A 57,671-nucleotide genomic window follows, 5' to 3' on the forward strand; every position below is an offset into this window, starting at 1 on the left:
CAGGATTCTGCTTTGCCAATTCGCGTCTGATCTCTAGAGCCTCCTGATATAGTTGCTCCGCTTGCTTGAGCTTATAATGCTCTTGCAAAAATGCTGCATATTCAAACAGGTTTTCCCCCGTCCGCGCCGCCCGTAAAGCCTCTTCAAAATATTCGCAAGTTTGCTCTAAACGGTTCGGTTGGTCATAAAAAGTTGCCCATAGCCGTGCCTTAATTAAAAACTCGTTCGCGATCTGCTCTCTACTGTCCCGTACATTTTCCCTTTGGCGATCCAGTTGCCGCTCCCTCTCGATCAGCTTATCGAAATCCTCAAGCATCTCCTCCGTCTTCAGCACCGCATCCGCCTCTCGAAATTCCCCGCGATCAAAGTGCGCCCTAGCTAGCCTTAACCGTTCCGTATTAATCTCAATCTTAGTAAAAGTTTCATATAACTTAAAAACGTTACCCTTAATTTCTTCTAACTGCCCCTCCAGTTCTTGCAGGTTTCTCGCAAGTTTTAAACCCCTTTCTGGTTTAGACGCTTCTTCCAAACTTTCCTGAGTCTCCCGACTCGTCTCCACCAATCTTTGATAATCAACCGATTGCAGATAAATATTTTGCGTGAAATTTTGGGTAACTTGGGCATCGTTGCCAATTACCCCAATATTCGCACCTTGAGCATTAACACTATGTTGAGATTCACTCATCGGTTTAGAGATCAGTCCTTAACGACCAAAAAGAACGAACACAACAAAAAGGTGCAAATTTAGGGTTTGCTTCCAAAATTCATATTGTCAATCTTGGCGCGATCGCCGATTACCCCAATATTCGCACCCTGAGCATTAATATTGAATTTGCCATTCTCCGTTGCCTCTTCTCCTTCCAAAATCTTCGCAATTTCCGCCTTCAAAACCGCATTCTCTGGAGCCTCCAGAATTTTCTTTAATTGCAGCCGCAACTGCCCCAGCCCATCCGCATCATCAGGATTTTCCGCAACATAAACTATCGCCTCCTTTGCACTGGGTTTAGTCTCCAAATGAGGCGATAGCTTCTTAAAAATTTCTTCAGCCCCTTTTTCACCCAACTTCTCAGCCCCTTTGTCCAAGGCTTTCTTCCCTAACCCCAACAGCGTAGGCAAATAAGGAGCCAGAAAACTCACAAGCGGTGTAATGATATCCATGAGAAATTATTGTTAAAAATTTATTAGAGCAGTCTACACCAACTTTTAAATTTTACTTATAGCGCTTTGCGCTCAAATCCAAATCAAGAGACTTTTTGAAAGTGCTGCTTTGCGATCGCCATCAGTAGTTCGGCAAAAAGAAAACTGTAATTGCCCAGATCCCAGACTTTTTTGGTGAAGCAGAACTAATCTATAGATTGCAAAGAAAAAGTCGGGGATCTTAAACGCTGCATCTTCGGCTTTTTGATGCTTAGCTACCTAATAATTTACTAAGGAAACAATCGGCACTTCTGGTAATGCTTTTCTGCCATTGAGAAAATCTAGCTCAATTAAAAATCCATAGCCAATTAGTTCTGCGCCTGATTGCTCAACCAGTTTGGCGGCAGCAGCAGCCGTTCCGCCTGTAGCGATCACATCATCGATGATGATTACTCTCTCACCTGCGGCGATCGCATCTTGATGCATCTCTAAGGTATCAGTTCCATATTCCAAAGCGTATTCAATCCGAAATACTGCTGATGGTAATTTTTTAGGTTTACGGACTGGCACAAAGCTACAACCTAAAGCCATCGCTAGTGGTGCGCCAAGGATAAAGCCTCGTGATTCAATGCCGATAATACAATCGATCGCCCCAATATTCAGTTCTACAAATTTTGTTTTAAAGCCTTGGATAACTTCTGTCAGCCCCTGAGGATGTGCTAACAACGGCGTAATATCTCGAAACATGATGCCTTGCTGTGGAAAATCAGGAATATCACGAATAATGCTTTTGAAATCCATAGGGTTGATTGCTGAAGAACTTCACAATCTTATCTGTATTCGCGATCACATTTAACACAACAGTATCGTAGTTTCATAACTTTAAAATGCTGTAAGTGTATACTGTATGCAAAGTATATGGGTTTGTTGCGATGTATGGCTTAAAAGCAATTGTCATCGGTGCGGGTATTGGTGGGCTTACTACAGGAATTGCCTTGCGACAAGCTGGTTATGAAGTAGAAATTTACGATCGGGTGCGGGATTTGCGTCCGATCGGCTCAGGGATATCGCTCTGGTCAAATGGAGTAAAAGTCCTCAATCGTCTTGGTCTCAGCCAAAAGTTAGCTGCGATCGGCGGACAGATGCATTACATGGAGTATCGCCATCTTTCAGGAAATGTTCTTAATCATATTTCATTGCAACCATTAGTTGAAGAAGTTGGGCAACGTCCTTATCCTGTAGCTAGAAGAGATTTACAAAATGTCCTACTAGAAGCCTTTCAATCTGTGGGTGGCAAGCTAACACTTGGGGCTAAATGCATCGGTATCATGGAGAGCTTTCGTGATGTCACGGCAAAATTTGAAGATGGCAGCACAGCCACGGGCGATCTATTGGTAGCCGCAGATGGGGTGCGTTCTCTCTTGCGGCAGTATATTCTCAACGAATCTGTAGAACCTAAATATGCTGGCTATGTTAACTGGAATGGGCTAGTTCCTATTAGTACCGATCTCGCCGCAGCAGATACTTGGTCAATTTATGTGGGCGAACATAAACGTGCTTCGATGATGCCCTTAGCAGGCGATCGCTTCTATTTCTTTTTCGATGTCCCATTACCACTGGGAACTGTTAACGATTGCGCTAATTACAAAAGCGAATTGAAGCAACATTTCCAAGGCTGGGCAGAGCCTGTGCAGTTACTAATCGATCGTATCGAGCCTGAATCTGTAGCTCGTCTAGAAATTCATGATGTCGGTCCAATTGAAAAGATGGTCAAAGGCAGAGTAGCTCTGCTCGGTGATGCCGCCCATGCCACTTGTCCTGATCTTGGTCAAGGTGGATGTCAAGCGATCGAGGATGGATGGGTGTTAGCCAATTATTTAGCATCCACAAACTTAAGTGTTCCCGACGCGCTAAGACGCTACGAAACTGAACGCAAAGTCCGCACCACCGAAATTGTCAATAAAGCCCGAAATCGTGCCGAAACAATTCACGGCAAAGATCCTGATATCACCCAAAAGTGGTATGACCAGCTCTCTCAAGAAGATCCATTGGATGTAACCAAAGCGATCGCTAAAATTATTAATGGAGGGCCATTACATTGAGTTATACGATTACTATGCTCGACCAGATGAGCCAATCAGAATTTATAGTAGCCATTGGTTCTATCTTTGAACATACACCAGAAATAGCAGCCGAAGCATGGCGATCGCAGCCTTTTGCCGATGTTCAGAATTTACATCAAGTGATGGCAGCGATCGTTTTAAAAATGAGCGATGATGCCCAATTAAAACTAATCTGCGCTCACCCCGATCTTGGCAGTAAGTTCAAAATGGCAGAAGCCTCAGTACAGGAGCAATCTACCGTCGGACTCGATCAACTCTCCGCCACAGAATACGATCGCTTCCAATATCTTAATCAAGCCTATAAAGACAAGTTCGCATTCCCTTTCATCATCGCTGTTCGCAACCATACCAAAGATAGTATCCTCAAAGCTTTTGAAAAAAGGATTCTAAACAATCTGGAAGTTGAGAAAAAACAAGCGATCGCTGAAATTATCGAAATTGCCAGATGGCGTTTGATTTTGGCTGTCAATAATTAGTAGTGGCAATTCATGAATTGCCACTACATTTTGTAATTGAGTAGTAATTCTATTGATCTTTTAAAAATCTTATGACCTACCCCAGAGACATGATTGGCTACGGGAGATTCATTCCCGATGCGAAATGGAAAGATAACGCCCGTGTTGCTGTCCAGTTTGTCATTAATTACGAGGAAGGCGGCGAAACCTGTATCCTGCATGGCGATAGTGCATCAGAGACTTTTCTGTCAGAAATTGTGGGCGCGGCTCCCTTTCATGGACTGCGACATATGAATATGGAATCTTGCTACGAATATGGAAGTCGTGCAGGGTTTTGGCGGTTATATCGGATGTTTTGCGATCGCAATATTCCCGTAACTATCTATGGTATTGCTATGGCACTCGCACGCAACCCCGAAGCTGTGGCAGCCATGCTGGAAGCGGATTGGGAAATTGCTAGTCATGGTTATCGTTGGATTGATTACAAATATTTTTCGCCCGAACAAGAGCGCGAGCATCTGCAAAAGGCGATCGCAATTCATACACAAGTTACAGGTGAACGTCCTCTTGGCTGGTATACAGGGCGCACAAGCGAGCATACACGCCGTTTAGTGGTCGAAGAAGGCGGATTTCTTTATGATTCTGATAGCTATGCCGATGACCTTCCCTATTGGAATTATGAATATGGTAAGCCACATCTGATTATTCCCTATACCCTTGACAATAACGATATGCGCTTCGCTACTCCTCAAGGATTTAATTCAGGGGATCAGTTCTTTGCCTATTTGCGAGATGCCTTTGATGTACTTTACGATGAAGGCGAAACATCACCAAAAATGATGAGTATCGGTTTACATTGTCGATTGGTTGGTAGACCAGGAAGAGCGGCGGCATTAGCTAGATTTTTGGATTATGTGCAAAGCCGCGATCTCGTCTGGATTTGTCGCCGTGTTGACATTGCGCATCATTGGCACAAGTGCCACAAGCCGTTGCAATCTTAATATCCCAAAAAATGAGAGGCGGCGCAAAGCTCCGCCTCTCATTTTTTGGGGCTTAAACAGCGATCGCGGCAGCTTTAGTTGTACCGAGCGATTCCATTACCAATTCTGCAAGGTCATTGATAAAAACTGGATGGCTATTTAATGCAGGAACGCGATCGAAGTTATGAATACCAGCTTCTTCAGCCACTTCTCGATATTCAATATCGATTTCTTGCAAAGTCTCAATATGCTCAGATACAAAACTAATCGGCACAACCAAAAGATCGTTAACACCGCGCTTAGCCAAATTCTTAATTGCTTCCTCAGTATATGGTTGTAGCCACTCAACGGGGCCAACGCGACTCTGATAAGCAAGGGTATGGGCGTTATAGCATTGATAATCGCGACGGAGCGCTTTCATAATCCCATCAACACAGTTTTCCATTTCGGACTGATAGGGATCGCCGTATTTGGTCACATATTTTACTGGCACACCATGAGCGCTGAAGAAGATATGTACATTCTCAGGTTCGGCAAAAGATTGTAACTTAGTATTGATTAGGTCATTCATCGCCCGAATGTAACCAGTGCGATCGTACCAAGACTGGATTGTAATTTTTTCGATCGCCTGAAGTTGAGGATCATTTTCCCAAAGCGCATCGAGTTGCTTGATACTCGAACCACTAGTACTTATTGAGTATTGAGGATATAAAGGCAAAACCACCAGACGAGTAATCCCATCCTGTTTGATTTGGGCGATCGTCTCTTCGGTATAGGGATGCCAGTAGCGCATAGCTACATAAACCTTGGCATCAATGCCATTACGCTGCAAAACATTTTCAATATTTTCACCTTGCTCTTTCGTAATTTGGAGCAACGGCGAACCACCGCCTATCATGCGGTAATTTTCTTGACTGATGGGGGCGCGACTAGCGGCAATCAGTGAGGCGATCGGCTTTTGTAAAAAGGGAAATGGGAGGCGAATTATTTCTGGATCGGCGAATAGGTTGTACAAGAAAAGATAGACATCTTCTAACTTTTCAGGGCCACCTAAATTTAATAGTATTACTCCAACGCGACCAGACATAAAAAGATTTCCTAAATTTGGTGAGTTAATAATTTGATAGAACCTACGCACTAACCACAATTGGTAGGGGCAATTCATGAATTGCCCCTACCAATGAATAGGGCTTTCAAGTCGTTTTGCGTAAGTCCTGTTTGATAAAAGTGAAATTTTAAAATTCTTCCTAGATCTTAGTCTAAGTTATAGGTAAGTATAAGCTTTTGTTTTGGGCTAACCATTCACAAACCTAGGGTGTCAAAGAGCAACACCCTATTGCGATCGCTTATCTAACCATTGCTTGACACATGCTTCCAACAGATCAATGTCTAATGGCTTTGTCAGATAATCATCACAACCTGATGCGATCGCAGATTCTTTGTCGCCTTTCATCGCATGAGCTGTTACTGCAATAATTGGGATTTGTGAAGTGCGATCGCTAGCTTTGAGTTGTCTAGCAACTTCCCAGCCATCTATCTCTGGTAAAGATAAATCCAGCAAAATCAGATCGGGATGATTAGTTTCCAGCCAATCTAGAGCGGCTTGACCATCTTGGATGCAAGTGACGCGGTAGCCTGAATCTTGAAACACTTGCTCCACCAAAACTTGGTTGTCAGGTGCATCTTCGACCACTAGGATTAGCGGTGGGCTTTTAAGTGCGGGCATAGGTACTGAGCGGTTCTTTTATAAACTTGATATAGAGATGTTTAAAGGTCGATCTCAAAACTCTAGGCATTCCAAAGTCAATCGCCATCATTGTTTCAGGTAGTTTCCAATCTTTGCTTTGCAAATTAGCGATCTGATCGCCAATGATGTCAATCGCATTAAGATCGCTACAAAGCCCTGTGCGAATGGCGGCAGCAACCGTCGGTACATCAAGAGGCTTAACTCCGAGAATCTCCACCATAACGCGATCTAGCGCAAATACGTCACAGGAAGCCGCTAAAACCCCTAAATCTTTTGGTTCACCAGCACTTGGTCCATTACCTTCATGTCCGACGATACCATCAAGGATCGTCAGCTCAGGATTAATAGCTCTTGCAGTTTCAATTAGCATTTGCGCGAATCTTTCGACATCTTTGCCAGCTTCCATATGCCACCAAGCTTTCATTTTGCCTGGTACGCAGCCAAAGAGATTTTTGACACCCAGAGTCAGGGTCAGTTGCATATGTGACTTCACCTTGGGCAAGTTAATCACGACATCTGCGTCCATTGCCTCTTTACTCAGCCGCAAATGTTGTAACTCACCTTCGCCTTCAGTTGCGTAACGCTTACCATGAAATTCGATGATCGGGATTCCCAATTCTTCAGCAAGTGGTAACAAGCCATTTGCCTTGGCAATGCCTTTGGCACTTCCAAAAGCAGGACTATCCCCTAAAAAAGGTTTGCCCCCAGCATCCTGTACCATTTTTGCAACGCAATACACCAATTCAGGGCGAGTGGTGCATTCTTTGGTAGGACGCGATCCTGTAAGTAAGTTGGGCTTGAGGAGAACGCGATCGCCTGCTTTGACGATGCTGGACATGCCTCCTAGGGGTGCAAGTACTGCCTCTAGGGCTTTCATCAGTGATGCTGTTTCGTAGCTAGAGGTATGTAGGAGACTGACAATTGGTTTCATGAATGTTTCTAGAAGGTGTTAGGTCAGCGAGCTACTTAAAATATAGCCTATTGACAATCTCAGCGCTAAAGCGACTGAGATTCCTGATTTCTAATAAACCCAAAAGATGAGAGGCGGCGCTTCGCGCCGCCTCTCATCTTTTGGGTTTGGCTTGGTAAAAGTCTCACTTGGTGAGACTTTTATGACAGAATTTATAGGCACAATGTCAAAAAGTTTTCGTTTAGATAGCCATCATGCTCAAAGCTGGGATTGTCGGACTACCCAATGTGGGGAAGTCTACGTTATTTAATGCCCTAGTTGCCAACGCCAAGGCGGAAGCAGCCAACTTTCCCTTTTGTACGATTGAACCCAACGTTGGCTCGGTGTCCGTCCCTGACGATCGCCTCAATACTCTCGCCTCAATCGGTAAATCTGCACAAACTATCCCAACCAGAGTCGAATTTGTCGATATTGCGGGACTGGTAAGAGGCGCAAGCAAAGGCGAAGGACTAGGAAATCAATTTTTAGGAAATATTCGAGTCTGCGATGCGATCGTCCATGTCGTGCGTTGTTTTGAAAATGACGACATTATCCACGTTGAGGCCTCGATCGATCCTGCCCGTGATATTGAAATCATCACCCTTGAACTTGCCCTATCCGATTTATCTCAAGTCGATCGCCGCATCGATCGCACCCGCAAAGCTGCCAGAGCCGATGCTGATGCAAAAATTGAATTAGCAGTCCTTGAAAAAGTTCGCGAGACGCTTGATGCTGGCAAACCTGCGCGTCTAGCCAATCTCACCGATGAAGAAAAAGAAGCAATTTCCGTATTGCAGTTGCTCACTCTCAAACCGACGATTTATGCCGCCAATGTCTCTGAAGATGATCTTGCCACAGGCAATGCTTTTGTCGAGAAGGTAAAGGCGATCGCGGCTGCCGAAAATGCGGAAGTAACTATTGTCTCTGCTCAAGTCGAGTCGGAACTTTTAGAGCTACCAGACGACGAACGTCAAGACTTTTTGGAATCTCTCGGAGTCAAAGAGGGCGGATTACGATCCTTAATTCGCTCTACCTATCACCTCTTAGGACTACGCACCTATTTCACAGTTGGACCCAAGGAGGCTCGTGCATGGACAATTCATGCAGGCATGAAAGCACCTCAAGCCGCAGGCGTAATTCATTCTGATTTTGAAAAAGCCTTTATTCGAGCAGAAACTGTTGCCTTTAAAGACCTTGTAGATTGTGGCTCGATGACTGCTGCTCGTTCTAAGGGATTGCTACGCAGTGAGGGCAAAGAATATGTGGTGCAGGAAGGTGATGTGATTTTATTCCTCACCAGTGCCTAAAAGATACACGAAACGCTGAAACCCTAAAATAGGGTGGCGACGCTTTGCGTCGCCACCTTATTTTAGGGTTTGATATAAAACAAAAAGACCTAGCCATTGGCTAGGTCTTTTTGTTTCGGAATACTTTGTGATCTTTAGGTCACAGTCAACTGCTGGAAGGATCTCAGGTTTACTAGTAAATTAGGCTAGCAAGCTAGAGATAATTAACTAAATAACTTACAGAACAGCCCCAGCGCACAGCTCGGAAACCTGAAGACCCATACGTTTACCGTTACTACTATCTGATTGCATGGGCATCACCTCCTGTTATCTAAATATTTATTATCAAGTGTGGTTCGGCTTAACACCGAAGGTTTATTCAACCTGAGACGTAATATAGCTGACAAATCAGGATTTGACAATAGAGATCATATAGCAATGCAAGTTTTGCCTAGGACATAAAACCCAAATAAAGAAAGGCGGCGCATCGCGCCGCCTTTCTTTATTTGGGTTTTGATTTATAAAGCTTTGCGAAAAATGATGATGGTTCTGTTACTGTTTCGAGCGATCGCATCGGGAATATTCCCATGCATAATCTGCTGCACAATGCCCTCACGACTTGCACCTAACATAATGACATCACTTCTCTCCTGATTAGCTAGATCGAGAATCGCATCGGCAATTGATTTAGAACAGATGGGAATCGTGCCAACAGAAAAGCGAAGCGATTTATATAAAGAATCTGCATATTTCTCTAACTGACTCGCCTGATGATTTTCATTCACAGGAGAAAAGATTTGACAGAGACAGACTTCTGGATAAGGAGAAAGTGACATCAGTGCAGGTAGTAGCAGCAAGGCATTCTCAGTATTTGGACCTCCAGCAATCGGGATTAACCAACGATTAAAGGAAATACTTGGCTTCTTGAATTCTTGATTAAATGGATTAACTTTCTGCAAGCGATCGCTAAACTTGACAAGCATTACATCACAATTTGCTTGCCTCACCACCGTATCCACTGTGTCCCCAAATATGCGATCGGGAGATTTCGATTTACCATACCAGCCAATTAATAACAAATCAATCTGGCGATCGCTAGCTACTTCTAAAATAGTCTGCCCCTCATCATGGGCGACACGTACTTGCGAATGGAGAGAGACTTTCCTAGTCTTGGCAGCATTAGCTACCTGCTGAAATAGTTCTAAACTAGGATTTAAATCGACAGCTGTTGCTGATGGTGTGAGATGGGGAGAGATAGAGATAATATGCAGACATTCTAATTCGTAGTTTTGCTTTTCTGCGATCGCAAGAGCTATTTCAATCAGATACATTGCAGTTTGAGGATTACTCAAAGGTAGTAATAAACGCCCCTTGCCCGTCGCAGTTCCGCGCTGTTGGTAAACAAGATAGGAAGATTTGGATGTTTGGGAACTAACTCCCCGCAATCGCTTTGCTTGAGCACGTAGAATATCGCTGCGAGTGATAATACCGACAAGCTTATCGCGATCGATCACGGGTAAACGCGACAGCTTGTAATATGAAAGTAGATAGAGAACTTGAGAAAGGCTCTCTTCAGGACTGACCGTAATCGGCTTTTGGGTCATGATTTGGCGGATCGCAACATCTCCCGATATCTTGCTTTCTTGAGCCTTGACTAAATCCATTTGCGTGATAATGCCGACTAGATGCCCATCAGTAACGACAGGAAAGCCACGATGTCGCGATCGCGCAAATGTCTGTATCGTCTCATTGATGATCATGTCACTGCTCAGTGTTTCCACCTGTCGCTGCATCACATCCACGGCTCTCAATCCATCCCATAATCCATCGGTGACAGTTTCTGCTTCAAGATGAATGCCTTTTAGTTCCAATAAATGTGTGTATAAAGAGCCAGGGGCATACTTCTCAGTACAGAGATAAGCAACTACGCCAGTAATCATCAATGGCAGAATAATATTAAAATCTCGCGTGATTTCAAACACAATCACAAAGGCAGTAATTGGTACTTTGGCGACTGCCCCAAAAAATGCTCCCATTCCCGAAAGCGCATAGGTTGCGAGAGTTCCCACACCCAGTAGCGAATGTTCTAAATTCCCCACCAGTGAGCCAAGAGCCGATCCTAAGATCAAGCTAGGTACAAATAATCCTCCAGAAGTCTCGGCGCTACAGGCAATTAGGGTGAGGATAAATCGCACTGCAAAGGTTCCTGCGGTAACTTTCCAGTCTGATTGTCCCATTGCCAAAAATAGCTGCAAGCCTGTACTGTCGCGAAAGTCATTGGGTAATATGGCGATCGCAATTCCCGACAAACAACCTGCGATCGCAATCCGCCATGCTATTCCAATTTTAAAAAAATTGCGATTCCATTTGATCACGGCGAGTACACTGTGATTAAAGAATGCTGCAAACCAGCCAACCAGCAACCCTAGCAATAGGAGAAAAGGAATCTCTTGGGCGGAGAATTGAATGACAGGAATAACTGAGGTAAGGCTATGCCCAGACAACATCAGAGAAACGACACCGCCAATAAACGAAGCGAGAATCGCAGTTCCTAAAGTCAGGCTTGAGACATCATGCAGCAGTTCTTCGATCACAAATAATACGCCTGCGATCGGAGCATTAAATCCTGCGGCGAGTCCTGCGGCGGCTCCAGCGGCGATCAGTTGTCGCTGATATTCAGGCGAGGTAGGAATCCATTGGCTTACTTGTCCTGCGATCGCAGCCCCAATCTGTACGGTTGGTCCCTGCCGTCCTAGCGCTAGTCCCGAGCCCAGCGCCAAAATTGTACTGGCAATCTTGACCACAGCAACACGCAGATTTAGAGCGATCGGAACATAACCAAGGGCTGCTTTGACTTGGGGAATGCCACTACCTGAAGCCTCAGGTGCAAATTGTTCGATTAAAAATCCTGAAAGATATCCGCCAGTCAAGCCAATTACAGGTAATGCAAACCATGCGGGTAAGTCGTTAGCAATTTGGAGCCGCCAACCACCGATCCAACCAATTCCCTGTTTCAACATGACGGCGGCTAGACCCGCTAGTACCCCAATCAAACAAGCTTCAAAAATGGCTAGCCGTTTTGGTCTTAACCATTTTTGCAACGATGTTATTTCTAAAGCCATAAAAAACTACTGAGTTTGACTAGAGATTGTAAATTAGATCGTGTCAAGAGGAAAAAGGAGAAAATAAACCCCAGTAAAACCACACAAGAAAAAACATGAATATCCGCACTGAACTACTAGACGAACTGCTAAAAGAGTACAAAAAACCAGAAGCCCTGATGGGAGAAGGAGTCCTCCTTAAAGAATTAACCAAAGCACTGGTGAAAGATGCTTAAACGCGGAGATCAATTACCAGATGCAAGAAGAGAAAGCCACCCCGACCGCAGAGCAGCCCAACAATCGGCGCAATGGGTATAGCCCAAAAAACATCAAAGGGACATTTGGCGAAGCGACGATCGCCGTGCCAAGAGACAGGAATGGCGAATACGAACAAATCCTGATCGCCCTCTCAAAATCCAAAATCACGATCGCCACTTCAAAAATCAAACAGAGATCGCCTCTTCAAAATCAAATTTTTTGATCCATCCTAAACTTGAATTAGTTGCTGATTATTCATAAATGAACGAGGTTGAATCGTCTTTTGAATTTCTTCTCCCGCTAACTCCTCAGCTAGCCGCAACTCATAAGCTTTTTGCAAATTAAGCCATAGTTCTGCACCAGTGCCAAACCATCGTCCTAGACGTAATGCAGTGTCCGCAGTAATACCTCTTTGCCCTTTGATGATTTGCGTAATCCGATTTGTGGGAATATGAAGCGATCGCGCTAGTTCTGATGCACTAATTCCAAGTTCTTCTAGTTCATCTGCTAAGATTTCGCCAGCGTGAATTGCGGGTCTTGCCATAGCTGTTTTCTCCTTTAGTGATAATCGACAATTTCGATATTAAATGGACGATTTTCTGTTTCTGTCCACTCAAAACAAATACGCCATTTGTCATTTATGCGGATGCTGTACTGTCCTTTTCTATCTCCGCTTAATGCCTCAAAACGGTTGCTTGGTAATGCCATTAGAGCTTCTTTGTTAGGCGAGAGCTTCTAGAACTTCTAGACGTTTGTATGCTTGTCTTTCAAAGCTCTGAAACTCTTTGACAAGATCACCCGCAGCAAATTTGGCTGTGCGTTTGTCTTTATATTTTTGAGACATAGGCAAGTCTTATGTGTTACGTCAAGCATAACATTAAGATCGCCACTCCACAAAAATCAAAAAGCGATCGCCCCCTACAACACCCAAAATCGCGATCGCCTCTTCAAAAAAATCAAACAGCGATCGCCTTCTTACCACTCAAAATCGCGATGCCTCCTCAAAAATCAAACAGAGATCGCATTACTTTCGACTCTTCCAATATCCAACTTCTCGACTGCAATGCATCACGGCTAAGATCAGAATATAATCTTGCTCAATCGTATAAAGGATTCCGTAGGGGAATTTTCGTGTCATGCATCGGCGAATATCTTCATCAATTGCGGGGTAACGATTAGGAGATTCTTTAATCCGAAAAATTGCATCTTCAATTGCATTGATAAAAGCTTGCGCGATTTCCGTTCTCTGTTCAGCATAGTATTGAACCGCCTCAGAATATTCGGCAAGTGCTTCGGGATGAAATACATACTTCATTACGCAAGTAATCGTCTTACCTGAGCTAGAGCATCTTCTCCATCGATTGTTTGAACGGAACCATCACGGACTGCATCGCGTCTTTTTTTTGCCTCGGCTGTCCATGTTGCCTGAACAGTTGGATCGGTGTCAAATTCTAGGCTTTCGATTAGTTTTTCTGCTAATAGCGCTCTAGAAATGCTAGGGAGAGATAATAATTCTTTCGTAAGTAGCTCTATTGATCTCATAAATAACCTCAAAGCAATGGGTATTTGGTATGTAGTCTAGCAAAAAATAAATTTAATGGCTGTAGTAACGCCACATTACAAAAAATCAAACAGCGATCGCGCATTGTTTAAGCTGTTTGGGCAACTGTGGCTAACTTAATTAGTCCTTTAGTTGTTAAATCTTCATCGATCGCATACCAATGAATTCCATAACCTGATGGCGAAATACGATACATTCTACGTTCAATATCAGTTGCTTGAGCGAGTTTTTTAGAAACTTGAACAATTGGAATTTCAAAGGTTTCTTCATTAACCGATAAAATTATCCACTCGCCACTAAAATCTATATTCGATACGTTGTATTGCTTATCCATTTTGCTGGCTCCTGAATGCTTGCCATTCATCTACTATTTCATCAAAGTTTTGTAAGATTATCTTCTTAACTTCTCGCGTATCTCGTGATGACATTCCATAGGAGTAAGCCTCACGAATTTCGTATAGATCAATATCTAGCCAATATTTACATTCGCTGTCTCCTTTCTGAACATGAATATGAATTGGTTCATTTCCTTCATCCGAATAAAAGAAAAATCGCCATCCTTTTAGATAAAGAACTGTTGGCATTTAGGTTGATATCGTTATATTTGTTAAACTAGCATATTTTCTAAAACCAAACAGCGTCGCGATCGCCCATCCACAAAAATCAAACATCGATCGCCTCTCTCACCACCTCAAAATATCACGATCGCTACTTCAAAAAATCAAACAGCGATCTACTCAGTTTTATTAACTATTAATTAATAATGATTTTTTGTGTTCATTTTCACTATTAAGAACAATTCGTTCTAAGTTTAATGTCCAATCTATACCGAAATTTTCATTTAAAAGAATGACAAGTTGTTCGCCTGATACTAACTCGATAATATCATCACTTTTTGATAGTTTTTCTGCTGGTTCAGAGAAACGATGAGTAGTGAACAAAACACCTCTGTTAAATCTTTCATATGCAACAACTCCTCTAAGAGAACGAACAATCTCAACTCCAACTGTGTGAGTATAAAGTTTACATTCAATTGCAATTTTCTCTTTCTGTCCAATCGAATCTCTTATTGCAATAACATCTCTTCCTCCATCTCTAGTAGCAGAAGTTAACTCTGTTTTATAGCCCATTCTTGTGTATAAGCTTTTAATAAGATGTTCAAATTGCCGTGAATCTATTTCTAGCAAAAATTTGATTTTATCTTTGCTATTTTCAGGGACACCAATAAATTTAGCCCGTATAATCTTTATTGCATCACATAAACCCGAAATATAGTTATCAGGCAACCAAAAAAAATGGGCTATTAAATAGTTTTCAATAATACTAATTGCTTTTTTAGGATGATCTGGTAAAAGCTCTAAGATCCATGTTATACCTTCCCAAGGAGGTGAGCAACTTTTATCTTTAGACCAGATAAGCAAACGCATAAAATATGGTTTGTTCGCTAACCAAGCCATTGGATCTTCCTGTTTTCTGAATTCAGAAACAAGTTGAGGTAAAATCAATTTATCATTTCCAAATGTTGTTGATGGAACTAAAAAAAGCTTGATTAAGTTATAAACTTCATGATTACTTCTGCTATCTATAGAATCAATATATTCATTTGCTTGTTCTTCTGACGGGAAGCAATTGTCAATAAAATAAGCTTTCCTCTTTTTAAATAAAAGAGTAAGCCAATCATCAAGAGATAAATTTTTCGCGTCAATGAATGGTTTGTTTTCATCTATTTGAGTTAACAAATCACTTATTGCACCCTCCATTTGTCGAGTTAACAAATCACCTGTTGCATCTTCCATTGGCACTTTCCTAAAATTTTATAGATATTGCTTGCTGTCAACAAACTTTAAACACGTTCAACTGACTCTGAGTTATAACTTTAGCCGACTTAATCTTTGAAGTATGTTTACAACTCCTTATAACTTAGCTCATTCCCAGAATCTAGTAACTGAATAAGAATCAAGTTTTTTGTCTGCGCTAACTAGAGTCAGCGATCGCCTCATAGCCTGAGCGACAATCATCCGATCAAAGGGATCTTCGTGTTCTTTTAGGATCGGCAAATCAATATAGGCTAGGCTGTCATCAAATACAATCGGCAACTCTTGAATATTCAGAGCATTCATATTCTCTTTGATTGTTTCAAAAGATGTCAGGAGATTTAATTTGCCAATATTGATTTTTATTGCTATCTCCCAAATAGAAATAACACTAACAAATACAAGCTCAGTTTCTTCAATTTTTTGACTTACACTTACGGGCAAGCGTAAGTCATTATTGAGAAACCAAAGTAGAGTATGTGTATCTAAAAGCATAGGAATTAATACATATACTCTTGCATTTCTGCCAATGGCTCATCAAAATCATCTAACATCACAATCTGCCCTGTCATAGTTCCTGCTTGCCTATATTTTTTCTTGGGTATGTCATCACTTGCGATAGGCGATTCCTCAATTCCCTTATTCAATAGATATTGTGCATAATGCAGAACCTCGATCTTGAGAGCATCTGGCATTTTCGCAAAGACTTTTAGCACTTCATCGTTTAAGGAAATATTGGTGCTAGATTCTTGATCTTTAGTAATAGTTTGTTGCATTGACTTTGGCTCTGGCGCGATCGCAGATAGAAATATTAATTATGACTTATACACTCTCAACAGGCTCAGGCTTCCAAGTTTCGCCGTACTTGTCTTTGAGAGCAGCCCATGCCTCGACCTGACCTTCGGCATATTCCCCTGGTTTACCCCATTGCAAGAAAGCACTCATTTGCGCCTTATCATCGGTATCGAGGAAACGGACGGCGTAGGTGGTGAAATTGCCGCGTTTGGCTTCGCCTGTTTCAAAGCGGACATCGGTGATTTTGTCCATGTTTAGGTGAAACTCGATGTGTTCGGAATGCATATTCGCATACTTGCCCTTGGGTAACTCTGCGTAAAACAGCTTCTCGATATTTACCCTAGCTTCTAGCACACCTGCATCACTGGTGACGATCAGGCGAACTAAGCCGAGAGTGTGACATTCTTCTAAAAAATCTTTTAAAGTAGCAGCCATAGGAGTTTATTTAATATTAATTAATATGTTTGTGATGATGTTGTGAAATTTTTTTGCGATCGCAATATCCCTATTAAAGCCGAAAAAGGTTAGTCTGTGCAGCCTTTGGGACATAAAAGCGGCGATCGCTAATTTATATCAACAAAATATCAAGAAATTCCAAAGCCCTCAAAAATGCTCTAAAGTTGACTACAAGCTCATTTACCCGCAATCGTTTAAGCATTTATCTATGAAAATTGCCAACAACATAACCGAATTAGTCGGACGTACTCCTCTAGTCGAATTGCAGCGCATCCCCAAGGCTGAAGGCTGTGTAGCGAGAATTATCGTCAAACTAGAAGGCATGAATCCCGCCGCATCTGTCAAGGATCGTATCGGGGTGAACATGATCCAAGAAGCTGAAGAACAGGGCTTGATTTCGCCACACAAGACGATTTTGGTCGAGCCAACATCAGGCAATACAGGGATCGCGCTCGCTATGGTTGCCGCCGCAAAGGGTTATAAATTAATCCTGACAATGCCTGAAACCATGAGTATGGAGAGGCGATCGATGTTACGGGCTTATGGAGCCACCCTCGAACTAACGGCTGGTAGCGAAGGCATGGGCGGCGCAATCCGTCGCGCCAAGGAAATTAGCGAAAGTACTCCCGATGCATATATGTTGCAACAGTTCCGCAATCCATCTAATCCTGCGATCCATCGCAAGACTACGGCTGAAGAGATTTGGGAAGATACTGATGGAGAGATTGACTTTCTGATTTCGGGAGTTGGCACTGGCGGCACGATTACAGGTATTGCTGAGGTGATTAAATCGCGCAAGCCATCGTTTAAGGCGATCGCAGTCGAGCCAGCCAATAGCCAAGTCTTAGCAGGCAGTCGCCCAGGTCCCCACAAAATCCAAGGCATCGGTGCGGGATTTATCCCTGAAGTTTTGAAGACAGAACTGATTGATGAGATTATTCCTGTGACTGACGATCAAGCGATCGCCTATGGTCGTAGACTCGCTCGTGAAGAAGGACTTCTATCAGGAATTTCTAGTGGAGCGGCGCTCTATGCGGCAGTACAGATTGCGAAACGTCCTGAGAATGCGGGCAAAATGGTAGTAATGATTCAGCCTAGCTTTGGCGAACGTTACTTGAGTACGCCTCTATTCCAAGATCCTGAATTGATGGCACTGAGTTAATACCCCTCCCTAAACCCAGTCAAGTCAGCAATTCATCGCCCCTAGCCCCCAATTCTGGGGGAACAAGAAAATAAGGTAGTCCTAAAGATGTAAGGACTTCTGGAGAGCCTTTGGAGTAAGGAATACATGGATTATACCTCAAAACATCAGACGCAAGTTTTTATGAAAAACAGGCTAACAGATTCAGTTGCGTCGTCGATTTATCGGCTATTGAGTCCAACTTAATCGTCATACTTGAGAAATTCCACTTTTAGGGGTATTTCTCAAGTTCATGTACGAAAAACCTTGTAGAGATCCTTACTTGTGTAGCACTACCAATATCAGAATGTAATAGACCTATTGAGGCGTAGTGTCTAAAATTACTGCGATCGTTACGCAGCAAAGGCTTCTATGGTTTTGACTAGGGGGAATGAGTATCAAATATCGTCATTTGTGCTTCATTTCGTGAATCTTTGCTCGGTCGTGATGATGACTTTGGTATGCGATCGCCTTTAGTCGATCCGCCCGATCTCAGACCAGTAGCAATATGACTATTTTTTGCAATTTGCTCTAATACCTGCTTAGCACGACTGATCACACTTGCGGGCAAGCCTGCTAAGCGCCCCACCTCAATTCCATAGGAGCGATCTGCGCCGCCTTTTTGAACTTGATGCAAAAAGATGATTTCATCTTCTAATTCTTTGACTGTCACTTGGAAATTTGCCACATTAGGGAGTAAGCTCGCCAGCTCATTGAGTTCATGATAATGGGTTGCAAAAATCCCGCGCGCTTTGATTCTATTAGCAATATATTCGGCAACTGACCATGCGATCGCCATGCCATCAAAAGTCGAAGTGCCTCGCCCAATTTCATCGAGTAATACGAGTGAATGATCCTTAGCGTGATTGAGAATATTTGCGGTTTCATTCATTTCCACCATAAACGTAGATTGACCTGTGGCGAGATCATCGACTGCGCCAACACGGGTAAATATGCGATCGCATATTCCCAAAGTCGCCGATTCCGCAGGGATAAAACTGCCTACTTGAGCCATCAGTTGAATTAGTCCAACTTGGCGCAAATAAATACTTTTACCGCTCATATTGGGTCCAGTTAGCACGATTAAATCTGGACAATCGGGCGATTGCTCGTCATTGCCTAAATAGGTAGAATTGGGAACAAAGAAGCCTGCGGGGAGAGCTTGCTCGACGACAGGATGACGACCATTGTGAATTGAGATCGCGCGATCGCTAGTAATTTGCGGACGGCAATAGTTATAGGTAACGGCTACTTCGGCAAGACTGCACAAGACATCGGCGGCGGCGAGGGCAGTAGCGAGGATTCGCATCGGTTCGATATGCTTAGCCGTAAGTAGCCTCAACTCCACAAATAGGTCATATTCCAACTGCTTTAACTCACTATCAGAATTGAGAATCCTTGTTTCTCGTTCCTTTAGTTCTGGTGTGATATAGCGCTCTTCATTGGTGAGAGTTTGCTTACGGATGTAATCGGCTGGAGCCTGTTCGCTTTTGCCACGCGAGATACTGATATAATAGCCAAAAGCCTTGTTAAAGCCAACTTTGAGCGTATTAATGCCCGTGCGTTCTTTTTCCTGTTTCTCAAAAGCAGCCAACCATTCCACATCATCACGACTCTGTTGACGCAGATGATCTAGCTGTTCATTTACTCCTGAACGAATGATATTGCCTTCGGTAATATAAATCGGTGGCTCTTCAACGAGCGTGCGTTGTAACTGCGAACCTAGTTGCAATAGTTCCGATGGCACGGACTGTAGAGATTTTAAATAGCGAGAATTAGATTTGGCGACAACATCGGCAACATCGCGCATTCTTTCTAGTGACATCGCCACGGCAATTAGATCGCGCCCATTTGCCGTACCTGCTCCAATCCGACTGCATAGTCGCTCTATGTCATAAATCTGACTTAAGCATCTTCGCAGATTTTTACGGAGAGAATGCTGTTTGAGTAATTCTGTAATTGTATCAAGACGTTCGTTAATAGCGGCAATATCCTTGAGCGGTTGTAATAACCAACGCCGCAATGCTCGGCTGCCCATGCCAGTTGTGGTTTTATCAAGCGCCCATAACAACGAACTATAGTAAGTCCCATCGCGCACAGTTTGGGTGATTTCTAAGTTGCGTCGCGTTTGGTTATCGAGAATTAGATAATCTGCGATCGCATAGGTAGAAATTCCTTGCAATGGCATTTTCACACTTTTTTGAGTGGATTCCAGATATTCTAAAATCCCTCCAGCCGCCCTAATTGCCAAAGGTAAAGCTTTGCAGCCAAAACCCTCAAGCGATCTCACTCTGAATGTATCAAGAATACGCTGCTTGGCTTCAGCTAAGGCAAAAGGAGCTTGCGATCGCGGTGTATAGCAAAAACCCTCAGGTAAAGCGCTATAAGGATAAGGTAAAATTGATTGTTTTTTTTGTGAAATCCCTTCCCAAAATGCGCCAGTTTTCTCGGCTTTAGAACCGCGAAACAATTGCGGATTCGGGACATCTATGGGAATCAGAACTTCCGCAGGTTGTAAGCGCAATAGTTCTTGAATCAAATGCTCGGTTCTATTTAACTGTGTAACTGAAAACTCACCTGTGGAAATATCAGTGTAAGCCAATCCCCAATTCTCACCACCATTAGCGATCGCCACCAAAAAATTATTTTTCTTCGCCGCCAGCATTCCCTCTTCGATCACCGTGCCTGGGGTGATTACTCTCGTAACTTCGCGACGTACTAGCCCCTGAGCTTCGGAGGCAGCTTCCATTTGATCGCAAACAGCGATCGAGTAGCCCTTTTCGACTAACTGATTGGCGTAGCGATCTAGAGCATGGTGGGGAATCCCCGCCATAGCAATCCGCCCAATCGTCTTGCCCCCATCGCGACCAGTTAGCACTAATTCTAATTCCCGTGAAATTAGCTCAGCATCTTCAAAAAACGCCTCAAAAAAATCCCCCAACCGATACAACATCACTGCATGGGGATACTGCTCTTTCATCTCAATATAATGCAGCATCATCGGTGTGAGGGCCGCGCGATTAACTAGAGCCGACGATAGAGCTAATTCAGCCATTCAAATTTTGGTCATAAAACAATGTTATCAAACCATTGTAAATGGCATTTTGCCTCTATACATAGCAATTAGGCTTTAGACAATGCTTAGTACTCAAAGCCGAACCAATAATTTTTTTAAAAGTGTTGCTTTGCAACACTTTTAAAAAAATTTCTGTCAAACCCCAAAAGGAGATGCGGCGCGAAGCACCGTATCTCCTTTTGGGGTTTGATCTAGCTATACCCTATAATCAAAAGGTAATTATTCATGGTTTGGATCTAGGTGGCACTTAAGTTTAAATTTGCGATCGCCTCCGATTTGCACATCGCATTGCCCCATACGATTTGGCAACATCCTGCGCGATTTCATCTCGTTGAGTATAGTATCCCCGCATTTAAAGAAGTGCTGTCGCAACTTGCTACCCTAAATTTAGACTTTCTACTCTTACCAGGCGATCTCACCCAGCATGGCGAACCAGAGAACCATCAATGGCTATCTGAGTGCCTCGCGAAACTTCCCTATCCTGTCTACGTGATTGCAGGAAACCATGATGTCCCAAGAATAGAAACCTTCGATCAGTTCACTCCCCACTATACTAAGTTTGGCTTCGAGTATGGTCTGAGCAAACCAAATAAACTCTATTATGAATGCGAAGTACTTCCTAATGTACGCCTAATTGGATTAAATTCCAATCAATTTGATGCTGAGGGACAGCAGATTGGCTGGATTGATGAAGAGCAGTTAGACTGGTTGCAATCGGTTCTGGAAAATCAAGATTATGAATTGAATCTAGTGACGATTCATCATAATGTACTGGAGCATATGCATGATCAGTCACGCAATGCTCTTGGGCGACGCTATATGCTCGGTAATACTGAGCGCTTGTGCAAAATTTTACATCAAGCAAATGTGAAGCTAGTCTTCACTGGACATCTACATGTGCAAGATATCGCCTATAGCGATCGCTACGATCTTTATGACATCACCACAGGTTCGCTGGTCAGCTATCCTCATCCCTATCGCGTTCTCAGTTACATTTCCGATGCATCAGGCGATCGCTTAGAGATCGAATCTTTTCGGGTCAAATCAATTCCTGAGAAAGCTGATTTATTACATTTCTCACGAGAATGGATGGGCGATCATTCACATCCATTTGTTCTAAGATTACTGACGCATCCCCCTCTTAGTTTACCTCTAGAACTTGCAGAGACGCTCACTCCTGAACTCCGTTATTTTTGGGCTTATATTGCCGATGGCGATGCGAAGTTTGAGTTTCCCAATTTTCCTACAGTGGCGAAGGAATATTTTGAAGCGTTTAGTGATATTCCTCCCAAGGATAATAATATTACGCTAGTTCTCAAGTAATCCCAAGGAGTAAAAGGCGGCACGAAGTGCCGCCTTTTACTCCTTGCCCACCCAAGAATCAGTAGTGCGGCGCGAAGCGCCGCACTACTGATTCTTGGGTTTTACTGTCTATTTTGAGACTGCGAAGGGAGTAATCTTTGGGTTTATTTAAGGATTTAAGAAAAATTTATTGATTAGATAAACTAGGCTTAACCCGATAGTGTCGAGAAACACATAGGATTACAAATGTGTACCTCACGCTTTTATGACATATACGTTCTCAAGCTTCAATATTAACTCCACAACTTCGGTAACTGACTGGCGACGATCGCTCGAAGAAATTTATCGCGGTCGTACCATGCACACTTACAAAAGTGGACAAATCATTCCCATGTATCCCCATGAAGTATGGGTGGTTTGTCGTGGAGTGGTGCAACTCAATACCTTGCATCCTTCAGGTGATGAAGTTTTGGTTGGCTTTGCAGTTCAAGCAATGCCCTTTGGCTTACCGCTGACTAACCTCGACCCGTATCAAGCGATCGCCCTATCAGATATTGATTTGATGCGCTTCACTTTGATTGAGTTGGAGAATTCCCCATTACTTTATCAAGGGATTTTGCAACACCTCAATCGTCGTCTTCAGCAAACCGAGTCTTTGTTAGCACTAGTTAGTAACAAACGCGTTGAAGAACGTCTCCGCCAAATCCTGCTTTTGCTCAAGCAAGAAGTAGGCATTCCTGTCGAAGGTGGAACTCGTTTAACCGTGCGCCTTACACATCAACATCTTGCCAGTGCCATTAGCAGTACCCGTGTCACTGTCACCAGAGCGATGAAACTTTTACAAGATGAAGGATGGCTAAAAGTTGACCGCGATCGGCATATAGTCTTAGTATAGCCACAGAAGACAAGATATAAAACACGAAAAGGCGATGCTTTGCATCGCCTTTTCGCGTTTTGAATTATTTATGCCTGAGTAAAACTGAAAAGAGCTGGCAGCCCTTATTATTTCTTCAGGATCGTCACAACTAGTGCGGTAACTTCCGTTACAGGCTTGACACCTTCAGGGTAGTTGATTTCGCTAACATGCACACCCTTACCAATATCGAGGTCGGTAATATCAATTTCAAAGCTTTCAGGAACGTTAGTAGGAGCGCAAGATACACGCACATAGTTCTTGATCGTATCAATGGAACCACCACCAACTTTTACACCCACTGGTACACCAACGAAGTGCAAAGGAATGTCTACTTCGATTTTCGACTGAGACTCGATCGCAAAAAAGCTAAGGTGATAAATAGCAGGTTTGTAAGGATGATTTTGAACTTCGCGCAATAGTGTTTTGCCTTTGAAGTCGCCATCAGTTACATTTACTTCGATCAATGTGTTATTGATCGTGGCTTCACGTAATAGAGTAGTTGCTTCTTTAGCATCTAAAGTAATCGAGATCGACTCAGCACCTTTATGTCCATACACAGTTGCAGGAATCTGACCACCGCGACGGAGGGCGCGATTGTTAGCTGGAGGACGAGTAGTAGCGTTTATTTGTAGTTGCATTTTGGTAGTTGGTGATTGATTAATAGCTTTTAGCTATTAGCTAAAAGCTATTCAGTTTTAGTTGTCTTCATCTAGGTTTGCTAAGAGCTAAATTCTTAACAAACCACGTTTTGGCCCATGAATTGGGTCTTCCACGATGATAGTTTGTCCTCGGCTTGCGCCTAGAGAGATGATCGCGATCGGAGTTCCCGTTAGATCAGCAAGAAACTTAAGATAGTCTTTTGCTTCTTTGGGCAAATCGTCAACGACTTTACATTCGCTAGTTGATTGCTTCCAACCAGGAAGGGTTTCGTAGATGGGGATTGCTCTTGCAAAGGCCCGAGCGTCACTGGGGAAGTCGTGGACGACTTTGCCATCAAGCTCGTAGGCAGTACAAACTTTGATTTCTTCAAGATCGTCGAGGACATCAAGTTTAGTGACAGCAAGGCAATCTAGTCCATTAATGCGAACTGCATAACGACCAATTACGCCATCAAACCAACCACAACGGCGTTTGCGTCCTGTGGTTGTGCCAAATTCTGCACCGCGCTCACCAATGTGATTGCCAATTTCATCATGCAACTCAGTTGGGAAAGGACCTTCTCCAACACGAGTTGTATATGCTTTAGCAACACCGATCACGCGATCGATGCAAGTTGGTCCCACACCTGCTCCGATACAAGCACCGCCTGCAACAGGATTTGATGAGGTGACATAAGGATAGGTTCCATGATCAAGATCAAGCAAAGTTCCTTGTGCGCCTTCAAACAAAATATTGCGCCGTTCACGTATAGCTGCGTCAATTTTCAGTGAAGCATCGACTACATGAGGACGCAAGCGATCCGCGTAGCATCGATATTCTTCGATGATTGATTCGACATCAAGCGGTTCTAAATTATAGAGCTTTTGTAAAACAATGTTTTTTTGCTCGATCGCCCAACGCAGCTTTTTAGGCATACGTTTTTCGTCCATGAGATCAATGATGCGGATACCTACGCGCTCAGATTTATCAGCATAGGTTGGACCAATACCACGTCCTGTTGTCCCAATCTTATGCTCAGCTCTTTGGGTCTCAGAGGCACGATCAAGCTCTCGATGGTAGGGCATTGTGACGTGGGCGGTTTCAGAAATAAACAGGTTATCAGTCGATATACCCAAATCTTTGAGTCGATCCACTTCTTCAAGAAGCACCTTCGGATCGATCACAGTGCCATTGGCAATGATACATTCCGTTTTGGGATACAGGATTCCCGAAGGAATTAGGTGTAGCTTAAAGGTGCGATCGCCAACAACGACCGTATGTCCTGCATTATTACCGCCTTGATAGCGGACAACGACATCTGCGGAGCGGCTCAGCAAGTCGGTAATTTTACCTTTACCTTCATCACCCCACTGCGCCCCAATAACAATTACATTAGCCAAGGGTCTTTATGCTCAATCAATAAAATCTCACAATCATCTATCTTCGCAAAGGTTTGTATTATTTGTCAATCACTTTCTTCAAAAATCAGAAATTCTCTCTTTTTGTTTTAAATAAGATGGCGTGCGAAGCACGCCATCTTATTTATTTCTGGATTTTAAATTTTGAGTAATTCGATCGCAGATTCAGCCGCCGCAAGTCCTGAATGATAGGCGGCTTCAATATTTTTGCCAGCGCACCAATCACCTGCACATATAAGAGATAAAGGTATTGATGTCGATAAACAAGAAACACCTAAAGACTCTTCAGCGAGGGCATAGCGCCAACGATGAACTTGCCACCATTCAGGATTGGCTAGCCATTTTTCTAATAATCTGCCCACTTGATTGAGCAATGGTTTACCTGCGATTTCTAGATCTGGCTCTTCCATTGATTGTTTGGCAAATTCGGCTGTACTTTGTAAGACAAAGACGGGTTGTATGGCTTTGTCTGAATGCTTACTGCTATCGTAACTAATCCAGTCAAGAATCGGATCATCAACACATCTAATTGCTTGCCATTCTACTGGTACAGAATTGCTGGCATTATACCCAGCCATGATCGTCACACTGGGGGCAAATTTGACTGACTGTACAGCTTGCAAAAAACTTGGTGCTGGCGCTAGTACTTCTTCAAATATCGGTAAAAATTGGGGCGCAGGAATAGTAGACACGATCGCAGCAGTTTGGAGGACTTCTTGGCGATCGGTCACTAATTGCCATTTGATATCGTTGTGACTCACATCGACAATACGGGCGTTGTTAATAATCGGAATTTCGTTAGCGAGATATTTGGCGATCGCGGTCATACCCATCGGACAGCAATATCGAGGGTGACGCTCATCGGCATTGGGAGGACGCAGACCAGATGCTGACAGTTGGTAGACATTACGTGTCCATTCTTGAACGAGGCTCTTTTCTTGCAGCTTACGAACAAACCTGCCAAAGCTATCACTCTTCACAGATATGAGTTGTGCGCCATGATCGACCCAAGTACCTTGCAAACGTCTAGTCGCCATACGTCCACCGACTCCTGCGGATTTTTCAACTATGGTGACATCTAGCCCTGCTTGCTTTAGTTGTTGAGCACAGGTTAAGCCTGCCATCCCTGCGCCGATCACGATTACATCTTTCATACAGTTTCAGTTCATGCCTCTTGAAGAGCTTAGCTCATCTTGATCGCGATTTTAAAGTTAAGGTGGGCGTAGCCCACCTTAACTTTAAAGTGTATCTTGCATTTTTTCGCCATCATGATATGCAGCGAACAATACAGGGCAAGTTTTACCCCATGCAATCGCCCCCGTAACATCAAGACAAATTGCCCCAAAATCGCGATCGCGGCTTTTCGCTTCGTTGATAGATTTATCAAGAGCTTGCTGAAGCGTCATGCCATCGGTAACGCGGACTACAACTCTAGTCGCAAAGCCTTCATCAAGAATGTCTTCGCCAACACCAGTGCAGCTAACCCCTGCAAACTTAGTCGCATAATTACCCGCAGGCGTTGCAGAGTCACTGACTCTGCCGATGCGCTCAAATCCACGTCCGCCTGTGGAAGTTCCCGCACAAATGCTGCCATATTGATCGAGGACGACTACGCCAATTGTCCCCATCGCCACATCTGCCATCTTGCGAGTGAAGTTGGTTTTGCGTTCTTCCACCCATTCAGCAAGACGTTCATCGGTGAGGGGATTATAAATAGGAATAGCTAATTCGCGAGTGAGTTCCGCCGAGCCGTAATCCGATAACACGCGATCGTCGCTAGTTTGCAGATATTTTGCCAGATCAATGGGGTTTTTGACTCTAGCTGTATTGATGACACCACTAAAACTTTGGCGATCGCCGTCCATGATCGAGGCACTCATCCGCACCTGTCCATCAGACTGCAATACAGAGCCAGTTCCTGCATTAAAGCGCGGATCGTCTTCGAGCATTTGGCAAGCCTTAACGACAGCATCGATCGCCTTTCCTCCATCGAGCAGCATCGGGTAAACAGTTTCAAGTACAGCAAATAATGATTTGCGGACTGGTTCATAGCCGCCTTTACTTTCGACAGTGCTACCCGCACCGCCATGAATGATAATTTTTGGTTGCATATTGTTTCGTTATTTTTTTAAGCAAAATGGAATTTGTGTTTGCATCAGGGGTCTGTGGCTCTTAATACTTTAAGTGAGTTGTTATTCCCAAAACTTAACATTCAACATCGTGTCAATATCACGGCTAAACTGCCATGTATCAGGGAAATCGGTATCAGCATATTCAGTTCTGACTAGCTCTAAGGCAGTGTCAAAGGAATCGTCAAACATTCTCAAGAAATGACGCTTGAGGCTTGGTGACTGTCTTAGCAGCTTTTTAAGTTCATCACGTTGATTAATGATTGTGACTTCCCAACCTCTAAAGCAGTCATGCAGACTGACATAGCGGCGTTTCAGGATATGTTCGATCAACCTTTTGAGTCTAGTCTCAACTTCACGTTTGTTACTGCCTGACAAACCCTCTAACTCCTCTATTAAGCTTTCAATATCAAGATTCTGGAAATCACCAGCTTTTAACTGTGCGATCGCAGTCTCTAACCACAGATCAAGATCACGCTCGTACAAGGTTAATGGCGGTGTTAATGGCGGTGCGATCGCTTGCGACATTTATTTTTCTCCTTTATTTAAGATTTTATTATTACAATTCTCCAAAGCCCTTTTTCTTTTTCTTTTTCTTGCCATAGGGCGAATTGCCCGATGGCGCGTCGTTCCCCATGCCGCCCATCCCAGGGAAACCACCTCCGCCCATGTTGGGCATTCCAGGGAAGTTTGGCATTTTGCCCTGTCCCATTTGTTGCATAAGCGATCGCATTTTCTGGAAATCAGCAACTAGCTTAGTCACATCTTGGAGTTTATAGCCAGCACCACTAGCAATCCGTTGTTTGCGACTAGGACTCCTAGCAATCAGGTCAGGGTCTTTGCGCTCACGCTTAGTCATCGAGCTAATCATTGACTCGCAACGCTTGAGTTGCTTTTCCGCCTCTTGAATTTGCGCGTCATTGATTTTCATACCTGGAAGCATTTTCAACATTCCGCCAAAAGAACCCATGTTCTTCATCATGCGCGTGTTTTTGAGGAAGTCGTCAAAGTCAAACTGAGCTTTTAGTATTTTCTCTTGAAGTTGAGCTGCATCGGTGAGATCGATTTCTTCTTGAGCTTTCTCAACTAGAGTCAGTACATCGCCCATGCCCAAAATCCGTGAAGCCATGCGCTCAGGATAGAAGGGTTGTAAAGCCTCAACCTTTTCGCCGACACCAATAAATTTAATTGGCTGTCCTGAGATCTGCCGCACCGATAGCGCCGCACCACCACGAGTATCGCCATCCATCTTGGTGAGAATCGCACCCGTAATCCCGATCTCATCATGGAATGTACGTGTCAATGTCGCCGCCTCTTGCCCTGTCATTGCATCGACAACAAGTAGTACTTCATCGGGGTTAATGGCATCTTTGACTCGCTTTAGCTCATCCATCATGTCGCGATCGATCTGCAATCGTCCTGCTGTATCGACGATCACGGTATCAACGCCTAATTCCTTTGCCTTAGCCAAGCCTTGACGTGCAATCTCCACAGGGTCAGCATCTGCACCCATTTCAAAGACTGGGACATTGATTTGCTTACCGAGAGTGAGCAACTGGTCGATCGCCGCAGGACGATATACGTCAGTAGCAACCAGTAAAGTTGTGCGATCTAGTTTGCGTAAATGTAAAGCTAATTTGGCGGTGGCGGTAGTTTTACCCGTACCTTGCAAACCTGCCATCAAAATTACGGTTGGAGCATTGGTGGATTCGGCGAGTGGCACATTTGCCTCGCCCATCGTCCTTACCAATTCGTCATAGACGATCTTGATAAATTGCTGATCGGGGCGCACACCTGCGATTACATCAGCGCCTTGCGCCTGTTTGGAGATTTCTTCAACAAATTCTTTGACAACTTGTAAGTTGACATCCGCCTCTAATAGCGCCCTGCGTACTTCGCGAATCGCGCCTTGGATATTGGAGTCAGAGATTTTGTCCTGTCCGCGTAACTTTTTCCAAGCCGCCTCAAATTTATCGGCGATTTCATCAAACATATCTGGTTTTGCTTTTGCTGTTTTTGGTTCTAACTACTAATTTACAGTTACAGCCACAACATTGATCGCGATCTGAGAAAATTGCGGTGGCGCTAAAAACTTAAAAGTGATGATAAGTTAAAATCAGTACGTTAATACGTCAGTATGTCAGTACGTGAAGCGGTGAGTTTCAAAGCCATGATCCAAGCTTTAGCTAAGTCCGATCGCGAACATATTGTTAGGCAGTTCGTAACGTAGGAGCAGTTCCAAGCTTTAGAATCTGCTTTTGCGGATATTGATGGTGTGCGCCTGATTTATTGTGAAGGAGTTTTAGAAATTGTAGGCATCAGACGACTCTATGAAATGATTCGTACTTTACTTGGTGCGTTGTTAGGGCAATATTTCATGCTCAAGCGCATTCGCTTTGTGTCTACTGGCGCATATACGCAGTCCTTGCAAGGACGCACCAAATTTCAGTCGGATTTATCCTATAACTTTGATAGGGAGAAAGAGATTTCGGATTTGTGTATTGAGGTGGTGGTGACGAGTGGTAATGTCGCTAAGCTCAGAAAATATCAATTGCTAGAGGTTCCTGAAGTTTGGTTTTGGGAAGAGGGGAAGATTAGTATTTTTTGCTTGCGGTCTGCGGATTATGCTCAGAGTTCAAATAGTTTATGGTTGCCTGATTTGTATATTGAGCATTTGGAGCAATGTCTATTGATGGATTCTCAGCTAGATGCGATGTTGGCTTTAGCTGATAAGTATAAATAATAATCAGCTAAACTAAAAACAAATCAAATGGCATAGATTATGACAGCCTACACATTAAACTTACCCGATCGCTTAAAGCAGGAAGTCGAGCAGTTAGCCCAAAATCAGGGAATTTCGCTGGATCAATTTGTGCTGTGGGCTGTTACAGAAAAAGTCGGTACGCTCAAAGCATCATTTTCTCTAATTGCTTATCGTCAAGGGGCGAGTGGACAGGTTTTCCCTGTGGTTAGGGGAACAGGAGTAAGGGTGCAAACATTAACGATCGCTGCTCACAAGTGGGGTATGAGTGCTGCTCAAATCGCTGATGAATATGATTTATCTGAGGAGCAGGTAACGGAAGTCTTGAGATTTTATGCCATAAATAAAGAACAGATTGATCTGGCGATCTCCTGTGATCAATCTCTAGAGACTCAATCTTTAGAGGCTGAATGGGTAAGCTGAAACTCCAATGCATTTATAAAAAAGTTTTGCATAAGGTTCTGAGTGCCTAAAGCTCAGAATGTAACTTGTAATCCAAAAGTTGGGCGTTGCCCAAATGAAGGATGAATGTCTACACAATCTCAAATTCTTAGATACTTGTATATATGAAAATCCCAATAAATTGTATGCAATGTTTTCAGGAACAACTAGAGCCATCATCAGAGTTTCAGTCAGTTGAAATTCGAGATGATGGTCTTTATTCTTCCACCTGTAACAAAGGGCATACTACTCTAACTGTTGTACAACAACAAAAATTCGAGATATTATTTGAGTTTGGTGCAATGGCTCTACTTGATGGTTATCCACGAGAAGCAATTACTAGTATAGCTGCTTCATTAGAACGGTTTTATGAGTTTTATATAACCGTTACATGTATGAAACATAATATCGAGTTAGTAAATCTAGAGAAGACATGGAAGCATGTCTCAGCACAGTCTGAGAGACAATTTGGTGGTTATCTTTTTACATATTTAGTAGATCATCAGGGTAGTGAACCACCTGTTATTGATAACGACAAACCAAATTTACTTGATACTTCTCGTGGTAATACAAAAAACTGGAAAGAATTCAGAAATGCTGTAGTTCATAAGGGTTATATTCCGTCAGTGAATGATACCCTTGCGTACGGTAATATTGTTTATCATCATTTATACGATCTAATAAAAGATTTAAAAGATAGAAGTGGAAATTTTGTCCAAAAAGCAACTTTTCATCATATTGCTAGAGCACATGAAGCAGCTAATGGGAAAGTTGTTTCCACAATGATCTTGCCTACAATTATTAATCTCGAACAGAAGCCCTTAGAATCTTTGGAAAAAGCTTTGGATACTCTTAAATGTAGACATAGACATATAATGCATATGTAACAATTTGATAGTTTTGTTTGAGATGATCGCGGGTTTTGAGATTGAGTTGGAGGCGATCTCGGATTGTTTGGGATTGGATAGGCGATAAAATTGTTAATATGTAATAAGTAACCGCGAAAAATCATGACAAAGATAGAGCTAATAGAAAAGCAGATTGCCGATCTTGACTATGACTCATTTGCAAAATTGCGTGAATGGTTTATTGAATTTGATCAAGCCATTTGGGATAAGAAAATCGAATCAGATTCTAATTCTGGCAAACTTGACTTCCTGATCAATGCTGCACTTGCCGAACATCAATCGGGAGAAACAATAGATCTGTGAATCATAAAACAGCATCCAGCTTTTGGAAGTATTATGAGCATCTACTAGTAGATATTCGTGACCTTGCTGATAAAAACTTCCAGCCATTGAAAGATAATCCTTCGCATCCATCCTTGCAGTTTAAAAAAGTTGGGAAGGTATGGTCTGTAAGAGTTGGGTCTAATTACCGAGCGATCTCTACCCAGATTGAAGAAGGATACTTATGGGTTTGGATAGGTACTCATGCTGAATATGATAAATTGCTGAGATAGCGATCGCGGGTTGTGGAGATTGAGTTGGGGGAGATCGCTTTCACACTAACTCCAGAAATTATTATTTAACAATGTGTCGATATCTCGCTCAAACTGCCACAGATCGAGAAAGTCATATTGTGGATAATCTTCTCGAATTTCTTTGATTACATCCTGCCAAATTTTATCGAAAATTTCAGACAAGTAATTCTTGAGACTAGGAGACTTTTCTAAGCGTCGTCTAATTTGCTTACGTTGTTCTCTAATTGTTCTTTCCCAACCGTTGTAATCATTTACTAGAGGAACATATAACCGCTTCAAAATATGTGATAGTAATACATCCAAATGACTCTCTAGCTCATCCCGATAAGAACGCCCCAAATCCTCAATCTCCTCTATTAAACTATCGAAATCTACATGATCAAAGTCTTTAGCTCTTAATTTAGCTATAGTATCCTGAGTCCAAAGCAGGTAATCAGATTCGTATAAGGATTTTCTTTCAATTGTCTGAGTCATTAGTTTGTAACTCCTGTGGCAAATCCAACAATATTATTATGGTGCATAAAACAGTTATAGCGATCGCGGTTTGTTGAGATTGGGTTGAGGGCGATCGCATCATCCAAAAACGCCTATAAGTTATAATATCTACGATTAAAGAGTTTGGACTACTCTCCATGAGATTAGATCGTATTACGAGCAATCCTAAACAAATGAACGGTCAGCCATGTATTCGTAATCTACGTCTTACGGTACGCAGGGTGATTGAGTTACTAGTGACTTATCCTAATCGAGAAGAACTACATCAAGAATTTCCAGAGCTAGAAGATGAAGATATCCAACAAGCTCTAATTTTTGTGTCTTCTTACCTTGACGATCGCATTATTGAACTACAAAATCGCTATGAATCTGTTGCTTGATCAAGGATTGCCACGATCTGCGGCAGCGTTATTATGTGCTAAAGGTATTGATGCGATCCACGTTGCTGATATTGGATTCTCCCAAGCCGAAGATGCAGAAATTATCCAAAGCGCAAAAGAAGAAAATTATGTAGTCGTTACCCTTGATGCAGATTTTCATGCTCTGTTAGCGCTTGACGAAGCTACTACTCCATCAGTTATTCGGATTCGGATTGAAAGATTGCATGCTAAGCAATTAACGGATTTGTTACTAACTGTAATTGGTGAATGTAGAGATGACTTAGAGAAAGGCTCAGCTATTACAGTTGAATTAAATCGGATTCGCGTTCGTTGTCTTCCTTTGGTGAATAGCGATCGCAGGTTTTGAGATTGAGTTGGGGATTTCAATCTTCGCTTCTGCCTTCCATCTCCTTACTAATAGAATCACCTATCTTGAGAATCTTGCCAACTTCCGTTAGAGGAATGCATGTATTCAGAGCAAGGCGGTAGAAATGATTGAAGCGCGATCGCTCTATGTTTGCTGGTAAAGTTGCCTCTCTTTTGCGAGTGAAAATCTTTTGAAATTCTGGATAAACTTCCCCAGTGAAGGAGTCACGGGTGGGTACGGGACAACGCTGACAGGGATTTGTGCCGAGAAACTGGACATCGCCAATTTTAAAGGGAACCGTTTCACCTGATTTGGCAAATAAATGATCTTCCCAAAATGGTTCAGTATCGCTAATCTCTAAGTTAGTACGGAAGCGATCGCGAATTTGCTCAAGACTGATTTGGGGATTTTCATACCAACTCTGGACAGTGGCAAGAGTTGCTTCTGAGATTACGGTTGCGCCCCATGCTTCAGGATCATCAGGAAATCCATTACTAACATTTTGACGCAGTTCTATAGATTGATCAAAAAATTTACTTAACCAATCAGTGAGCGCATCTCGATCTCGATCTAAATGAAAAGTGAATACTTCTTGCCGATCTTGGATTTGCAAATGCACTAGCCGATCGCCTAATTCGTACTTTGCTCTAATTAAATGAATCTTGGTATTGCGCTTGGCATTGATGTATTTCCCACCTTTATCAAACATGGCAAATTCGCGATCGCCTTTTAATGCGCCACCACCAGATATCTCGACCTCATTTAATGCAATCAGATCTAGCGATTTGATTGGAAAAATCAGAATTTTACTTAGCTTTGCCATGATAGAGATTATTTTGCGATCGGGAGATTTTCCAGTCTCTTGACAGAAGACAATATCTTCTTCGTCTAAATTCCCTGCAACAATCAAGTATTAATTTTTTATTTGTTTGGATTGGCGAAGTTTTGCAATATCTGACCAAAATTCATCTCGTCTGACATTCTTTAAGATCTGTTGATGTTCTTGGGTGTAGTCCCCATGTCCCCAGTCAAATTCTTGCAAAAATCGAATGGTGGCAATCTGACCTAAGTTTTCCAATAAAACTTGGTAGCCTTGTTCACGAAGTTTAAGGGATGTCATTGTTAGATTCTCCTTCAGTTTGAAAAATAGACATTAACCAAGTAACTGGGTTTGAGATTGTAACGTTAATACTATTAGCATAACGTTTTGCTCTACTGATCAAGCGATCATCGGTTGTTAGCAACACATCTACTTTACCAATTTCAGCACAGGCAATGTGAAATGAGTCGTAGAGTCCAAAGCCTAAGTTTTCTAGTTCTTGGGATCGCTGATCGATATTACTATCAAGCATTATTGAGGCACTTGCTAAATTTAGCAATCGTTGCACATTTTGTGATTTCTCAAGGTTTTTCATTTTTAAGAGTTCTGCATCAATGGCTTCACTAGAAATCAGTTCCCATTGCTTTGCTACGATTCTCTCAAAAATTGACAGGATCACTTCGCCTTCTAATCGAATTCTCTCCTGTGTCCAGTCATCAAAGGGACGGTTTAAGCAGCAAACATCTAGATAAAGTTTATAGTCTTGATTCATTTGTTTATCTTGGCGACAGTATTTAATCTCTTTTGGGGGTTCTTCTTATAAATTTATATTTTTCTCAGTCGGCGGAGATCTATTTTGGCGCGGAGTTCATCTTTGATTCTTGCCAAGATTGAATCTTCGTCTATGGTGTCCAAGATCCTTTTAACGACGGCTTTTGGTCCATCAGCTCCCCATGATGCGCCGTTGGCAAGATATTCTTTAGTAACTAGTCCGAGCGCGTAGGTGGAAAACCCTGCTACCCCTGCCTGTGCGATCGCAACTGACACATAACCACCCAAAGTCAAACCACCAGTCACAGGTGCAGCAATGCCCAGTAAACCTTTGAGGGAACTTAATCCAAATGTGGCAAGAAATTCGCTGGCACTAATGCCGCCCATGCCGATCGCAATTTTTTGCATTAGCGAAATTGCGCCACGATTGCTCATGTTGATGCCATAAAGCTTGGAAAGCGCCACGATCATTGAGATATCGATAATTGCGGCACTGATGACATCAATTACAGTGAATGGGTTAACGGCGATCGCGACGGCTTGGGTAATTACGCAATTCCAGATGATGCGATTGGCTTGGCGATCGCGCACAAACATTTTGCGCTGTACCACCCGCTCCTGCACCATATCGGCAAACATCATGGTATTTAAAGCAATTAAAGATTTACCTTCGCGATCGAGCACCTCCAGAATTTTTAGCTTTAAATCTTCGATTTTGGGCTTCCCATTGACTAGCTCGGCTTCAAAAGAGCCATCGGGCTGACGAATGGCTTTTGCTACCAATGGTGATGCAGCAGTCATCACAATTTCATCTTCAGTTAATAACTCACGTACTCGCTCATCGCGAATTTTGGCGTATATAGCCATACGGTCTTCAGGCGGATATTGGTCGATTTTGTTGAATACTAACAAAATCGGTTTACTTGCTCCTCTCAGTTCCGACAGCGCATCATATTCAACCTTAGTGATATCGCCCGCGACGATAAATAAAATTAAATCCGCTTGTTGAGCGATCCGTTTCGCGAGTTCGGCTCGGCCTTCGCCATCGACTTCATCAATCCCAGGAGTATCAATTAATTCAATTCTTGCCTCACCTCGTCCCTGAAATGAAGCTTTGAGAATTGTGCGATCGCCATTAGTTTGCATCGCCTCTCGTGATATCTGCCACTCTGCGGCTTGCCGATTGGTAGTCACACCATGCAAGGGGCCAGTCTCAAAAACTTGACCACCCATTAGCGCATTAAGTACAGACGATTTGCCACGCCCCACCATGCCAAATACTGCTATTTGTAGAACTTGACGCTCTAATTTATCCAGCATTTGTTGCAGCTCTTCTAGTGGCTCCTCTAGTCCACGCCGCTCTCGTTCTGACAAGTCCAGATTTGCGACAATATCTCTTAAAGTGCGCTGTGCTTGGCGATAATTTAGCTCCTCAAAAATCTCATCAAAGCTAAGAAAGTTTTCATCTTGTGGCATAACATCGCTAGGTAAGTAAGAAGGCTTAATTATTTGTAGGATGCGTTAGTGCAACGTAACGCATCTATTAGTCAAGAATGATGGGTTACGCGATCTCTAACCCATCCTACGTTAATTGCACTAAATCAAAACCGAAAAAGGAAGTTGCGGCGCGAAGCGCCGCAACTTCACCTCTGGGGTTTAGGAACTATACTTATGATATTCGAGTCTTAGAAGTTGACAATATACGCACAAACTAGTTTGAAGCTGGTATAAAAAGGTTGTCTTTTTGCGTGAAATATTGTTAAAGTTGCCAGAAAGTTACTTTCGGACAATGATTATCTTTGACTTTTAACTTTTCAAGGCTCATTCACACTGTTGTGCATTCCGAATCTCAAATAAACCTCATAAATAGTATTGTAGCTAGGAGAAATATGTCCGTATTCAAGTCGTTGGTTAGTCTAGCAGCCACCGCAGGTGTTGCAGGGGCGATCGCTGTTAGTCCCATATTTACTCTCAAAGCTGAAGCCCTTACTGAAGCCCAAGTTTTGGAGAGATTGGGCAGTATTCCTGTTTTCACGATTACTGATGATAAAGGCTCACCGCTCTTAGGTGCAGTTCCTCCGCAACCAAATGTTAAGCCCGATGACAGCCAGCTTTTGTTTTTCTTCCTTGGTCCCGACGAAGCGCAAATGATGCTCAGTCAAGTCCAAAAGTCGAATCCTGAAGTTGGTAAAAAGGCTCAAATCATCGTGAGATCGATGAATGATGCTTATAAAGTGATTCGCGAGAACAAAGACAAAAAAGTCGTTTTCCAGTTTATCCCTGCTAAGGCAAGTATTGACTCAGCACGGACGATCTTGACTGCGCAAGGAGTTGCGGCTGACAAAATTCCTAATGTGCCAGTTTTCTTTGCGATCGGTGGTCAAGCCAATAACCAAGGCTTACTAACCATGAGCATTGATCAGAATGGTAAAAAGGAGCAAGTTGTCCCATTCTTCCTTGATAAAACTGACCTACAAAACCTGCTCGATCGCGCTAGCAAAGATCAACCCGATGTTACTAAGGCAACTAAGATTCAAGTTGCTTCACTGTTCCAAGTTCTAGACTCGATGGTGTCCAAGGATAATAAGCCCAATCCCGAAGTCGAACGCTTCCAGTTTGTGCCATCGCGCTCTTCGTTTGAGTACATTCTCAAGAACACTAAGCAATCTGCTACACCTCAGGTAGCACCAGCTAAGAAATAAAAAAAAAGGGGCGCGATGCGCCCTTTTTTTATAGGAGCGCATCGCGCTCCTTTTTTTTACCAGTCCCAATCAGAATCTTGATTATTACGTCCGCGATTATTTCCATAGCTGGTATCACGAGGATCGCGATCGCCATAATTACGACTCGGATATTCCCGTGCACCATAATCACGATTATCACGTTCTTTGGGCGGCGCATAATCGCGACTCGTATCCCTTGGATTATCGCGAGGAGACTCACGGATGTAGTCACGACTATTGGTGCTTTCTCGGCTGCTATCCCGGTTCATGTCGCGGTTCATATAAGCAGAAGGGGCAGCAGGCTTAGATTCAGGTGCGCCGCCAAAAGCGATCAAAAGAGGAAATCGCAGCAAATCTACGGCGATTAGTTCTTCAGACTCATCAATAACAACTAAAGGGCTTAGCCCTTCTTTGACAAGGCGATCGCCTTTAGTTGCGAGTGGCTCAGGATCTTCAAATAGGGCAATACCTTTGTCAGAGCCAAAATGCTCTCTGGTCAAGCCCAGACAATCTTGGAAACCGCGTCGCCATTCGCCAAGACGTTCGGGCGAGGTGGCGAGGACTAGTACCCGCAATTTTTCGCCATAAACTGCTTTTAAGACGGAGATTGCTGCCGAAGTGACTAGAATATTTTGCAAGCGCGTTCCCATCGTGCGGATTGCCCCACGTCCAGACTGCTCAAAAAACCACTTTGATACGCGATCGGCATGGACTTGCTCAAAGGTTCGTCTGAGCTTCCATGCTGGCCCATAGTAATCGGGCAAGGTTCGGTAACGCTCTAAAAGCTGATCGACCCGTTGTTTATATTCAGCAAAGGTTTGCTCAGATAGGCGTAATGGCTCAGCTTCTTTAGCTGGCTGCTTGGCAGTGGGTACTACAGTTTCGGCTACAGGCTGAGCAGTTGGAGCTACAAGGTTGAGTTTTTCAGCGCTAGCCACCAAGTCTTGCAAGCTACCAACCAGATAGTCTTTAAACCCTTGAACCCTTATAGCGATGTCTTGAGATGTACCTGCATAGGTGCTAGTCATTTCTTTGTCAAGGCGCTCTTTTCGTTTTTCAAGGACTGCGATCGCTGCTTGTAGTTCTTGTTTTTGATATTCGAGCCGAGCGACATCAGCTTGAGCCAACCGAATAATGCCTGCCTGTAAATCGTCTAACTGGTCTTGGAGGATTTTAGACTTAATGTTTTTAAGACGCTCTAGCTCTCCCCTAAGCTCAGACTCTTCTTGCTTAAGTTGATTAATGATTGTTAATATTTCTGAGGTATTAAAACTATCTTGTGGCTGTTCCTCTAGTTCAGCTTCTGTGATAAAGGCCTTAATTTCTAAGTTTTTAGATTCAATGTCATCACCCTTATCATCAGTCGATAGCTCGACACGATTGTCAAATAGAGATTGATCGATCTGGACATTTTCATCTATTGACTCACCAACGGCTTCAACGATCTCATTGTCTGATTTATTTTCTAATGACGCGATCGCTTCAGGGGATTCTCCTTGGTGAGATTGATCTAAACATTCTTTTAAATTTTCTTCTACAGGCAATTGATCGGACTCCATAAAGTTCTCATCGCATCGTGCTTTTCTATTTTATACCAATTTTAAATATAGCGATTTGCAATCTGTCGGCAAAAGAAACCTATAAAAGCACAGATCCCCGACTTTTTTTGTGGCTGTCAAAATCGATCTGTGATTGCATAGTAAAAGTCGGGGATCTCAATCGCTGCATCTTCATTTTCTATGCCTAGCTACTTACAGAGCTTTACGATCAAAATAACTTTCCCCTCGCTACCTGTAACCAACGAAACGCGAAAATGCTATAAACGCTATATAATCGCTAGTTGATACGTTAACTTTTCTGTTTCTAATGAGTAAAAGTAAGATCACTATTCTTGTTGTTGATGACACTCGATATAACCTGCAAATTCTATCAATTATGCTAGCTAACCAAGGCTATGCTGTTTTAGAAGCTACAAATGGAATCGACGCGATTGATCTTGCCAAAACTCATCTACCAAGCTTGATTTTACTAGATATTAGAATGCCTGAGATGGATGGATATCAAGTTTGTAGCCATCTCAAAAATAATCCATCAACGCATCAAATCCCAATTATCTTTATTAGCTCGATTGAAAATGTAGAAGAGAAAATTGAAGCGTTTACTGTTGGTGGCATAGATTTTATTAATAAGCCTTTTCATTTAATCGAAGTACTAGCAAGAGTGGAGACTCACATACGGGTAAGCTCACTTCAAGCACAGCTTTTAGAGCAAACTAAACTTTTAGAGATGCAGAATATTAGTTTGCAAAAAGAAATCTCTAGTCTGACAGGACTTAACTGGGATTTATACTCGGAGGTAAAAGAGGCTATTGACAGACAAGAGATGAGATTGTTCTATCAGCCAATTGTAAATTTCCAGACTGACTTAATCACGGGGTTTGAAGCGCTAATTCGCTGGCAACATCCACAGCGGGGCTTGATTGCTCCTATTGATTTTATTGATATTATCGAAAAAACAGATTTAATCTATCCAGTTGGGCGGTGGGTACTGAATACTGCTTGCCAACAATTACAGAATTGGCAACAATCTTTCCCCAAATATACGGATTTGACGATGAGTGTAAATGTATCAACTAAGCAGCTTTCAGAGTTTAACTTAGTGGAATATATCCGTGAGATATTACAGGAATCACAAATTAATCCCCATAGTTTAAAACTAGAAATAACTGAGAGTACAGTCATGGGCGATCGCGATCGCACTTTACAGATTCTCGATCAATTAAAAGATCTAAATATTCAGTTTTGTATTGATGACTTCGGTACAGGCTATTCATCTCTAAGGCGGCTAACTGACTTTCCCATTGATATTCTCAAAATAGATCGCTCTTTTATTAATAATGAAGAATGGGTAATTGTCAAAGCAATTGGCACATTAGCTTTTACGCTAGGAAAGAGTGTTGTAGTTGAAGGGGTAGAGACATCTACTCAGCTAGCAATTCTCAAAACTTTATTTGGCTCTTCTTTAGATAAATGTTACGGTCAAGGATATTTATTTGCTAAGCCACTTGATGCTGAATCTGCTTCCCAGCTTTTAGCAAATAATATAACCTTTATAAGGGGTGCACCTCAAGTTTGCAATGAGTAATTATACTTAGGGCTAAAAGCCACTAAAATCGTTAGATTTTGCAATATCAATACATGACAAATAAACGAAGTTCATGGTTTGAGTGCTAGTTTCTTTATCAGACTTGCGCCTATGTCTCTCGACAAATCTCTCTAATCCTCGATAAGTATGCTTTCCGCTCATAATTCCCATGATGATGATCAGCAGGATTTGCCATAAATCGTCGCGACTCCCTTGGGCTTCTCGTGGATCGGGTACTGCCTTGAGATAATCTACTAAGCTTTTACTCATTTTTTGCCTAGTTTGAATTTATTGGCTAAAATTATCCACCAAATGTCTTTCTTATGTCTACTTTTTACTTTTATTGTTTACTTACTCATTCTTGAAACAGCCCAGCCCTTTTTAAGGGGGATTGAGGGGGATCTCTTAGAGCTTTTGACCGCAGCAAGTAATTCTTAAATGGTTTCTTAGGAATTTAAGGAAATAGCAATCTGCTGATTTTCCTCTATGTTTGTGGCTTGTAAATTAGGTAGTGGAATAGTTTGGGAATTGTCAGCGATCGCAGGGATGACATCCTTTGTTGGTAGAGTCATTTCCATAGAAGGATATAGCCACCATGCAAATAACCTTGTCATCTGTGGCATCAGTAAATAGGTCATCGTTGGCACGGCGATCGCTGTCACTACTGCCACTCGTAACACTAAAGGCAACATCCCCAAAAACTGTTGAAAAATTGTAGAAATTATTGTAATTAAAGGGAACACAGCTAGCCAAGTCACCAAAGCCATCTTATAGCGAGGTGGTGGTGCGATCGCGGGTTTACCTGGTAGCGTAAACCAAGTTTCTAAACCAGTTAGCACTTGAATCTGTGGAGGACTAATGGTAAGAGGTTCGGCGATCGCAAACCAGTGCTGGCGTTCTGCCGAGGCTTCCCAATGGCGTAAATTGCTCAAGCGATCGAACTTAAAGATGATGCGATATTCTGGGTCATCAGCATTGACTGGACGAAATACATTGCTGCCCAGATAGCCAGAAAATTGTCCACAAGCATTGGTTACACCAGTCAAAAAAGCTTCAAATTCATCTTTGCATTCTGGTTTAACTCGTCTAGCGATCGTTACCGTAACAGAAGGATCATTAAGTTTTGGCTGAGTTTCCGACATACAGTTTCAATTGGGTTGAGCGTTTAGCCTTTAGTTGAATGCAACGATGCTGCAAAAATCCTATAACTATTTTCATTCAATCAAACCACAACAAAAATTTTAAAAGTGTTGCAAAGCAACACTTTTAAAATTTTTGTTGTTTCGGGTTGGAGCGCAAAACACTGTTGTTTTTCTAGGACTTCAATTTCAATTGTTCTAGATTCCACAATGCTCCCGTCACGCCAGTGCTCCCAGCTAATGCCGATGGTTGGGCATTCTCAACGCGATCGCGTACAGCAACTAAGTACAGAGGCATCGTTAAATGGATTAGTGGTAATTGTTCCTGAACTAATTGTTGATATTCGGCATAGATAGCTTTGCGTTTAGTTTCATCTAGTTCCTGCGCACCTTGGATCATCAAAGAATGAATTTTCTTTTCCCAGTCAGCAACTTCACGACCTGGGAAAGGTGGCTCGTCGCCAACTGGCCCCTTGTTAAACATATGGGAATCACCATCAGTTGCCCAAAGATTAATCGCACTATTCGGTTCAGCACCACCAGTAAAGCCAAGAATCGTCGCATCCCATTGCTTCGAATTGTCGAGCTTATCGGAGATAATCCGAAAATCAACGGGAGTGAAGTCAATCTTCATGCCAATTTTTTCTAAATCGCTCTTAATTTGTGCTCCCATTGCAACCCTACCACCCGCTGGAGCCAGCAAAGTAAAGCGCACCAGATTACCTTGAGCATCGAGAAGTTGTTGTTCAGAATTATATTTATATCCTGCTTGCAAAAGAATCTCTTTTGACTTTTCAGGCTGATAATCATAAACTTTGAGTCCTTTTTCGGGAGGGAAGAAATAGGGACTAGGGATAGAAACTGGTGAATTTTGAGTCTGGGCTAAGCCTCTCGACAGATTGGTAATTATCGCTTCTCGATTGATAGCATAGGCAACAGCGCGACGGAAGATGACATCATTAAACCATTTTGATTTTTTCGGATCAACAAAGGCTTCATTAGTTTTAGGATTTTTGCCCTTATTTAGGTTGAACATGATGAATGCCTGACCTGTAGAGGGGCCAGCATTATAGATTTTGTAGCGATCGCGCTGTTCAAAACGCTTTAGCAATTGATAGTCTTCGCCGCGTAAGCGATACATATCGAGGTCTTGCGATCTGAAGCGCAGTAGGGCGGTATCTGGAGATTCCACAATCTGCATGACAAATTGTTTGATATAGGGAAATCCCTTTTTCCAGTAATAGGGATTGGGCTTATAGATGATGCGTTCAGAAGGTCGATATTCTTGGATTATATATGGGCCACTGCCAACTAGTTGATTGACAGGTGTTGTAAGAGTCCATGTTTCTAAAAACTTTAGCTTCTGATTAGGAACTTTCGGATCTTCCTTGAGGGTCGGTTCAAAAACATGTTTAGGTAAAATACCAATCCCACCGATGGTGCGTAAAGCAGGTGCAAAGGGTTCGCTCAGAAAGAAGGAAATACGGCGATCGTCGAGCTTCTCAACTTTGGGAAGAGTTTGTGATTGTCCAACTCGCAGGACATCACGAGTGCCAGTGGGAATCTTCTCGTTGAAGATCACATTTTGATAGGTAAATAAAACATCATCAACAGTGAGAGGTTGACCATCTGACCATTTCAAATCAGGGCGCATCGTGAAAATTAGTTGCTTACCTTCCTGTTGAATTTCCCATTTTTCGGCTAATTCAGGTTCTAAATCTTTGGTGATTGGATTTTCGGTGATCATCCCAGTGAGTGTATAGCCGATCGCAATGCCACTATAAGCTTCCTGAATTAAGACAGGATTAAAAGTTTTGATGTCGCCATCAAGGGGAACTACTAAACGATTCTTTATAGTTTCTGGTGCGATCGCACAACCCCAAAGCAGTAGGGAACAGATACTAATCAGTAGTAGTAATACCAATGCCTTCCATTGCTTGACCTTTGCTCGTTTCTGAATACTTTTTCTCACGATCGCCATCTTCCCTAAAAATTCAACAAAACAAAGTAATTTTTTAGTAATTGTGTTGCGGTAGCGAAGCGACCGCAACACAATTACATTTAGCCATTAGCTTTTAACTAATAAAACTACGGCGTGAACTGCGATCGCTTCTTTTTGCCCGATCGCATCCATGCCTTCGTTAGTGGTAGCCTTGACACTGACACAATCAATCGGCAAATTCATTGCTTGAGCTAGGCGATCGCGCATTGCTTTAATATGTGGTTTGAGTTTGGGCGCTTCGGCAATCACCATTGAGTCAAGATTATTCACGCGCCAACCCTGTGCTCCGATTAGCTCCTGTACTTGCTGCAATAGCATAATGCTATCGGCTCCTGCCCATTTGGGGTCAGAGGGTGGAAAATAATGTCCAATATCACCAAGGGCAAGCGCTCCCAGCATGGCATCCATGATTGCATGGGTCAGCACATCGGCATCGCTATGTCCTAGTAGTCCTTTTTCATAAGGAATTTCGACACCTCCAAGGATCAGGCGGCGATCGCTAACGAGTCGGTGCAGGTCATAACCATTGCCAATGCGGATATTCATAGATGAGTAGGTGAGTTTAACTATTCATAATATAAACCCAATTTCATGCGGTGTTAGTTTTGTCTTTAGTGTGGCGCGGCGTAGCCGCGTCACACTAATTATTCTTTTTTTGTATCTTGGCGCACTTTAAGCAAAGTCTATTCGTTAATTAATTGATTTATATCAGCCTGTCAATTTGTTACTCCCGCAGAGAGATTCCCGTGACTCAACAGGTAAGCCCTATTTCCGTAACTGACTTTACGTTCACCCTCAACGGTGCAATCTCCCGCGTTAAAAATCTTGCACCTACGACTACCCTGCTACACTATTTACGCCAAAATGGCTATGTGGGAACCAAAGAGGGTTGTGGCGATGGTGACTGCGGTGCTTGTACTGTCAATATCGTAGGTAAAGATAGTCATGGTAAGCCCCAGTATCAAGCTGTAAATAGTTGCTTAGTTCCCATCGGCGCGATCGCAGGACGAGAGGTGATTACTGCCGAGGGTATCGCCAATGGGCAACTGCATCCAGTCCAAACCGCGATGGTAGAAACGGCAGGATCGCAATGTGGCTATTGCACTCCTGGCTTCATCATGAGTATGTTTGCGGCTTACTACAATGGCAGCCTGAGCAATGACATCTGCATTGAGGGCAATCTCTGTCGCTGCACAGGCTATATACCAATCCGCAAAGCAGCGCAACAATTAGCGACAACAATTCCCGATGATCAATTCAGCACTGAGCTAGCTCAAAAAAATTCTGATTTGGTTGCGATCGCCTATATAAATGCCCAGCAGCAATTTTATCGCCCCACAGAGCTGTCAGAAGCACTGCAACTACTTCAGCAATATCCCGAAGCGACCTTGGTTGCGGGTGCAACAGATTTGGGATTAGAAATGAGTTGGCATCGGCGGACTTACCCAGTGCTAATTTCCTTGGAAGCAATTGCAGATCTAAAGCAGATTAACCAAACCGATGACTATGTGGAGATTGGCGCGGCGGTTCCCCTCAGTCATATTGAAGATTTGCTGCATGGTGTTTTCCCTAGCCTTGATGAAATGCTGCATTGGTTTGCGGCAAGGCAGATCCGCAATCGGGCGACCTTAGGCGGCAATATTGGCACGGCTTCTCCCATTGGCGATTTGCCACCTGTGTTACTGGTCCTTGATGCGACCTTGAAGTTAGATAGTGTTGAAGGCGATCGCAGTTTACGATTAGCTGATTTCTTTAAAGGCTATCGGCAAACGGAACTGAAGCAAGGCGAAATCATCTATTCAGTGACAATTCCCAAAACGATCGCCTCTGGCGCAACTAAACGACTTAGCCAGTCTTACAAAATCGGCAAGCGTGGCACTGACGATATCAGTATCGTGGCAGCAGCTTTTGTGATTGATCTAGATGCTGACCAAAAAATTCTCCATGCGCGTCTTGCCTATGGTGGTGTCGCGGCAACTCCAATTAGAGCGATCGCGGTCGAATCGATGCTAGTCGGTCAACCTTGGACAATAGAAACTGTGCGATCGGTGAAGCCTGCTCTGCATAAGGTATTTACGCCTCTTAGCGATCTTCGTGGAAGTACTGACTATCGCAAGATGCTAGTAGGAAATCTATTTGAGAAGTTTTTTGTTGAACATAGTTGAAGAAACCAGTTGAAGCTCTGCCTCAAGTGGTATGCAATAGATTTTTTGTAGATATGGAAGGAATACAAAATGACGATTACAGATCAAAAAGTCAGTAACAAAAAAAGCCATGAAAGCGCAGCAGGTCACGTTAGCGGCAGTGCTGTCTATACAGACGATCAACGTCTCCCCGCAGGGATGCTTTCCCTTTATCCTGTGCTGTCGCCCCATGCCCATGCCAAAATCACCAAGCTTGACTGCACCGCCGCCTATGAAGTCGATGGAATGGTGATGATCCTAACGGCGGATGATGTTGCAGGTGAAAACAATACGGGTGTAATCATTCACGATGAAGTATTGCTGCCCACTGATGAAGTGAGCTACTGGGGACAGGTGGTAGTTTGGGCAGTCGGTGAGACTGAAGAAGCGGCTCGTCAAGCTGCTACCAAGGTGATTGTCGAATATGAGCCTTTGCCAGCAATTATCAGTATTCAAGAGGCGATCGCTGCGGATAGTTACCATCTCAAAAAGCAGGTTATTAAACGCGGCGAACCTGATACGGCTCTTAAAGATTGCGATCGCATCCTCGAAGGCGAACTGGAAGTCGGCGGGCAGGATCATTTCTATTTAGAAACCCATACCAGTTGGGCAGTTCCTGATGGAGAGAATGGCTACAAAGTTTACAGCTCAACCCAACATCCCAGTGAAACTCAAGTAATCGTAGCGCGGGTATTGGGATTGCCCAGCAGTCATGTTGTCGTTACCTGTCTGCGGATGGGAGGCGCATTTGGGGGGAAAGAATCTCAAGCTAATCCCTTTGCTGCCGCCGCAGCTTTGGCAGCTTATAAAACGGGTCGTCCTGCCAGAGTCAGTTTACGCCGACATCAAGACATGATCGTTACAGGCAAGCGACATAACTTTTTAGGCAAATACCAAGTTGGCTTTACTAACGATGGACTAATTACAGCGCTCAAAGCTGAGCTATATGCAGACGGGGGCTGGAGCCTTGACCTGTCGCCGCCTATATTGATGCGAGCGATGATGCACATCGATAACGCCTACTACATCCCTCATTTGGAAGTACAAGGATGGATTGCTAAAACTAATCGAGTTTCTAATACCGCTTATCGCGGGTTTGGGGGGCCACAGGGCATGGTTGTTTGTGAAGAAGTTGTCGATCGCATAGCACGTACCCTCGGTTTGTCGCCCGAAGTCGTGCGGGAACGGAACTTCTATCATGGGACTGGCGAAACTAGTACCACTCACTATGGACAGGATATAGTTCATAACCGCATCGATCTGGTATGGACTGAAGCCAAGGAAAAATCGAATTTTAGCGATCGGCAAGCCCAAATCGCCCAATTCAATCAAACAAGTCCCTACAAAAAACGCGGTCTTGCGATTACTCCTATGAAGTTCGGGATTTCCTTCACCAAGACCGATTACAACCAAGCAGGTGCACTAGTTCTCATCTATACCGATGGCAGCATTCAGGTAAATCACGGTGGCACAGAAATGGGACAGGGGCTACATACAAAAATGCTCCAAGTCGCCGCAAAGTCCCTTGGTGTCAAACTCGATCGCTTTCGGATCATGCCCACAAGTACCGATAAAGTCCCGAACACTTCAGCGACAGCAGCCTCTAGTGGTTCCGATCTCAATGGTCAAGCAGTCAAGGATGCCTGTGAAATCCTGAGGAAACGCATGGCAACCGTGGCTGTAAAAATGCTCAATCTTGATGCCCCCGAAGATCTTGTTTTCGAGGATGATTGGATCTATTGCCGCACCTATCCCAGCGCAAGGATCGCGTTTGAGGAAGTGGTGAAGCAAACCTATAATGAGCGGATTAGCCTCTCGGCAAATGGCTTCTATCGCACGCCAAATATTTTTTGGGATGCCAAGCTGAACAAGGGTCGTCCTTTCTATTACTTCTCTTACGGTGCGGCTGTGAGTGAAGTCGAAGTCGATGGATTCACGGGTACATTTAAACTACGACAGGTGGATCTTGTCCAAGATGTTGGAGAATCAATTAATCCATTAATTGATAAAGGTCAGATCGAAGGTGGCTTTGTACAGGGGATGGGTTGGCTGACTATGGAAGAATTAGTCTGGGATAAAATCGGTCGATTGCTAACCTACGCGCCAAGTACTTATAAAATTCCCACTGTTAGCGAAATTCCCGAACAATTCAATGTCAATCTACTAGAACGCGCCGCTCAAGATGGTGTAATTTTTGGTAGTAAAGCGATCGGTGAACCTCCATTTATGCTAGCGATATCCGTAAGAGAATCCATTCGCAGTGCTGTCGCCGCCTTTGGTAATGCTGACTATGTGCCCTTGGCGCTTCCTGCTACACCTGAGGCGACCCTCTGGGCGATCGAGTCGGTGAAGGCGGCTTCTCTATCGGCTCTGCAAGTATGATCTACAAAGAGCTTTTATCATTACTTAGTCAAGACGCTGTGGTCGTAGCAACGGTAATTAGCACTAAAGGTTCTGTGCCGAGAGAGATAGGGGCGAAAATGCTAATTACTTGCGATCGCTGCATTGACACGATCGGTGGTGGTGCAGGAGAGGCAAAGGTAATCTCGCAGGCAAGAGAAGTTCTGCAAACTGGAGAAAAAAGGCGGATAGAAATTGACCTAACTGGATCGCCCAAGCGTCAGACTGAGGGAGTTTGCGGTGGTTGGATGGAGATCCTTTTAGAGCGATGGCATGGCGAGGCTGCGATCGCGATCGCGCAGCAGATACTGACAGAATTAAAATTAGGTCGATCGCTTACTTTGGTTACGCCTTTTAGTGATGCACATCCATACTTGATCAAGGAAAAAGGAGAAAGGAAAAAGGAAAAAGATGGGGAGGTTTTTATTGAGATGTTGGAGCCTGTGCCAATATTGCTGATCGTCGGTGCGGGGCATGTGGGGGAACAGCTTGCTAAGGTCGCGCATTTAATCGGTTTTCAGATTGCGCTTCAGGACGATCGTCCTGAATGGGCAACTCCAGAAAGATATCCTCAAGCTCCTTTTATCTATTCTCACATCGATCAAGCTTTGGGGGAACTCTCAAATCATCCGAGTCTCTATGTGGCTCTAGTCACACGCGGCTATCGCTATGATTTGGATGCTTTAACAGCTTTACTAAATCGCGATTTACCCTGTGCTTATATCGGCATGATTGGCAGTGAGAGGAGGGTGATGCAAGTGTACGAACAAACCAAACAAATGGGAATCTCTGCGGCTAAACTTAAATCTATCTATGCGCCGATTGGTCTAGATATCGGCGCTTTAACTCCTGCGGAAATTGCGGTTAGTATTGGCGCAGAGTTAATCATGCTGCGGCGTGGCGGTACTGGGCGATCGCTATCGGCAAGTCTGCGTAGTTTTTGAAATATTTAGTTGGGTTGAATCTTTGCAGCGATGTACGATCAAAAAAACCAAAAAAATTTGAAAGTGTTGCTTTGCAACACTTTCAAATTTTTTTGGTTTGGGTTTGAGTAAAAAGTGCTGTAAAAAGCTGCAATAATTGAGATTAACTACAGCCTAACTTTATGAGCGATCGCCTTCCAATCGATTCCATTAAAACCACAGATAAACCTCTTGAAATTTCAAATTTATGTCATTCCTTAGATGGCTGTGTGTTAGTTGTCGATGACAATCCCACCAACTTGAGTGTGTTGGTGAACTTGCTGCGAGATGTGGGGCTGCGAGTATTGGTGGCAACCGATGGCGAAAGTGCGATCGAACAGATTGAGTATGTAAAGCCCGATCTAATTTTGCTGGATGTGATGATGCCAGGTATCGATGGCTTTGAGACTTGCCAACGCCTCAAGGCAAATCCTGAAACTGTCAAAATCCCGATTATTTTTATGACTGCGCTCTCAGAAACAGTAGATAAAGTGCGCGGTTTATCATTGGGAGCCGTGGACTATGTAACCAAACCATTTGACCATGAAGAAGTATTGGTCAGAATTCGCACCCATTTAACGATCGCGAAACAGCGCCAGACCATCGAGTCCCAAAATCTGGATTTACAAACTGAAATTAGCGATCGCAAACGTGCCGAGGAATCCTTAACAATCTTTCTCCATGCAGTTTCCCACGACTTACGGAATCCTGTCACAGGTTTATTGATGGTATTAGATAATTTGGCGAAGACAGCAAGCATAAATGACGCAAATGTTCTACTACCAAAATCTACGCTTGAGAGAATGCAACAGAGTGGTTATCGACAGTTAGCGTTAATCAACTCATTGCTGGAGTCTCACGTGAATGATGTCCATGGAATTGTCATTCATCCTCAACCTGTGGCGATCGTGGAGGTCATCCAAGCTGCGATCGATGATTTGCAACCACTTTTAGATAAAGAAGAAACGGAAGTTGTTGTGCAAATAGCGCCCGAAATGCCACTTATTTTCGCTGATGCTGCTCATGTCTGTAGAGTCTTTCAAAATCTGATTGCTAATGCGATTAAACATAATCCGCCAAATCTCAAACTCACAATTTCGGCAAAGATAAGTCCTGAAAATAAGCTCCTTTGTGAGGTTGCTGATAATGGCGTAGGTATGACTAATGAACAAAGTGAACATCTATTTGAACTTTACACTCAAGGCAGGCATCATACTAAACTTAATCGGCGATCGCTCAGTCTTGGCTTAGGGCTTTACATCTGTCGGCAAATTGTCCAAGCTCACGGTGGTGCGATCGGGGTAACTGGTGAGATTAATATTGGTTCCCGCTTTTGGTTAACATTACCAATTTTAGACGAAGAGCGTGTTTGAGAAGTTTTTTGGGGTAAAAAAAGTGCAGAAAAGCTCCTAAAGGTATAGCCTGTCAATATAGAAAAAAGGACAGCGCTCAATCAATTAAAATCGCTAGTCGATTACCATCACCTGAAGAAGTTGGTGTTGACGGTGGTAAGTTGGTCAATTTGGTTAGCAGCCGTTACTGAATTAAAGAATCGTGTCAATTTATAATCTAACCACAATAGATCTTTTGAAAGTGTTGAGAAGCAACACTTTCAAAAGATCTATTGGTTCTGGAGTGAGCGCAAAGCATTGTAATATCTAAATCAGAATCATTGTACTTATTTGGAGTTAATCAATGGGAACAACAATATGGGTCTTAAGCAAGAGCAAGACCACAGAAGGTGATGACTGGGATCATTCGGCGCTGTTTTATGCTGTAGAGAAGCTGGATCTAATATGCGAACAGCAAGGTTTGGCGAAGATTTCTTCATTCCTAGACTGGACTGACTTTGAGGCAAATATGTCTGAAGATGACGAATTTCCTGATGAGGAAGTACTGAGAGATAAAGCATCATGGTTCAATCCTTCGCAGGCTTTACCAATGTTGAGAGCTTTACGTGAATATGTAGCAATTAACGAATCTGAGCGAGAAAGTCTTTTGGAGCTAGGTAAACAGCATCTCTCAGAAGAGTTACTTGAAGACCTAGATGATTGCATATTAAAGGTCGAGAAGATCATTGCTGAGAATGATTTGTTCCATTTTTGTGTTGTCATGTAAATCCAATTGTAAAAATACAAACTCTCTTTTCTTTATGGCTTTTTGTCAGGCAGTTTCACAAATACGCGATCGCCTACTTTTGCACCGCTTAAAATTTGAGTCTGATTGTCTACAGTTGTACCAATCGTCACAGGTTAGAATTTGGGCTGCCCCTTTTCAATTTACTAATTCCACGGGATGAGTGGAAATGAGTTTGATAGCTTATTTTGTTTAATCTCTCAGTTTGTATTTAACGACCCAAGTACGAAAGAGTTCGACTGCGATCGCAAATTGGGTTTCGCCATTGTTTAAATTGTGGATAACATCGTGATCTTTGAGTGTTTTGAGGGCGGATTGCAGAGACTCACTAGGTAGATTAGTTTGCGAGATTAATTCTGATTCGGTGAGTCCTTGGGGATGGGGAGCTAAGGCTTTGAGGATTTCATGTTGATTTGTTGCCCCTTCGGCGGCTTGTTGCCAGACTCCATTGAAGTAGTTGATGCCTGTGTTAAAAAAGTTTTCGCCTGAGCAGACGGTGTGGACATCACCGATGGTGAAAGTGCGATCGCGGGGTTTGCCTTGCTCGAATACATAGTCGTTAAATAGTCGCACGAGTTGGAAGCCGATTAGTTGGGTGAGGTAGGGCTGTCCGTTGGTGAGGTCGTAGATATAGTCAAGGGCGGCGGGTTCGTATTCGAGGAGGAATTCGGGATCGGGGTTGGCGAGGACTTGGTGGGTTGCCTCACGGGTGAGGAAGGCGACGGAGATAGGAATAAAGCTGGCATAGAAGGGCTGGAAGTAGTCGGCGTTCATTTCTTGGAGGGTGTGCAGTCCTGCAAAGGCGAAGGCGAGTTTGCTGCTCATTTGCACCATACCCCGCAGGAATCCGAGAAAGTCTTTGCTGAGTTTACCTGCATCGATCAGTTCTTCGATTTTCTCGAATTCGTCGAGGGCAATGATTAGTCCTGTGCCTGTAAAGTCTTTTTCGACATGTTGGAGATAGCGACGAAAGGCGGTTTCGGGGAACTGGAAGAGGTCGTTATTGCTTGGGGCGGTGATGTCGGTGACTTCTTGGATTGCGTCACAAATTGCCATGAGAATGTCGGTGATGCCGTTGGGAGCGCTGCCGATGCTGAGGAGGTTAACATAGGCGACGCTGACTTGGGAATTAACTTTGGTTGTGGCGTTGCGAAGTATGGAGGTTTTACCCATGCGGCGATGTCCATAAAGGATAACTGATTGTGGAGAAGAGTTTATAAACCAGAGTTCTTTGAGCTGCCCAAGAAGATCTTCTCGTCCAATAAAACGTTCTCCCATAACAGGATCACCGATAGTGTAGGGATTAGCGATAGGTCTCTTAATTTCAACCTGTCCAATTTCAGCAGCAACCGCTAAAAGAATATCCCGCCAAATAATAGTAATGTTTTGGATGATTGGTCTTTCGATACGAGCGTCTTCAGGAGGAAGCAATAACAATTCATCTTGAATTTCTGTAATGAAGCCTAATGCTCGGTTGAGAGAAAAAGAACGTACAGTTGGCGATGAAACTGAATCTACAAGACGTATATTTTCTAAAACAAGAATAAGCTTTTTGATTGCAGACCAAGTAGTAGGTCTAAGTAATTGAGAGGTAGTCAAAATTGACGGCTTTAGTTTAAGAAGTTTAGGTATACTACGTGCATCATTGAAGTCGCCTAATATTCTAGTAATCATATGCATTTCTTCACCGTTTTTGATATGCTTTAACTCTTCAAATATTGTTTCAGATCTCCAAAGATTGGTTCCAATCATATCTTTTTCATTCGCAGATTTATCTAAATACCAAAAGCCTTTTATAACTGAGCAATATGTAGTAAAGCCTTGGTTTTGATTAGCATTCCATCTATTAAAGAAAAATGTTCTATAGAAAAACCAAAAAACCCCTTCGCTAAATTTAAGTTTTAACAGAAGTTCATTAAGAGAACCAGAAATATATATAAGAATATCCCAATCCTCAATAAGATTACTTAGTATCGCTATACGCTCAATTAAAAGATTGGATGGTGTGACAGCTAATTTTTCATTAATTGCTATTTGAATAGGTATAAATTGACGAGAATACTGTAGTAATTGTTTAGCATTTATTATCCCTTTTCTCCAATCATTCTCTAGCCAAATATTTAACTGACGAGTAAGACGTGAAAATTTTAGAGTCGTAATTCTTGGAATTCGCCAAATAGAGAGAACCCAGTCATCAGGTCTAAAAATTATAACAAGAATAGTAATTACTACTATGGTGACTGATAAGTTGTCCGCCATTCCTACAGTTAAACTATCGACAAACCCAGTTACTACCCCGCTTGTTATCCCCCCTGCTATCATACCCAATAATATTCTTGAAAAGTCACCTGTTATACCCTCTCCAATGCCAATTCCCAATAATCCTCCAATTAAAATAGAAGCTAAACGAAAAGTACTTGAGAAAGCATTTACCACACTAACTATTAAACTAAATGTCAACACACCTGCTATTTTAAAAGCTAAAAATACTCCTACTAATCCACCAAATACTATCCCTGTTAGCAACCCAATTGCCATCTTATACCAGTTAATTTGCAGACCTATTATGTCCAAACAACCACCAATTACAATAGGAGTAGAAATTGTAAGAAGAAAGCACATTATTATCAGTTGCCTTTTAAAATGGCTATTCTTAAATAATTGCCATCGTTGTCGCCATGTTAGCGACTTTGATTTATGTGGAGGCTCACAAAAGGTTTCTGTATACCAACGAATCGCTTGTGGAAAATAGAACACCCAATAGAGCAGTAATAGATAATCAAGTGGATTCCAGAGTGATAGAGGACGCTTGAGTTTTGGCGCGAGGTCAAGGAGTGGGACTTGTGATGTGGATGTTTCTTCAGTCATGGGTTTTAGCGATATTGACGATAAAGATCAAAACAAGCTTTCATCAGTTTTTGTGGATGCCCTTGGCTATCTAGCCACAATTTTTCCATTTCCTCCTCACTAAAGCAAACTCCAGTATTTTCTATCTTTACAGTCACAAATCTTCGTACTATTTCCTTTGACCAAGGCTTAAGCTCCACGCGCAAACAAATCCCCTGAAAAGGCGAAGTCATTCCATTCTCTTTGCTGTCTGGAAATAGCCGATCGAGCGGCGTACAAGCAGCCACCACCAAACGCAGCGATCCATCCTCAGCAAACGCACGTAAGCGATCGCGAATCTCCCTTGTAAAGCCATTACCTTGCAGATTTTCTTTCTCATCTAACAGCAACAACACCCGCCTTGACCTCATTGCACGGTTTAAGTTAATACCAGTAGAGTTGGCAATACCTAACTCCTCACAAAAAGACTCATAAAACTCCGCCTCAGTATGCACTTTCTGCAAATTTAGATAAACTGGCTCCCATTTCCCTGTCAGTGCTGAAGCCGCAAGATGCTTGATTTGATGCAATATTGAAGACTTACCAATTTGGCGATCGCCCAACAACTCCACCCCACTACCAGCGTTCAAAATTTCAAAAATTTCGCGTAACTCTTTCTCTCGATTAAAAAATTGCTCGGATTGCTCAATTCTGCCATTAAGCGGCTGAAATGGATTTGCAATTACCTGTGACAATCTTTGCGGCGCTCCTTTTGATTCACTCGATTCAGTTTTTTGGTGTGAATTATGATAAATATTTTGGATAAGCTGCACATGAATATCACGACCAGCACTAACATCTTTCAGCCCTGATTGCGCGATCTCGTCTTGCGTTCCTTGATTCTTAAAATCTGAGTTTTCAGTCATTTCATAAGCCTATCGCACAACTTCAGCCTGAATTTCCCGAATTATAATTGAAATCTCCTCCTTAGAGTCAATATGTCTCGCTAAAACCGCCGAAGTCGTCGCGAATGTTTTCTCTAACAGGCGATCGCTAAACAACTTAGCCGCATCTTGACGCAAACCTTGACCGATATAAAACTTTAACAACCCATCAATCGACATATCTCGACTAGTCGCCACCTCTTCAAGTGATCGCATCGCCTCAACAGGAATTTGCAACGATACCACCTCAGTCTCACGAGATTTAATCTGCAATGTAATTACTTCATCAGTTTGACTCATACAATTTCCTCTCATTACGAGTAGCAGGACGTGCCGAAAGGATTCACGATCGCCGATTGCGATCGACGTATACCACAAGCAGCAACCGTTGCATTAGTGAATAGCCAATAATAAACTCACGCAACTCATCATTAACAGTAGCATCACCACTTTGGTAAAAAGGATCTAAAAAAACTTCAGCAGCCTCCTCAAAAGTAACAGCATGTTTATCGATATTGCTTTGAGCTTTGTTAGCGTCCCACTCAAACTCACTGCCCTGTAACCGATAGATAAAGTTCATAAGTTTGCTTTCAATCTCTTAACCCAATCGAAAGTTTTTTTAGCCCTAATAATTAGCTGATTAGTATCGACATTAGCAGCACGCTCAAAAGCATGTCACCACAAGAAGAGACTCTTTTTTTATGGCTTTTTCTCTGGGAGTTTCACAAATACGCGATCGCCTACCTTTGCACCGCTTAAAATCTGAGTCTGATTGTCTACAGTCGTACCAATCGTCACAGGTTGGAATATGGGCTTGCCCTTTTCATCAGCAATTAATAAACCAGTTTTGCCTTCTTGCGTAACGATCGCCACCGTCGGCACAACCAGCGCACCATCAATTTGTTTGCCAATAAAGCGCAAATCCGTATTCATTCCCGATTGCAACTTGTCTTTGCCAGTTTCTAAAGTTACACGCACCTGAAATGACGTGACATTCTGCTCAATGATCGCTTCAGGCGCAATCAAACGCACTTTGCCCTTAAAAACCTCAGACGGAAAAGCATCGGCAACAATTTCTACCTCTTGACCGATTTTAATTTGCGAAATATCCACTTCAGGGACTTTAGCAATGATCTCTAAGCCATTAGCGATCGCCACAATTGAAGTCGATGATGAGGAATTGCTTGCCGAAGCTGTCGTTGTTGGCGTGACAAAGGCTCCTGCATTGGCATATTTTTGGGTGATGATCCCCGCAAAAGGAGCGCGAATAATCGTATCTTCGATCTGGACTTCGATGATTCTGATACCAGCGATCGCTTGGGCGAGTTGTGCTTCAGCTTGAGCAACATCTTCAACACGGCTGCCATTGCGTGTTTCTTCTAATAAACGATTAGCCTCAACCAAATTAGCTTGAGCCGTTTGCAAATCAGCCTGAGCGCTGCGATCATCGGTTACAACTTCATCAAAGCGATCTCTAGAAATTGCGCCTTCAGTTTGTAAACTCCGAAAGCGAGACGTTTTCATATTGGTTAAAGCTAAACGCGATCGCGCCGCATCTAAACGACCACGAGCTGACTCGACTCTAGCCTGAGCAGCAGCAATATCTTCAAGACGACTACCATTGCGTAATTTGGCTAAATTAGCCTCACTGGCGGCGGCACTAGCTTGGGCTTGATAAAGTTGCGGAATCAAGTTCGCGTTGTCCATTCTGGCAATCACCTGCCCCCGATTTACTTTTGCCCCTTGCTCAACTAATAGCTCAATTAGTTTTCCAGCCTGCTTCGGACTGAGGTTCACGGTTTCAATTGGGACAACAGATCCGCTAGATTTAATTTTGATCGCTAAAGACTTAGACTCGACTTGTTCGGTTTTATCATTGACCGTAGTTGAGCTTTGATCCTTACCAGCTAGAGCCCGAAAGACAATAAATCCGCCGCCTAGCAGAACAACGAGTAAAACTACGACTAACCAAGGCTTTTTCCAAAGACTTTTGAGCTTATTATTTTCTTGTTTTGGGGAAACAGTAGTTTGCATCGAGATTTAGCCTGACCAAAGCTGACAGAATAAGAAATTAAATCTATAAGTATCTAGGCACAATTAAATATAAAACCCCAAAATCTGTACCGCCCACGTAGCGGGCGGTACAGATTTTGGCTCTGTTTTTTTAATTATGCCGGGGTACTTATAAATAAGTTATGGTATTAGCGTTTATTTTGCATCACCCCTCAGCATCATTGCCATAAGATTATCGCGACCAAAACCCAAAGAATAACGGTAGCGCTTCGCGCTACCGTTATTCTTTGGGTTTTGGTTTTTGACCGATTACTTGCAACCATCAAAAAAACGGTATATTAGCAAAAGCAAAGACTCAA

The 57,671-nt window shown here is 43.0% G+C and carries 59 protein-coding genes and 2 pseudogenes; 22 read left to right on the top strand and 39 right to left on the bottom strand.

Annotated elements, in window-relative coordinates; genetic code table 11:
- The 3 genes from APA_RS14205 to APA_RS14215 all read right to left on the bottom strand — a co-directional run.
- Positions 1-685: hypothetical protein (locus tag APA_RS14205; protein ID WP_201322925.1), on the bottom strand; the 685-nt coding region annotated here is incomplete at its 3' end.
- A gap of 59 nt (positions 686-744) precedes the next feature.
- Positions 745-1,158, bottom strand: a complete 414-nt coding sequence (locus APA_RS14210) for a hypothetical protein (RefSeq protein ID WP_201322926.1) — start codon at positions 1,156-1,158, stop codon at positions 745-747.
- A 258-nt stretch (positions 1,159-1,416) separates the two neighbouring features.
- Entirely contained in the window at positions 1,417-1,938 is a 522-nt protein-coding gene (locus APA_RS14215) for an adenine phosphoribosyltransferase (protein WP_201322927.1), read from the bottom strand.
- 131 nt (positions 1,939-2,069) lie between these two features.
- Between APA_RS14215 and hpxO the strand changes: the two genes are divergently transcribed.
- The 3 genes from hpxO (at position 2,070) to puuE (ending at position 4,716) form a co-directional block, all read left to right on the top strand.
- A complete protein-coding gene (hpxO, locus tag APA_RS14220; RefSeq protein WP_201322928.1) occupies positions 2,070-3,239 on the top strand; it encodes an FAD-dependent urate hydroxylase HpxO in 1,170 nt (389 codons plus the stop codon).
- The gene (gene uraD, locus APA_RS14225; RefSeq protein WP_236579587.1) at positions 3,236-3,736 is read left to right on the top strand and encodes a 2-oxo-4-hydroxy-4-carboxy-5-ureidoimidazoline decarboxylase; all 501 of its coding nucleotides are present in this window, start codon (positions 3,236-3,238) and stop codon (positions 3,734-3,736) included. The genes hpxO and uraD overlap by 4 nt, the downstream gene beginning before the upstream one ends.
- 71 nt (positions 3,737-3,807) lie before the next feature.
- The gene (gene puuE, locus APA_RS14230; protein WP_201322929.1) at positions 3,808-4,716 is read left to right on the top strand and encodes an allantoinase PuuE; all 909 of its coding nucleotides are present in this window, start codon (positions 3,808-3,810) and stop codon (positions 4,714-4,716) included.
- A gap of 52 nt (positions 4,717-4,768) precedes the next feature.
- Here puuE and hemH read toward each other — a convergent pair whose 3' ends face one another.
- The 3 genes from hemH to APA_RS14245 all read right to left on the bottom strand — a co-directional run bounded on the left by hemH (position 4,769) and on the right by APA_RS14245 (position 7,373).
- Positions 4,769-5,782 (bottom strand): ferrochelatase, encoded by a 1,014-nt coding sequence (gene hemH, locus APA_RS14235; RefSeq protein ID WP_201322930.1) that lies wholly within the window; start codon positions 5,780-5,782, stop codon positions 4,769-4,771.
- Positions 5,783-6,028: 246 nt separating this feature from the next.
- Positions 6,029-6,421, bottom strand: a complete 393-nt coding sequence (locus APA_RS14240; protein ID WP_201322931.1) for a response regulator — start codon at positions 6,419-6,421, stop codon at positions 6,029-6,031.
- Positions 6,408-7,373, bottom strand: a complete 966-nt coding sequence (locus APA_RS14245; RefSeq protein ID WP_201322932.1) for a DUF362 domain-containing protein — start codon at positions 7,371-7,373, stop codon at positions 6,408-6,410. Before APA_RS14245 ends, APA_RS14240 begins: the two co-directional genes overlap by 14 nt.
- A gap of 233 nt (positions 7,374-7,606) precedes the next feature.
- Here APA_RS14245 and ychF point away from each other — a divergent pair, with 233 nt between their 5' ends.
- The gene (gene ychF, locus APA_RS14250; RefSeq protein WP_201322933.1) at positions 7,607-8,698 is read left to right on the top strand and encodes a redox-regulated ATPase YchF; all 1,092 of its coding nucleotides are present in this window, start codon (positions 7,607-7,609) and stop codon (positions 8,696-8,698) included.
- Positions 8,699-9,195: 497 nt separating this feature from the next.
- Here the strand turns inward: ychF and APA_RS14255 are convergent, their stop codons facing one another.
- Entirely contained in the window at positions 9,196-11,799 is a 2,604-nt protein-coding gene (locus APA_RS14255) for a chloride channel protein (RefSeq protein ID WP_201322934.1), read from the bottom strand.
- A gap of 235 nt (positions 11,800-12,034) precedes the next feature.
- On the opposite strand from APA_RS14255, the gene APA_RS25810 reads away from it, so the two are divergent.
- Positions 12,035-12,259 carry a transposase gene (locus APA_RS25810; protein ID WP_374101362.1) on the top strand — a complete coding sequence of 75 codons (225 nt, stop codon included), beginning with the start codon at positions 12,035-12,037 and terminating at the stop codon, positions 12,257-12,259.
- A 6-nt stretch (positions 12,260-12,265) separates the two neighbouring features.
- Here APA_RS25810 and APA_RS14265 read toward each other — a convergent pair whose 3' ends face one another.
- From APA_RS14265 to APA_RS14310, 10 genes and pseudogenes are all read right to left on the bottom strand, one after another.
- Positions 12,266-12,580: a HigA family addiction module antitoxin gene (locus APA_RS14265; RefSeq protein WP_201322935.1), complete on the bottom strand. Its 315-nt coding sequence runs from the start codon at positions 12,578-12,580 to the stop codon at positions 12,266-12,268.
- 14 nt (positions 12,581-12,594) lie between these two features.
- Positions 12,595-12,880, bottom strand: a pseudogene (locus APA_RS25815) (type II toxin-antitoxin system RelE/ParE family toxin).
- Positions 12,881-13,060: 180 nt separating this feature from the next.
- On the bottom strand, positions 13,061-13,351 hold the full coding sequence (locus APA_RS14275; RefSeq protein WP_201322937.1) for a type II toxin-antitoxin system RelE/ParE family toxin: 291 nt from the start codon (positions 13,349-13,351) through the stop codon (positions 13,061-13,063).
- Positions 13,351-13,578 carry an addiction module protein gene (locus APA_RS14280; RefSeq protein ID WP_201322938.1) on the bottom strand — a complete coding sequence of 76 codons (228 nt, stop codon included), beginning with the start codon at positions 13,576-13,578 and terminating at the stop codon, positions 13,351-13,353. Before APA_RS14280 ends, APA_RS14275 begins: the two co-directional genes overlap by 1 nt.
- 107 nt (positions 13,579-13,685) lie before the next feature.
- The gene (locus APA_RS14285; protein WP_201322939.1) at positions 13,686-13,931 is read right to left on the bottom strand and encodes a DUF2442 domain-containing protein; all 246 of its coding nucleotides are present in this window, start codon (positions 13,929-13,931) and stop codon (positions 13,686-13,688) included.
- Positions 13,924-14,181: a DUF4160 domain-containing protein gene (locus APA_RS14290; protein WP_201322940.1), complete on the bottom strand. Its 258-nt coding sequence runs from the start codon at positions 14,179-14,181 to the stop codon at positions 13,924-13,926. Before APA_RS14290 ends, APA_RS14285 begins: the two co-directional genes overlap by 8 nt.
- Before the next feature lie 162 nt (positions 14,182-14,343).
- Positions 14,344-15,393 carry a restriction endonuclease gene (locus APA_RS14295; RefSeq protein ID WP_201322941.1) on the bottom strand — a complete coding sequence of 350 codons (1,050 nt, stop codon included), beginning with the start codon at positions 15,391-15,393 and terminating at the stop codon, positions 14,344-14,346.
- 129 nt (positions 15,394-15,522) lie between these two features.
- On the bottom strand, positions 15,523-15,906 hold the full coding sequence (locus APA_RS14300; RefSeq protein WP_201322942.1) for a type II toxin-antitoxin system VapC family toxin: 384 nt from the start codon (positions 15,904-15,906) through the stop codon (positions 15,523-15,525).
- Between the two features lie 5 nt (positions 15,907-15,911).
- A complete protein-coding gene (locus APA_RS14305) occupies positions 15,912-16,187 on the bottom strand; it encodes a DUF2281 domain-containing protein (protein WP_201322943.1) in 276 nt (91 codons plus the stop codon).
- A gap of 46 nt (positions 16,188-16,233) precedes the next feature.
- On the bottom strand, positions 16,234-16,641 hold the full coding sequence (locus APA_RS14310; RefSeq protein ID WP_201322944.1) for a ChuX/HutX family heme-like substrate-binding protein: 408 nt from the start codon (positions 16,639-16,641) through the stop codon (positions 16,234-16,236).
- Positions 16,642-16,870: 229 nt separating this feature from the next.
- Here APA_RS14310 and cysK point away from each other — a divergent pair, with 229 nt between their 5' ends.
- Positions 16,871-17,824 carry a cysteine synthase A gene (gene cysK, locus APA_RS14315; protein WP_201322945.1) on the top strand — a complete coding sequence of 318 codons (954 nt, stop codon included), beginning with the start codon at positions 16,871-16,873 and terminating at the stop codon, positions 17,822-17,824.
- A gap of 400 nt (positions 17,825-18,224) precedes the next feature.
- Here cysK and mutS read toward each other — a convergent pair whose 3' ends face one another.
- Positions 18,225-20,897, bottom strand: coding sequence for a DNA mismatch repair protein MutS (mutS, locus tag APA_RS14320; RefSeq protein ID WP_201322946.1), 2,673 nt, complete (start codon positions 20,895-20,897; stop codon positions 18,225-18,227).
- Positions 20,898-21,158: 261 nt separating this feature from the next.
- Here mutS and APA_RS14325 point away from each other — a divergent pair, with 261 nt between their 5' ends.
- Together APA_RS14325 and APA_RS14330 are read left to right on the top strand one after the other, a co-directional pair.
- A complete protein-coding gene (locus APA_RS14325) occupies positions 21,159-22,241 on the top strand; it encodes a metallophosphoesterase (protein WP_201322947.1) in 1,083 nt (360 codons plus the stop codon).
- A gap of 244 nt (positions 22,242-22,485) precedes the next feature.
- The gene (locus APA_RS14330) at positions 22,486-23,115 is read left to right on the top strand and encodes a Crp/Fnr family transcriptional regulator (protein ID WP_201322948.1); all 630 of its coding nucleotides are present in this window, start codon (positions 22,486-22,488) and stop codon (positions 23,113-23,115) included.
- Positions 23,116-23,222: 107 nt separating this feature from the next.
- Here APA_RS14330 and APA_RS14335 read toward each other — a convergent pair whose 3' ends face one another.
- From APA_RS14335 to ffh, 6 genes are all read right to left on the bottom strand, one after another.
- The gene (locus APA_RS14335; RefSeq protein ID WP_201322949.1) at positions 23,223-23,774 is read right to left on the bottom strand and encodes a 50S ribosomal protein L25/general stress protein Ctc; all 552 of its coding nucleotides are present in this window, start codon (positions 23,772-23,774) and stop codon (positions 23,223-23,225) included.
- Positions 23,775-23,861: 87 nt separating this feature from the next.
- A complete protein-coding gene (locus APA_RS14340; protein ID WP_201322950.1) occupies positions 23,862-25,175 on the bottom strand; it encodes an adenylosuccinate synthase in 1,314 nt (437 codons plus the stop codon).
- Positions 25,176-25,330: 155 nt separating this feature from the next.
- Complete coding sequence (locus APA_RS14345; protein WP_201322951.1) at positions 25,331-26,347, bottom strand: NAD(P)/FAD-dependent oxidoreductase; 1,017 nt, start codon at positions 26,345-26,347, stop codon at positions 25,331-25,333.
- Between the two features lie 84 nt (positions 26,348-26,431).
- Complete coding sequence (locus tag APA_RS14350; RefSeq protein ID WP_201322952.1) at positions 26,432-27,304, bottom strand: isoaspartyl peptidase/L-asparaginase; 873 nt, start codon at positions 27,302-27,304, stop codon at positions 26,432-26,434.
- Positions 27,305-27,385: 81 nt separating this feature from the next.
- Positions 27,386-27,850 carry a DUF29 domain-containing protein gene (locus APA_RS14355; protein ID WP_201322953.1) on the bottom strand — a complete coding sequence of 155 codons (465 nt, stop codon included), beginning with the start codon at positions 27,848-27,850 and terminating at the stop codon, positions 27,386-27,388.
- Between the two features lie 31 nt (positions 27,851-27,881).
- The gene (ffh, locus tag APA_RS14360) at positions 27,882-29,315 is read right to left on the bottom strand and encodes a signal recognition particle protein (RefSeq protein WP_201322954.1); all 1,434 of its coding nucleotides are present in this window, start codon (positions 29,313-29,315) and stop codon (positions 27,882-27,884) included.
- Positions 29,316-29,564: 249 nt separating this feature from the next.
- Between ffh and APA_RS14365 the strand changes: the two are divergent.
- The 5 genes and pseudogenes from APA_RS14365 to APA_RS14385 form a co-directional block, all read left to right on the top strand.
- Positions 29,565-30,065: pseudogene (locus APA_RS14365) on the top strand (Uma2 family endonuclease); the annotation flags it as partial.
- Between the two features lie 39 nt (positions 30,066-30,104).
- Positions 30,105-30,506, top strand: a complete 402-nt coding sequence (locus tag APA_RS14370; protein WP_201322956.1) for a DUF433 domain-containing protein — start codon at positions 30,105-30,107, stop codon at positions 30,504-30,506.
- A gap of 164 nt (positions 30,507-30,670) precedes the next feature.
- Entirely contained in the window at positions 30,671-31,411 is a 741-nt protein-coding gene (locus APA_RS14375; protein WP_201322957.1) for a hypothetical protein, read from the top strand.
- Between the two features lie 123 nt (positions 31,412-31,534).
- Positions 31,535-31,735 carry a hypothetical protein gene (locus APA_RS14380; RefSeq protein ID WP_201322958.1) on the top strand — a complete coding sequence of 67 codons (201 nt, stop codon included), beginning with the start codon at positions 31,535-31,537 and terminating at the stop codon, positions 31,733-31,735.
- The gene (locus APA_RS14385; protein ID WP_201322959.1) at positions 31,732-31,986 is read left to right on the top strand and encodes a hypothetical protein; all 255 of its coding nucleotides are present in this window, start codon (positions 31,732-31,734) and stop codon (positions 31,984-31,986) included. The genes APA_RS14380 and APA_RS14385 overlap by 4 nt, the downstream gene beginning before the upstream one ends.
- A gap of 45 nt (positions 31,987-32,031) precedes the next feature.
- Here the strand turns inward: APA_RS14385 and APA_RS14390 are convergent, their stop codons facing one another.
- Positions 32,032-32,481, bottom strand: a complete 450-nt coding sequence (locus tag APA_RS14390; RefSeq protein WP_201322960.1) for a DUF29 domain-containing protein — start codon at positions 32,479-32,481, stop codon at positions 32,032-32,034.
- Positions 32,482-32,639: 158 nt separating this feature from the next.
- On the opposite strand from APA_RS14390, the gene APA_RS14395 reads away from it, so the two are divergent.
- Positions 32,640-32,882 (top strand): DUF433 domain-containing protein, encoded by a 243-nt coding sequence (locus APA_RS14395; RefSeq protein ID WP_201322961.1) that lies wholly within the window; start codon positions 32,640-32,642, stop codon positions 32,880-32,882.
- Positions 32,866-33,249: a DUF5615 family PIN-like protein gene (locus tag APA_RS14400; protein WP_201322962.1), complete on the top strand. Its 384-nt coding sequence runs from the start codon at positions 32,866-32,868 to the stop codon at positions 33,247-33,249. Before APA_RS14395 ends, APA_RS14400 begins: the two co-directional genes overlap by 17 nt.
- Positions 33,250-33,265: 16 nt before the next feature.
- On the opposite strand, the gene APA_RS14405 is transcribed toward APA_RS14400, so the two are convergent.
- Genes APA_RS14405 through APA_RS14420 form a run of 4 tightly spaced genes read right to left on the bottom strand, consistent with a single transcriptional unit; the run spans position 33,266 to position 36,316 of the window.
- Complete coding sequence (locus tag APA_RS14405; RefSeq protein ID WP_236579588.1) at positions 33,266-34,159, bottom strand: MOSC domain-containing protein; 894 nt, start codon at positions 34,157-34,159, stop codon at positions 33,266-33,268.
- Between the two features lie 3 nt (positions 34,160-34,162).
- Positions 34,163-34,369 (bottom strand): hypothetical protein, encoded by a 207-nt coding sequence (locus tag APA_RS14410; protein ID WP_201322963.1) that lies wholly within the window; start codon positions 34,367-34,369, stop codon positions 34,163-34,165.
- The gene (locus APA_RS14415) at positions 34,356-34,841 is read right to left on the bottom strand and encodes a PIN domain-containing protein (RefSeq protein ID WP_201322964.1); all 486 of its coding nucleotides are present in this window, start codon (positions 34,839-34,841) and stop codon (positions 34,356-34,358) included. Before APA_RS14415 ends, APA_RS14410 begins: the two co-directional genes overlap by 14 nt.
- A gap of 53 nt (positions 34,842-34,894) precedes the next feature.
- Positions 34,895-36,316 carry a GTP-binding protein gene (locus APA_RS14420; protein WP_201322965.1) on the bottom strand — a complete coding sequence of 474 codons (1,422 nt, stop codon included), beginning with the start codon at positions 36,314-36,316 and terminating at the stop codon, positions 34,895-34,897.
- A 413-nt stretch (positions 36,317-36,729) separates the two neighbouring features.
- Here APA_RS14420 and APA_RS14425 point away from each other — a divergent pair, with 413 nt between their 5' ends.
- A complete protein-coding gene (locus tag APA_RS14425; protein ID WP_201322966.1) occupies positions 36,730-37,542 on the top strand; it encodes a Tic22 family protein in 813 nt (270 codons plus the stop codon).
- A 56-nt stretch (positions 37,543-37,598) separates the two neighbouring features.
- On the opposite strand, the gene APA_RS14430 is transcribed toward APA_RS14425, so the two are convergent.
- Complete coding sequence (locus APA_RS14430; protein ID WP_201322967.1) at positions 37,599-39,122, bottom strand: DUF3086 domain-containing protein; 1,524 nt, start codon at positions 39,120-39,122, stop codon at positions 37,599-37,601.
- A 307-nt stretch (positions 39,123-39,429) separates the two neighbouring features.
- Here APA_RS14430 and APA_RS14435 point away from each other — a divergent pair, with 307 nt between their 5' ends.
- Positions 39,430-40,707 (top strand): EAL domain-containing protein, encoded by a 1,278-nt coding sequence (locus APA_RS14435; protein ID WP_201322968.1) that lies wholly within the window; start codon positions 39,430-39,432, stop codon positions 40,705-40,707.
- Between the two features lie 12 nt (positions 40,708-40,719).
- Here APA_RS14435 and APA_RS14440 read toward each other — a convergent pair whose 3' ends face one another.
- The 4 genes from APA_RS14440 to ispF form a co-directional block, all read right to left on the bottom strand.
- Entirely contained in the window at positions 40,720-40,977 is a 258-nt protein-coding gene (locus APA_RS14440) for a transposase family protein (RefSeq protein ID WP_201322969.1), read from the bottom strand.
- A gap of 176 nt (positions 40,978-41,153) precedes the next feature.
- Positions 41,154-41,849: an antibiotic biosynthesis monooxygenase gene (locus APA_RS14445; RefSeq protein ID WP_201322970.1), complete on the bottom strand. Its 696-nt coding sequence runs from the start codon at positions 41,847-41,849 to the stop codon at positions 41,154-41,156.
- A 172-nt stretch (positions 41,850-42,021) separates the two neighbouring features.
- Entirely contained in the window at positions 42,022-43,827 is a 1,806-nt protein-coding gene (locus tag APA_RS14450; RefSeq protein ID WP_374101363.1) for an ABC transporter substrate-binding protein, read from the bottom strand.
- An 87-nt stretch (positions 43,828-43,914) separates the two neighbouring features.
- The gene (ispF, locus tag APA_RS14455; protein WP_201322972.1) at positions 43,915-44,394 is read right to left on the bottom strand and encodes a 2-C-methyl-D-erythritol 2,4-cyclodiphosphate synthase; all 480 of its coding nucleotides are present in this window, start codon (positions 44,392-44,394) and stop codon (positions 43,915-43,917) included.
- A gap of 200 nt (positions 44,395-44,594) precedes the next feature.
- On the opposite strand from ispF, the gene xdhA reads away from it, so the two are divergent.
- The 5 genes from xdhA (at position 44,595) to APA_RS14480 (ending at position 51,511) form a co-directional block, all read left to right on the top strand.
- A complete protein-coding gene (gene xdhA / locus APA_RS14460; RefSeq protein WP_236579589.1) occupies positions 44,595-46,013 on the top strand; it encodes a xanthine dehydrogenase small subunit in 1,419 nt (472 codons plus the stop codon).
- Between the two features lie 69 nt (positions 46,014-46,082).
- A complete protein-coding gene (xdhB, locus tag APA_RS14465; protein ID WP_201322973.1) occupies positions 46,083-48,413 on the top strand; it encodes a xanthine dehydrogenase molybdopterin binding subunit in 2,331 nt (776 codons plus the stop codon).
- Positions 48,410-49,375 carry an XdhC family protein gene (locus APA_RS14470; protein WP_201322974.1) on the top strand — a complete coding sequence of 322 codons (966 nt, stop codon included), beginning with the start codon at positions 48,410-48,412 and terminating at the stop codon, positions 49,373-49,375. Before xdhB ends, APA_RS14470 begins: the two co-directional genes overlap by 4 nt.
- A gap of 161 nt (positions 49,376-49,536) precedes the next feature.
- Positions 49,537-50,766: a hybrid sensor histidine kinase/response regulator gene (locus APA_RS14475; RefSeq protein WP_201322975.1), complete on the top strand. Its 1,230-nt coding sequence runs from the start codon at positions 49,537-49,539 to the stop codon at positions 50,764-50,766.
- Positions 50,767-51,088: 322 nt separating this feature from the next.
- Positions 51,089-51,511, top strand: a complete 423-nt coding sequence (locus APA_RS14480; RefSeq protein WP_201322976.1) for a hypothetical protein — start codon at positions 51,089-51,091, stop codon at positions 51,509-51,511.
- A 210-nt stretch (positions 51,512-51,721) separates the two neighbouring features.
- Here APA_RS14480 and APA_RS14485 read toward each other — a convergent pair whose 3' ends face one another.
- From APA_RS14485 to APA_RS14505, 5 genes are all read right to left on the bottom strand, one after another.
- The gene (locus APA_RS14485; protein WP_201322977.1) at positions 51,722-54,397 is read right to left on the bottom strand and encodes an ATP-binding protein; all 2,676 of its coding nucleotides are present in this window, start codon (positions 54,395-54,397) and stop codon (positions 51,722-51,724) included.
- 5 nt (positions 54,398-54,402) lie between these two features.
- Positions 54,403-55,281 (bottom strand): ATP-binding protein, encoded by an 879-nt coding sequence (locus APA_RS14490; RefSeq protein WP_201322978.1) that lies wholly within the window; start codon positions 55,279-55,281, stop codon positions 54,403-54,405.
- Between the two features lie 9 nt (positions 55,282-55,290).
- Complete coding sequence (locus APA_RS14495; protein ID WP_201322979.1) at positions 55,291-55,599, bottom strand: hypothetical protein; 309 nt, start codon at positions 55,597-55,599, stop codon at positions 55,291-55,293.
- Positions 55,600-55,642: 43 nt separating this feature from the next.
- The gene (locus APA_RS14500; RefSeq protein WP_201322980.1) at positions 55,643-55,879 is read right to left on the bottom strand and encodes a BrnT family toxin; all 237 of its coding nucleotides are present in this window, start codon (positions 55,877-55,879) and stop codon (positions 55,643-55,645) included.
- Between the two features lie 119 nt (positions 55,880-55,998).
- Positions 55,999-57,333, bottom strand: coding sequence for an efflux RND transporter periplasmic adaptor subunit (locus APA_RS14505; protein WP_201322981.1), 1,335 nt, complete (start codon positions 57,331-57,333; stop codon positions 55,999-56,001).
- Between the last annotated feature and the right edge of the window lie 338 nt (positions 57,334-57,671).

The sequence above is a fragment of the Pseudanabaena sp. lw0831 genome (genome assembly GCF_016584665.1).
Taxonomy (GTDB): Bacteria; Cyanobacteriota; Cyanobacteriia; order Pseudanabaenales; family Pseudanabaenaceae; genus Pseudanabaena.

Bases quoted from the DNA above. Each gene is read 5' to 3' on its own strand.
- APA_RS14210 (WP_201322926.1), bottom strand. From the start codon at position 1,158: ATGGATATCATTACACCGCTTGTGAGTTTTCTGGCTCCTTATTTGCCT.
- APA_RS14215 (WP_201322927.1), bottom strand. From the start codon at position 1,938: ATGGATTTCAAAAGCATTATTCGTGATATTCCTGATTTTCCACAGCAA.
- hpxO (WP_201322928.1), top strand. From the start codon at position 2,070: ATGTATGGCTTAAAAGCAATTGTCATCGGTGCGGGTATTGGTGGGCTT.
- puuE (WP_201322929.1), top strand. From the start codon at position 3,808: ATGACCTACCCCAGAGACATGATTGGCTACGGGAGATTCATTCCCGAT.
- hemH (WP_201322930.1), bottom strand. From the start codon at position 5,782: ATGTCTGGTCGCGTTGGAGTAATACTATTAAATTTAGGTGGCCCTGAA.
- APA_RS14240 (WP_201322931.1), bottom strand. From the start codon at position 6,421: ATGCCCGCACTTAAAAGCCCACCGCTAATCCTAGTGGTCGAAGATGCA.
- APA_RS14245 (WP_201322932.1), bottom strand. From the start codon at position 7,373: ATGAAACCAATTGTCAGTCTCCTACATACCTCTAGCTACGAAACAGCA.
- ychF (WP_201322933.1), top strand. From the start codon at position 7,607: ATGCTCAAAGCTGGGATTGTCGGACTACCCAATGTGGGGAAGTCTACG.
- APA_RS14255 (WP_201322934.1), bottom strand. From the start codon at position 11,799: ATGGCTTTAGAAATAACATCGTTGCAAAAATGGTTAAGACCAAAACGG.
- APA_RS25810 (WP_374101362.1), top strand. From the start codon at position 12,035: ATGCAAGAAGAGAAAGCCACCCCGACCGCAGAGCAGCCCAACAATCGG.
- APA_RS14265 (WP_201322935.1), bottom strand. From the start codon at position 12,580: ATGGCAAGACCCGCAATTCACGCTGGCGAAATCTTAGCAGATGAACTA.
- APA_RS14275 (WP_201322937.1), bottom strand. From the start codon at position 13,351: ATGAAGTATGTATTTCATCCCGAAGCACTTGCCGAATATTCTGAGGCG.
- APA_RS14280 (WP_201322938.1), bottom strand. From the start codon at position 13,578: ATGAGATCAATAGAGCTACTTACGAAAGAATTATTATCTCTCCCTAGC.
- APA_RS14285 (WP_201322939.1), bottom strand. From the start codon at position 13,931: ATGGATAAGCAATACAACGTATCGAATATAGATTTTAGTGGCGAGTGG.
- APA_RS14290 (WP_201322940.1), bottom strand. From the start codon at position 14,181: ATGCCAACAGTTCTTTATCTAAAAGGATGGCGATTTTTCTTTTATTCG.
- APA_RS14295 (WP_201322941.1), bottom strand. From the start codon at position 15,393: ATGGAAGATGCAACAGGTGATTTGTTAACTCGACAAATGGAGGGTGCA.
- APA_RS14300 (WP_201322942.1), bottom strand. From the start codon at position 15,906: ATGCTTTTAGATACACATACTCTACTTTGGTTTCTCAATAATGACTTA.
- APA_RS14305 (WP_201322943.1), bottom strand. From the start codon at position 16,187: ATGCAACAAACTATTACTAAAGATCAAGAATCTAGCACCAATATTTCC.
- APA_RS14310 (WP_201322944.1), bottom strand. From the start codon at position 16,641: ATGGCTGCTACTTTAAAAGATTTTTTAGAAGAATGTCACACTCTCGGC.
- cysK (WP_201322945.1), top strand. From the start codon at position 16,871: ATGAAAATTGCCAACAACATAACCGAATTAGTCGGACGTACTCCTCTA.
- mutS (WP_201322946.1), bottom strand. From the start codon at position 20,897: ATGGCTGAATTAGCTCTATCGTCGGCTCTAGTTAATCGCGCGGCCCTC.
- APA_RS14330 (WP_201322948.1), top strand. From the start codon at position 22,486: ATGACATATACGTTCTCAAGCTTCAATATTAACTCCACAACTTCGGTA.
- APA_RS14335 (WP_201322949.1), bottom strand. From the start codon at position 23,774: ATGCAACTACAAATAAACGCTACTACTCGTCCTCCAGCTAACAATCGC.
- APA_RS14345 (WP_201322951.1), bottom strand. From the start codon at position 26,347: ATGAAAGATGTAATCGTGATCGGCGCAGGGATGGCAGGCTTAACCTGT.
- APA_RS14350 (WP_201322952.1), bottom strand. From the start codon at position 27,304: ATGCAACCAAAAATTATCATTCATGGCGGTGCGGGTAGCACTGTCGAA.
- APA_RS14355 (WP_201322953.1), bottom strand. From the start codon at position 27,850: ATGTCGCAAGCGATCGCACCGCCATTAACACCGCCATTAACCTTGTAC.
- ffh (WP_201322954.1), bottom strand. From the start codon at position 29,315: ATGTTTGATGAAATCGCCGATAAATTTGAGGCGGCTTGGAAAAAGTTA.
- APA_RS14370 (WP_201322956.1), top strand. From the start codon at position 30,105: ATGACAGCCTACACATTAAACTTACCCGATCGCTTAAAGCAGGAAGTC.
- APA_RS14375 (WP_201322957.1), top strand. From the start codon at position 30,671: ATGCAATGTTTTCAGGAACAACTAGAGCCATCATCAGAGTTTCAGTCA.
- APA_RS14380 (WP_201322958.1), top strand. From the start codon at position 31,535: ATGACAAAGATAGAGCTAATAGAAAAGCAGATTGCCGATCTTGACTAT.
- APA_RS14390 (WP_201322960.1), bottom strand. From the start codon at position 32,481: ATGACTCAGACAATTGAAAGAAAATCCTTATACGAATCTGATTACCTG.
- APA_RS14395 (WP_201322961.1), top strand. From the start codon at position 32,640: ATGAGATTAGATCGTATTACGAGCAATCCTAAACAAATGAACGGTCAG.
- APA_RS14400 (WP_201322962.1), top strand. From the start codon at position 32,866: ATGAATCTGTTGCTTGATCAAGGATTGCCACGATCTGCGGCAGCGTTA.
- APA_RS14410 (WP_201322963.1), bottom strand. From the start codon at position 34,369: ATGACATCCCTTAAACTTCGTGAACAAGGCTACCAAGTTTTATTGGAA.
- APA_RS14415 (WP_201322964.1), bottom strand. From the start codon at position 34,841: ATGAATCAAGACTATAAACTTTATCTAGATGTTTGCTGCTTAAACCGT.
- APA_RS14420 (WP_201322965.1), bottom strand. From the start codon at position 36,316: ATGCCACAAGATGAAAACTTTCTTAGCTTTGATGAGATTTTTGAGGAG.
- APA_RS14425 (WP_201322966.1), top strand. From the start codon at position 36,730: ATGTCCGTATTCAAGTCGTTGGTTAGTCTAGCAGCCACCGCAGGTGTT.
- APA_RS14430 (WP_201322967.1), bottom strand. From the start codon at position 39,122: ATGGAGTCCGATCAATTGCCTGTAGAAGAAAATTTAAAAGAATGTTTA.
- APA_RS14435 (WP_201322968.1), top strand. From the start codon at position 39,430: ATGAGTAAAAGTAAGATCACTATTCTTGTTGTTGATGACACTCGATAT.
- APA_RS14440 (WP_201322969.1), bottom strand. From the start codon at position 40,977: ATGAGTAAAAGCTTAGTAGATTATCTCAAGGCAGTACCCGATCCACGA.
- APA_RS14445 (WP_201322970.1), bottom strand. From the start codon at position 41,849: ATGTCGGAAACTCAGCCAAAACTTAATGATCCTTCTGTTACGGTAACG.
- APA_RS14450 (WP_374101363.1), bottom strand. From the start codon at position 43,827: ATGGCGATCGTGAGAAAAAGTATTCAGAAACGAGCAAAGGTCAAGCAA.
- ispF (WP_201322972.1), bottom strand. From the start codon at position 44,394: ATGAATATCCGCATTGGCAATGGTTATGACCTGCACCGACTCGTTAGC.
- xdhB (WP_201322973.1), top strand. From the start codon at position 46,083: ATGACGATTACAGATCAAAAAGTCAGTAACAAAAAAAGCCATGAAAGC.
- APA_RS14470 (WP_201322974.1), top strand. From the start codon at position 48,410: ATGATCTACAAAGAGCTTTTATCATTACTTAGTCAAGACGCTGTGGTC.
- APA_RS14475 (WP_201322975.1), top strand. From the start codon at position 49,537: ATGAGCGATCGCCTTCCAATCGATTCCATTAAAACCACAGATAAACCT.
- APA_RS14480 (WP_201322976.1), top strand. From the start codon at position 51,089: ATGGGAACAACAATATGGGTCTTAAGCAAGAGCAAGACCACAGAAGGT.
- APA_RS14485 (WP_201322977.1), bottom strand. From the start codon at position 54,397: ATGACTGAAGAAACATCCACATCACAAGTCCCACTCCTTGACCTCGCG.
- APA_RS14490 (WP_201322978.1), bottom strand. From the start codon at position 55,281: ATGACTGAAAACTCAGATTTTAAGAATCAAGGAACGCAAGACGAGATC.
- APA_RS14495 (WP_201322979.1), bottom strand. From the start codon at position 55,599: ATGAGTCAAACTGATGAAGTAATTACATTGCAGATTAAATCTCGTGAG.
- APA_RS14500 (WP_201322980.1), bottom strand. From the start codon at position 55,879: ATGAACTTTATCTATCGGTTACAGGGCAGTGAGTTTGAGTGGGACGCT.
- APA_RS14505 (WP_201322981.1), bottom strand. From the start codon at position 57,333: ATGCAAACTACTGTTTCCCCAAAACAAGAAAATAATAAGCTCAAAAGT.